Here is a 46649-nt window from a genome sequence, read left to right as displayed (position 1 = left end):
CCGTTTCTCCGCCGGCGCCGCACTGTCGTTCAGCGCCCCGCCGTCGGTGGAGCGGGTTATAGGCGCCCTCCCCCAAAACGCGCAAGAGCTTTTTTCGTCGCCTCCCGCATTTTTATGTTCGCTGAGCCGACTGATGTTTTCGTCAGAGCAGGCCGAGCGCCCGCAGTTCCGCCGCCATCTCGGCCGGCAACTCCTCCCCTGTCCCGCCGACGGCGGAGAGATCAGGAGGAGCGGCCTCGGCCGCCAGGTAACGCCAGCCCTGGAACGGGCGATGCGCGGTCGGAACCGTCTGCACGCGGTCGGCGGCGAGTTGCAGGGTGCAGTAGCTCTCCCCTTCCTCATCGGTATCGGTGTCGATGGCGAGGATCGGCTGGCGCACCAGAACGCTGCCCTTGATGACCCAATAGATCGATCCACCGGCCAGCAGTTCGTCACCACGCTTGGGCAGGCGGCGGGTGTAGACGGGGATACGGGTCTGACCACCGGTGGTTACGGCGCGGCGGTCCTGAAGCTCCGCCAAATGGTCGAGGTCGCGGACGCCGACGGCGAGCTTGATGAGATGGAGAGGCATGGAGGCTGTGTCGTCTCTGACGGTATGAACGGAAGCGCGCCCAGCATAGCGCGCCTCCTGACATAGTGCGTTATGCCGGATTGTCCCGTGAGCTTCGCAGCGGAGGGGAGTAGCCGTCAGAGCGGATCGTTGCGGTCGGATCGTCCGGCCGGCCGGGCATGGCCGATGATGGCGCTGAAGCCGAACAGCAGAAGCAGCACGCCCATGATGATCTCGATGCCGCAGATCAGACGGACCAGCCCGGACACCGGATGGATGTCGCCGTAACCGACGGTGGCGAAGGTCACGATCGAGAAATAGATTCCCTCGGCGAAGGTGATGTCGCGCCGGACGCCTTCGATTACGAAGTTCGGCTCCGCCATGAAGCGGTCCATAATGGTGTAGATGGCGCCGAACAGGATGATGCAGAGCGAATAGAAGGTCAGGAAGGCGAAGGCCGGCAGCACCAGACGCGCCGATTGCTGGAAGAAGCCTTCGAACAGCAGGCCGGCGTCGAGCAGGAAGATGGCAATGTCGCGCGACACCAGGGCGACGATGGCGGCGATGGCCGACATGGCCAGCAGGAAGATCGCGCCGATAGTCTGGGTGTCCATGTCCTGTTCGGGCACCAGGAAGGTCAGGGCGCCGATGCCCCAGACCGGCGCCATCCACAGGAAGACGCGGTCGAAATGGCCGCCCTCGCGCAGCCGCCGCGACATCACGATGCGCCGGATGTCCTCCGCCCGCCACCATGCCCCGCCAAGGAAGGCGACCAGCGGCAGGACGAAGGCGATCGCCTGAATCAGCGGACTGATGTTGTGGAAGTTGCTTTCGGCGAAAAAGACGAAGATGCAGGCATAGACGCCGATGAAGTTGGTCAGCGCCAGGGTGAAGAACTGGCTGCCCGGGAACAGGTAGTGGAAGGCGCCGACCACCAGCCCGACCGATCCGAGCAGGACGAAGGTGAGGTCGCCCGACACCGAGCGGATCGACAGCGCGATCAGGCCGAGCAGCAATGCTGTCAGCAGCGCACCGCCCAGCCAGGACTTCGATGCCCCCCTGCCCCCGTGCGGACCGCCATGACTGCCGTGCGGACCGCCGGGGGGGACTGCCGGGGGCGGGCTGGAGGTCCGGGGACGGCGGTCGGGAACGATCTGATCCATGGGGCGGTCAACCGAAGCGAGAGCAGGCACCGCGGCCGGCGCCCAACCGAAAGTCTTATCCCATGGTTATAGCGGCTAGACCGGACCGACCGTCAGCACTTTCCACCCGCCCGATAAGCAGTTTTGGCTCGCAAGGAGTTTGGAAGGATTCCGCAGGCCCGCCCCTACCAGCCGCCGGTAGCGAGCCAGCGATCGACCATGTCGAGCCGGTCCCAGCCCCAGAAGGGCTCGCCATCGACGATGAAGAAGGGCGAGCCGAACACGCCGCGCTCCACCGCATCGTCAACCTCGCTCCGCAGCCGGTCCTTGACGATCGGATCCTGGATGGCGGCGGTCACGGCGGCACGGTCGATGCCGAGGCTGCCCAGGGTCTTCGCCGCGACCTCCGCCACCGTGTCGGCCGGGCCGATGTCCCGTCCTTCGCCGAAATGGGCGTGGAACAGCGCACGGGCCACCAGCTTGGCCTGTTCCGGATGATGATCGGTCAGCCAATAGAAGGCGCGCGAGGCGGCAACGCCATTGGCCGGAGCCGAATCGGGGAAGGTGAAGGGCGCGCCGGTCAGGCGGGCGATGCGTCCGACGTCATGGGTCAGATACTCGCCGCGCAAGGGCTGCTCCAGATTCGGCTTCATGCCCGTCACCTTGAAGATGGCGCCAAGCAGGACCGGGTGCCAAGTGACGGTGCGGCCGTGCTTCGCCGCCAGTTCGTCGATGCGCAGGCTGGCGAAATAGCCGTAAGGCGAGCCGAAGTCGAAATAGAAATCGATGGGATCAGGCACACGCGTTTCCTCTCCGACAGGTTTTCCGGAGAGGCTAACGCGGGTGTGGAGAGGCGTCTAGCGGTGCGTCCGGGGGATTGCTTCCCACCCCCGGTCAGACCGTACGGACCTTGGCGTCGAAGACGTAGCCGGCACCGCGTTCGGTCTTGATGATGCGGGGTTCCTTCGGGTTCGTCTCGATCTTGCGGCGCAGGCGCAGGATCAGCACGTCGATGGAGCGGTCGAACACCTCCGCCCCGTCGACGCGGGTGAGGTCGAGCAGCTGGTCACGGGTCAGCACCCGCTGCGGCCGCTTGACGAAGGCCGCCAGCAGGCCGAACTCCGCCTTGGTCAGCTCCACCTCGCGCCCCTCCTGCCCGCGCAGGCGCTGGGCGGTGAGGTCGAGTTCCCAATTGGCGAACTGCACGACAGCGCGCAGTTCGTCGGCGTTGCGGGGCGGACGGGCGTCGTTGGAGACGCGGCGCAGCACCGCCTTGATGCGGGCCAGCAGTTCGCGCGGGTTGAAGGGCTTGGTCAGGTAATCGTCGGCACCCAGTTCCAGCCCGACGATACGGTCGACGTCCTGGTCCTTGGAGGACAGGATGATGACGGGGATCTGCGATTCAGTGCGGATCTGGCGGACGAGGCCCAGCCCGTCGCCGTCGGGCAGGCGCAGATCGCAGACCACAAGATCGACAGGCTCGCCATCCAGGGCCTGCCGGGCCGATGCGGTATCCTGCGCCGTCGTGACCCGGTAGCCCTCTCCCGCCAGATATGAGGCCAAAAGCTCCCGAATCGGTTCGTCGTCGTCGACCGCGAGAATGTGCATGCCTGTTACCTCCCCAAACCTTCTTATCTCACGCGCGAGCGCCACGCAATGCGTTACAACCCCGTAACAGCCGCGGCCAATTCGCCGACCGCATGAGTTGGTTGAAACCGCCCGCCGTGCCGGCGACATGAAAATACCCCTGCACAGACATTAACCAGAAACAGTCTGCGGTTTAAATCCCGATCATCGAACAGGGAACGGCTGCCCGGCGAAGGGCGCCGGACCAATGCCGTGATGGGGGAATGCACCGCCATGTCGAACATCGATCATTGCCTGGAGCGTCTGGCCCTGCTCGACCGCGCCGACCGTCTGCTGAACGAGGTGCGCGTCTATGGACAGCATGGCCCGATCCGCGAAACGCTGGCGCAACACCGGCTGCTGCTGGGTGAAGCGAGGCGCCATCTCGACTCGGCGCGTTCGGTCGGACGGCCGGGCTGACGGACTTCGACAAGAGCGCGATCATGCCCGTCCGCAACGCCCCGGCGACGCTGATGCCGCCCCAGCGCGCCGCATCCTGCGCCCCGGCCCATCTCCGGACCGCGAGGCGCCTGCCCGCCGACGGCAACCGCCGTCCGGTGACGGAGCGTTGCAGCCATTATTCGGGCTGCGCGCCGAGCACGATTCAGGTGACGGCCCATAACGCCATGCCGCTGTGGCGCATGATGATGGAACGCTGGCTGGCGGCGGTACCCTGAACTTTCCGGCCCGTCCTGCAAAGCTCTCCCTAATCCCGCCCGAATTCGCACCTATGCCGATGGCCGGGAGTCACAGAACCGGAGAGACCCACCATGACCCGTGCCATCCTTCTCGCCTCCACCGCCCTGCTGATGACGGCCCCGGCTGCCCTGGCTGCCGGGTACGGACCAACCGGCGGGCAGCCGGCCGGCGAGCAAATGGTGGGTGGGCGGCCGGCGGGCGGGCAATTGGCGCTGACGCGGGTCCTGCTGTCGACCGGTGGCGTCGGGTATTTCGAATATGAGGCGACGGTCAGCGGCGATGCCGACCTGTCGCTGGAGGTGCGGCGCGATCAGGTCGACGACGTGCTGAAGAGCATCGTCGTCTATGACGACAAGGGCGGCGTCGGCACCATCGGCCTGCCCGGCGCCGAGCCGCTGGACACCGCTTTCCGCGAGCTGCCCTTCTCGGCGGGCGACCTTTCCTCCCCCGCCGCCTTGCTGAACGCCATGCGCGGGGCCGAGGTGACGTCCGGCGGCTCCCGCCAGCTGACCGGCCGGCTGATGTCGGTGACGGAGGAGACGGTGCGGCTGCCGGGCAACGACGGCACCACCACCACGCGCCACCGGGTAACGCTGATGACCACCGAGGGCCTGCGCCAGCTGGTGCTGGAGGAGGCCGACGCGTTGCGCTTCACCGATCCGGCGGTGCAGGCGCAGATCGACCGGGCGCTGTCGGCGGTGGCGGAGAATGCCCGGCGCGAGCGGCGGCGGCTGACCGTCCACAGCCGGGCGCCCCAAGACAAGACATCGCAGGATGGGCAGGCCGGCGATCGGCGCGTCCGCGTCGGCTATGTCGCGGAGATGCCGCTGTGGAAGGCGACCTACCGGCTCAGCATGGCGCAGAATGGGCAGCCGCAGAACGGACAGCCACCGAACGGGCCGGCGAAGGAGGGCAGCGGCGCCTTGCAGGGCTGGGCGGTGCTGGAGAATCTCAGCGGCGAGGACTGGCAGGGCGTCGATCTGACGGTGGTGTCGGGCAACCCGGTGACCCTGCGTCAGGCGCTCTACACCCCCTACTTCGTCGAGCGGCCGGAGGTGCCGGTGGAGGTGCTGGGCCGGATTCAGCCCACGGCCGACGAGGGCACGGTGACGCTGAACGATGCCCGCCAGGCGATGCGGCCGCAGTCGGAGGCCTCGCGCGCCGGGGCGCCGCCCGCCACGGCGATGGCCGCTCCCCCGCCCCAGGCCACGCCGATGGCGCCGGCCCCCGCACCGATGGCCGAACCGCTGGCGAAGGTGGCGCCCTACGGCAGCGCCGCCGGAACTCCCGCCATGGCCGCGGTAAGCGGTGCCGAGGCCGGGGCGGCGGAGGGTGCCCAGGTGCTGTTCCATTACCCGCAGCCGGTCAGCGTGCCGAATGGCGGGACGTTGATGATGCCGATCGTCGCCCGCGCCCTGCCGGTGGAGCGGGTGGCGCTCTATCAGCCGGGCACCGACGCCCGCCATCCGCTGGCCTCGCTGCGGCTGCGCAACGATGGCGACACCGCCCTGCCGCCGGGGTTGCTGACCTTCTATGACCGCAACGCAGCGGCCAGCGCCTATGTCGGCGACGCCCGCATGGCGACCCTGCCGGCGGGCGACAGCCGGCTGCTGTCCTTCGCCGTCGATCAGGCGGTGACCATCGACCGCGAGGAGAAGCCGAGCCGCCGGCTGTCCCGCGCCACCCTGGCCGACGGCGTGCTGACCCTGTCGGTCACCGACCGGCAGAGCACCCTCTATACGGTGGCCGGCGCCCCGGATGGCGACCGCAGCGTGGTGATCGAGCATCCGCGCCGCCCCGGCTGGGATCTGGCGGTGCCGGCGGAGGGCAAGCCGGAAGTGACCGCGAATGCCTATCGCCTGCCGCTGGCGGTGCCGGCCGGCAAGACGGTGACGCTGACCGCGACGCTGGAACGGCCGCGGCAGGAGCGGATCGTCCTGACCGACCTGACCGCCGACCAGATCGCCGCCCGCGCCTCCGCCCCCGAACTGCCGCCGGAGGTGCGTCAGGCGTTGACCATGCTGGCTGGCCTGCGCACCGCCGTCGCCGAGAAGGAACGCCGCATCGCCGATCTGGAGCGCGAGCGGACCGAACGCATCGCCGACCAGGACCGTCTGCGCGAGAACCTGAAGGCACTGCCGGCGGGCAGCGACCTGCACAAGCGCACCCTGGCGAAGATGGCGGAGGCAGAGACCCGCCTGGAGGCTCTGGCGCGGGACATGGCCACCGCCCGTGCGGAGGCGGAGGCGGCGCGGCAGACGCTGCGGGAGCGGGTGAAGGCTATGACGATCTGAGAAAGTGAGGGGGGCGGGGTTCCGCCCCCCTTCGGTCCAGTTCCTACAGCGTCGCCGCGCTGCAATAGGCCCAATCCTCGCCCTGCAAGCCGAAGAACGCCGCGACCGGCTTGCCGCTGGAGCGGTCGACGACGACACGGAAGCGGCTGCCGGTGCAGGTACCCTGGGTCTGCTTGGCGACGGGAACCTTGACGTGCTTGGACTTCAGGCAGGCATCCGACATCTTCGGCGGGTTGGCCGGGCCGTCCACCTTCTTGCCGTTCAGCACCATGTAATAATTGGTGGCCTGCCCGCCCTTGACGTCGGCCTTCACCTCGATCTTGCCGAAGCGCGACTTGTAGAGGCCGGCATCCTGTTCGCCGTCCGGCGCGCCGTTGGGCAGCGAGCGGAAGGAGATGGCGGCGCAGGACGGCGGGTCCTTGGCCTCCGCCGGGGTGGCAGCCAGCGCGGCGATGCCGCCGGCCAGCAGAAAAGCGGCAGAGAGCAGACGTTGGGAGGGAAGACGGGCAGACAGCATGGAAAAGCCCTTTCGAACCGGTTGGAACGTCATTTCGGCATCACGCAGAAGGCGGTCTGCTGCATCAGGGCGCAGTCCTTCTCGACACCGCCGTCGAGCATCGACACCTCGACCTGGGTGATGACCAGGGTGCGCCCCGGCTTCACCACGCGGGCGCGGGCGATCATCACTTCGCCCTTGGCCGGCGACATCAGGTTGATCTTGAACTCCACCGCCAGCACCTCCGCTCCGGCCGGCATCAGGCTCAGCGCGGCATAGCCGCCGGCATTGTCGGCCAGCGTGCTGACCATGCCGGCATGGAAGAAGCCGTGCTGCTGCGTCAGGTCGACGCGGAACGGCAGCCGCATCTCGCAGAAGCCCGGCTCCATCGCCGCCATTTCGATGCCGAGCGTCCTGCAGATCGGCTGCTGTTCGAAGGACGCGAGGCAGCGCGCCTTCCAGTCGGGGGTGCGGGGTTCGAAGGTGGCGGGCAAAGGAGGGATCTCCGGGAATCGGGGCGGTGCGCCACAGCCTGCGTCAGCCGCCCCGCCGGATCAAGCGGCCGATTGGAGTGCGGGTCACCTTGCCCGCCCCGCTCCACCCGTCAGCCGCCGATATCAACTCCCGACGTCAGCTCCCGATCAGGCCCATCTGCGGGCTGGACGGTTCGGCATAGGCGCGCATCGGCATGCGGCCGGCCAGATGGGCGGCGCGTCCGGCATTGACCGCATCGCGCATCGCTGCCGCCATCCGCACCGGGTCGCGCGCCTTCGACACCGCGGTGTTGAGCAGCACGGCCGAGCAGCCGAGTTCCATCGCCAGCGCCGCGTCGGACGCGGTGCCGATGCCGGCGTCCAGCACCACCGGCACGGGGCTGCGGGCGCAGATCGTCTCGATGGCGTGCGGGTTGCGGATGCCCATGCCCGACCCGATGAAGGCGCCCAGCGGCATCACCGCCGCCGCCCCCAGGTCGGCCAGCTTGCGGCAGGTCACCGGATCGTCGTTGCAGTAGGGCAGCACGACGAAGCCGTCATTCACCAGCTCCTCCGTTGCGCGCAGCAGCTCCTCGACATCGGGATAGAGCAGTTCGCGGTCGCCGATGACCTCCAGCTTGATCCAGGGGGTATCGAGCGCCTCGCGCGACAGCTGGGCGGTCAGCACGGCCTCCTTGGCGGTCATGCAGCCAGCGGTGTTGGGCAGCAGCCCGACCGGGCCGCCCGGCCGCCCGGCGGTGGCGCGGGCCAGCACGTCGACGAGGCTTTCCGAATAGCCGTCCAGGCTGATGCGGCGGATCGCCAGCGTGACCAGCTCGCTGCCGCTGGCTTCCAGCGCGTCGAGCATCACCTGCTGGTTGGGATAACCGGCGGTGCCGAGGAAAAGCCGCGAACCGAGGCTGCGCCCGGCGATGGTGAGAATGTCGGTCTGGGACATGGGGAGAGCCTTTGCAAAGGCCCTCTCCTGCTTCGCACAGCCGGACTTCCGCTTCCCATGTTGCGGGACGTGCGCATCCGGGGCGAGGGAGAGGGAAACGTGACGGTCAGCCGCCCTGGATGGGGCGGACGATTTCCAGGCTGTCGCCGGGTTGGAGCGGGGTCTCGGACCAGCGGCGGCGGGGAACGACCGCGCCGTTCAAGGCAACCGCGACGCCCAGAGCACCGGGAGCGATGCCGCGCCCGGCCAGGAAATCGGCGACGGAGGCGGCGGACAGCGGCTCTTCGCGGCCATTGACGCGGATGGCTTCACGTGAAACGGCGCTCATGCGGCGGCTCCCGCCACAACGAAGCGGTCGGCAGCGAAGGGGCGCAGCAGCGGGTCGGTCTCGCCGGTCAGCACCAGAAGGGCGATGCCGTCGGCGGTCACCGGGGTCAGCAGGATGCCGTTGCGGTGGTGGCCGGTGGCGTGGATCAGGCCGGGGATGCCGCTCTCTCCCAGGATCGGCGCATCGTCGCGGCTGCCGGGACGGAAACCGGCCCAGGCCTCCTCGATCGGCAGCTCGGCGATACCCGGCAGCGCCCGCCAAGCCCCTTCCAGCAACGCGAACTGGCCACCGGCGGTCAGACGGTCGTCGAAGCCGCGCTCCTCCGTCGTGGCGCCGATCAGCAGCCGGCCGTCCAGCCGCGGGATCAGGTAAGTGCCGGGCGTCCACACCACATGGCGCAGCAGCGGCAGGCGGGTGTCCATCCTCAGACAGACCATCTGCCCCTTCACCGGCCGCACCGGCGGCTTCGCGGCGGGCGGCAGTCCCGGCACCCCGGCCGACCAGGCCCCGGCGGCCAGCACCACCCGGTCGGCCCGGTGCAGCGTCTCGGCAACCCGCACACCGACGGCGCGCCCACCCTCCACCGCCAGCGCCACCTCGCCGCACCGCTCATGCAGGCGGGCCCCGGCGGCCTCGGCGGCGCGGCGCAGGGCGGCCGCGACCTTGCGGTTGTCGACCTGATGGTCGCCGGCACAGAACAGGGCACCGGCGACGCCGGGCTGAAGGAAGGGCTCGCGCCGCCGCACCTCGGCGCCGCTCAGCCACTCCACCGGCAGGCCCAGGTCTCGCTGGAAGCCATGCAGAAAACGGACCTTGGCGGCATCGTCGGCAGTCAACGCGATGACCATGGTGCCTTCGGTACGCAGATCGACGGCCATGCCGCTGGCGGCTTCCAGGTCGCGGGCGAAGTCCGGCCACAGCGCCTGCGAAGCGCGGGTCAGCGGCAGCAGCCCGTCCTCCCCCGGTTCGGTCTCGACACAGGCGGCCAGCATGCCGCCGGCGGCGTGGGTGGCGCCGCGCCCGGCCTCCCCCCGCTCGAACAGATCGACCCGGCAGCCGGCCGACACCAGTCTCCAGGCGATGGCGAGGCCGATGCAGCCGGCACCGATGATGGCGACGGAGGGACGGAGTCCGGATTCGGAAACGGAAAATGGATGTGACTTTGGCGCATGGATCATGCGGCGGCTCCCTTCGCTGGAATTACCCAGACAGGTTCGATGGGTGTGTTCTCAGCCGCACGACCACCGCGCGGCACCCCAGGCCTATGGCTTGCCTTATGCCAACCTTTCGCTGGCCCCACAAGCGGAATCGAGTCTCGCCCGTCCCGTCTCCCCGTCCCACCGCTGCGGCCACATGTCACAGCCCAATAGGGAGTCCCCCGGATAAGAAACGCTACCAATCCGCAGCTAAATCATCTGCAAAATGAGCCACGTCGGGGGCACTCGCAGCAATGAACGGGCGCCTTCGGCAAGCAGAATGAACAACAAAGACGACCGAGGATTCGCCAGCATGCTGTCATTCTTCCGTTCGGACTCTCCGACCGCCCCCGTCTCCGGCACCTCGGCCGGCAAGTCCGAACCGGCAGCGCATGCCGCAGGTGGGGCTTCGGATCCGGCGGAACAGCCGATCCGCAGCCTGTGCCTGCCGGCGGCGCAGATCGGTGCCGCGGCGCTGGGCGGGCTGAATTTCGCCGCCGGGGCGCCGGCGCTGGTCGTCGGCTTCGTGTCGCCGCATGTCGATTTCGCCGTTACCGCCCGCGCGGTCCGCTCCGCCCTGCCGCCGGCGACCCAGCTGGTGCTGGTCTCCACCGCGGGTGAGCTGTGCGCGGCCGAAGGCCAGCCGCTCTACCGCAAGGCCGGCGACCGCTGGGACAGCGTGGTACTGCAATCCTTCAGCCCGCGCCTGTTCACCGGGATCAGCGTCCACACGGTCCCGCTGCATTGCGACGACCTGCGCGGCGGACGCCCGACCCGCGACGTTCCGGCCCGGGTGGAGGCGATCCGTGGCGAGCTTGACCGCATCCGCGTCCCCTTCGCCATCGACAGCCACGACACGGTGGCGCTGACCTTCATCGACGGGCTGTCGGCCAGCGAAAGCTGGTTCATGGAGGCAGTCTACCGCTCCGGCCATTTCCCCTGCCTGTTCATCGGCGGTTCGGCCGGCGGCAAGCTCGACTTCCGCAACACCCATCTGTTCGACGGCCAGCGCGTGCTGGAGAACGCGGCGGTGACCATCTTCCTGAAGATGGCACCCGGCATCCGCTACGGCATCTTCAAGTCGCAGAATTTCCGCCCGACCCAGACCCGCTTCGCCGTGGTCGACGCCGACCCGATGCGCCGCATCGTGCGCAGCGTGATCGACCGCGACAGCTTCGAGGTCATCGGCTTCATCGACGCGCTGGCCAAGGCGCTACGCTGCAAGCCGCAGGAACTGCCGGGCAAGCTGGCGAAGAACACCTTCGCCATCGAGATGGAGGGGGAGCTGTTCGTCCGCTCGATCTCCGGCTTCGATTTCGAGAAGGGGGAGGTCGGCTTCTACTGCGACGTCAATCCCGGCGATTCGCTGTGTCTGGTGGAGGCGACCGATTTCGTCCGCCAGACGGAGGACGACCTCGCGGCCTATCTGCGCGGCAAGCCACGCCCCCTCGGCGCCATCCTCAACGACTGCATTCTGCGCCGGCTGAACAACCCGGACCAGCTGTCGCGGGTCCATGCCTTCGACGGGCTGAGCGCCGTCGGCTTCTCCACCTTCGGCGAGCTGCTGGGCATCAACATCAACCAGACCCTGTCGGCGCTGATGTTCTTCGAGGTGCCGCCCGGCACCGGGTTCTCCGACGACATGGTCGACCGCTTCCCGGTGCATTACGCCCGGTTCCAGAGCTACTTCATCGCCACCCGCTACAACCGGCTGGAACTGCTCAGCCGAATCCGCAACAGCGTGATCGAGCGGATGCACAGCTATCTCGACGCGCTGGTGACGCTGAACAGCGGGGTGCAGGAGACCGCCAGCTACGCCGCGCGCATCGGCGGCTCGATGTCGGCGATCGAGACGACGCTGAACCGCCACGCCAGCCTGTTCGACGGCCATGCCGAGCGCAAAGAGGCACTGGTCCGCGAGTTCAACCAGCTGTCCACCGTGGTCAAGAGCATCGAGAAGGTTCTGTCGGTGATCGACGGCATCGCCAGCCAGACCAACCTGTTGGCGCTCAACGCCACCATCGAGGCCGCCCGCGCCGGCGAGGCGGGCAAGGGCTTCGCCGTGGTGGCGTCGGAGGTGCGCAAGCTGGCCAACGACACCAAGCAGACGCTGGCTGATACCCGCCGCGCCATCGATCAGGTGGTGACGTCGGTCCGCTCCGTCGGCGGCCAGCTGGACGACACCAGCGCCCGCATGGACGAGGCCGCCACCGCCTCGCAGGAGTTGCAGACCGACATCCAGGCGGTGATCGACGAGGTGGAAGGCGCCCAGCAAGCCATCGAAGGCCGCCTGTCCGACATGAACGACCATGCCCGCCGCATGGAGGATATCAACCGCTACATCGCCTTCCTGAAGCAGCTCGACCGGGCAGGGTAAGGGGCGCCGCCCCCCGGCATTTCACCCCAAAAACCCGTGCAGGAACCAGCGCGGGTTCTCCTCCGGCTGGTAAAGCCCGGCCCTGAACAGCCAGAACCGCCGGCCGCCGTCATCCTCCACGCGGTAATAATCGCGCATCGCCAGCCCCAGCGACCCTTCCGGACGCCACCATTCGCATTCGATCCGCTCCGGACCCTCGGCCCGGCGCACACGATGCAGCACGCCGCGCCAGACGAACTGCAGCGGCGGGTCGTCAGGCAGCGGGGCGGTAGCCTCCACCGGTTCGGGCGGGGTCAGCAGGCGCAGGGGACGCGGCTGCCCGGCCGGCCAGGGCTTCTGCGCCGGCAGGCTTTCCAGCGGCGGATGCGGCGCGACGCAACGTTCCGGCAGCCAGCTTTCCCGCGGCACCAGCCGCAGCACCGCCCGTTCCCCCAGCCGCAGAGTCAGCCGGTCGACCAGTTCGGCCAGCCCGCTATTGGCGTCCTCGCCGTCGATCCCGGTCTGGATGGCGGACAGCGGTCCCGTCTCCGTCGCCGACAGCACCAGGGTCTCCAGCCCCAGCCCCGGCTCTATACGCTCCAGCAGCGGGGCGAACAGCCGGGCCAGCGCCGCCGGGTCGCGGGTCGGGCGGCTGGTGCCGAGCGACAGGCTCTGCGGCTCGTCGTCCACCCGCTGGTCGGTGCGGTGGGCGTCCAGCCGCAGCCGGCGTGCGCCCTGCCCCGCCGCTTCCAGCCCCTTGCACAGCCGCCCCAGCAGATGGCGCAGCGCCCCGGCGATCGATTCGGGCGTGGCGATCGGTTCGGCGAAGGTCAGGCGCTCGCGGTGGTCCGGAACCGGCCGGCGCGGCGAGATCGGCTCGTCCAGCCGGCCGAAGGCCTGATCGTACCGTTGCAGCAACCTGCCCCCGAACCGCGCGGCGAGCCCGGCCCGCGGCATGGCATGCAGATCGCCGATCCGGCGCAGGCCCAGCGCATGCAGCCCCTCCACCATCTCCGCCGGCAGCCGCAGAGCGGCGAGCGGCAGGCCGTCCAACGCCTCGTGCCGCCTCTCCTCCGGACTGCCGAACCGCACCAACCCCCAGGCGGCGGCCGGGGTATCGGCGACGGCGGCGCGGGCGGCGAAGCCGGCGGCGCGCAGCCGGCCGGTCAGGTCGGCGGCCAGCGCCGGCTCGCCTCCAAACAAATGGGCGCAGCCGGTGATGTCGATCACCACCCCGTCCGGCTCGTCCGCCGCGGTCCAGGGGCTGTAACGCCGCGCCCAGTCGGCGATGCGGCCGAGCAGGAGCGAATCGGCCTCCGGCGTCGCCTCCGCCACCTCCAACGTTGGTTCCAGCGCGCGGGCATCGCTGAGGGTATGGCCGGGCGAGATGCCCCGCCCTGCCGCCGCCCGGTTGACCGCCACCACCATCCGCCGCTGACGCTCCGTCCGCAGCAGGGCGAGGGGGCGGGTACGCAGTTCAGGCGGCATGAGCCGCTCCCGCGCGTCGGTCGGCAGGCGCGGAAGCCACAGGGCGAGGATGCGGCGCTTGGTTCTCTCCCCACCGCGGAATAATCCCCTCTCCCCCCCGGGGAGAGGGTCAGGGTGAGGGGGGCACGCCACGGGACCTTTGCAGAAATCCTGAGATGCATCCCTCTCACCCCGCCCCTCTCCCCGGGGGGGAGAGGGAGATGGGTCCGGGTGTGAGAAGGGATGCGTCATGCGAAACTCGACACCAAAGAACAAACAAAGAACATTCTAGCGCCGGCTTGGCCTTAAAGGGAGTCCCTCCTTTGGGGTCATCTTGCCGAAACGATCAGCAGCACCGACATTCCATCAATGCCCCCACCTCTCCCGCCCCTCGCCACTCGACTGGCTCCGCTCCTTCTCCTGCTGGCGGCAGGCGCCTGCGCACCGTCGGACCTGCGCGACGACACGCCCGGTCGCGCCCAGGCCTTCCCGCCGGTCTACAACCAGACGGTCATTCCAGGAGGCGGGGAGCGGCGAACCTGGAGCCAGATCCAGGCGGAACAGTCGCGTGCCGACTCGAAGCCCGCCACCGCGGCACAGTCCCGGCAGGCCGACGAGCGCCAGATGCGCCGCGACCCGGACAGCACCGACCAACCGCCCCCCAAACGCCGCCGCGGCAGTTCGTCGTCGCCGCCCGACCCCGCCGCCCTGCCCCAGCCGCCGCGCCCGATCCCGGTGCCGCCCCCGCCCTCGTCGCAAAGCGCCACCGACGCCTTCAAGCGTGACCTGATCCGGCCGGAGGTCGACCGCATGCGCACCGACGACGCCATGGGCCGGCTCGACCCGCTGGGCCAGCGCGACCTGATGCGGCGCGAGAACGACCTGCGCCAATTCGGCGACCCGCTGGCGCGGTAGCGGCAACCCCACCTCCACCTTGGCAGCCCCGATCCTGACGGCTTGACCCCGCCCCTGCTCAGCCGCCATACCGGCCCCTGGAGCTGAACGGACGGGGGATGCGGGCGCATGACGACGGTGACGGGGGCCTTCGGCAACGGGCTGACCACGCCGGTATGGGTGCTGCAGCATCTGCTGGGCATCCTCGGCATCGGCATGTGGGCCGGGCAGGCCGGCGGCACCGCGGTCTGGCAGGTGCCGGCCGCCGCCGTGACCGCCGCGCTGGCGGCGGGCTTCGCCGCGCAGATGGGGGTGCGGTTGCCCTATGCCGGGCCGGGACTGGCCGCCTCGCTGGTGGTGGTCGGGTCGCTGGTGGCGCTGGGGGTGCGGGCGCCGGCCGTGGTGGCGGTGCTGGTCGCCGCGGTCGCCGCGGTGTTCCATGGCCATGCCCATCAGGGACCGCCGCTCTACTGGGCCGGATTCGCATCCGGGCTGATGCTGGTCGCCTGCGGCGGGCTGGGTCTGTCCATCGCGGTGACCCAGGCCGAGTCGGACCGGGCGGTGCGTCTGTGTGGCGGTGCGGTAGCAGTCGCCGGCGTTCTCGACCTCGTCGGCGTGATTTGACCGGTTGCGCCTTGAAATGGCCGGGTTGCGCGGAAATCTTTGAAGGCACGCCCTTCCCACTCCGGACGACGGGCCAGACGAACGGAACGATCCGGTGCCCCGCGCAGCCGCCAAAGCCTGCCCTCCCCCGCCGGGGCTCCCCTCACCGGGGCTTCCTATGCATTCCGATGCGGCTTCCCTGACCCGCGGCCATCTGACCCGCCGCCATCTGCTGGGCGGCCTGATGGGCGGGGTGGCCTTGGGCCCTCTGCTGGGTGGCGGTCTGTTCAGTGGCTCTGCCTCCGCCCAGGATCTGCGCTATTTCCGCATCGGCACCGGCACCACCTCCGGCACCTATTTCCCGATCGGCGGGCTGATCGCCAACGCCATCTCCAACCCGCCGGGCTCCCGCCCCTGCGACAAGGGGGGGAGCTGCGGCATCCCCGGCCTGATCGTGGTGGCGCAGGCCAGCAACGGGTCGGTCGACAATGTCGAGATGCTGCGCGCCGGCACGGTGGAGGCAGGATTCGCCCAGGCCGACGTCGCCTATTGGGCCTACAGCGGCACCGGCAGCTTCACCGGCAAGCGCCCCTTCACCGAACTGCGCTCGCTCGGCATGCTCTACGCCGAGGCGATCCAGGTCGTCGTCCGCTCCGACGGCTTCATCGACCGCATGGCCGACCTGAAGGGCCGCAGCATCTCGCTGGGCGAGGAAGGCTCCGGCACGCTGGTGGAGGCACGGCTGATCCTGGACGCCTACGGCCTGTCGGAAAGCACGGTCACCCCGCTCTACCTGAAGCCGGGCACGGCGGCCGACCGGTTGGCGAAGGGCGAGCTGGACGGCTTCTTCATGGTCGGCGGCTATCCGGTGGCGGCGGTCAGCGACGTGGCGGCGCGGGTGCCGATCCGGCTTGTGCCGCTGGACGGCGAACCGGCCGAACGGCTGCTGCGCACCCAGCGCTTCTATATCGAGCACGAAATCCCGGCCAATGCCTATCCCGGTAGCGCCCCCACCCCGACGCTCAGCCTGGGGGCGGAGCTGCTGACCCGCGCCGACCGCGACCCCGACCTGATCTATGGCGTGGTCCGCGCACTGTGGCACGAGAACACCCGCCGCGTCCTGGCCGAGGGGCACCCGCAGGGCCGCAACTTCGACCCCGCCCGCGCGGTTGCCAACGTATCGGTCCCCCTGCATCCGGGGGCAGAGCGCTTTTACCGCGAGGCCGGCCTGATCGGCAACGCAGCCAACGAACCGGTGCGCACGCCGGCCAGCGGGACCGACGCCTCCGCCGCCGGGGACAAGGCCGCGAACGGAAAACCTCCTGCCGAGAAAAGCGCCCCTGGGAAAAGCGCCGGAGACAAGCCGCCGCTCTGAGCGCACCGCTCGCCGGACAGGACGAAAGGACCGTTCCCGCGAAACCCGCCGGTGGAATAGTCTGACCGGTATCCGGTTGATCCTCAGGATCGGGCGCAGCGGACAGAAGGAGACAGGCATGCCGGCCGGGGAAGGGGTGCGCATCGCGATCCGTTCCGCCCATGGCGCCGACTCCGCCCGCTGTGCCGAGATCTTCCTGCACGGCCGCCGACAGGCCTTCTCCTGGCAGCCTGCCGACCGATTCGGGCTGGACGACTATTACGATTGCGTCCGCGAGGATTCGGTGCTGGTGGCCGAGGTGGACGGCGCGGTGGTCGGCTTCGTCTCGCTCGATCCCGCAGCCGGTGTCATCCACAACCTGTTCATCGACCCCGGATGGCACAAGCGCGGCATCGGATCGGCCTTGCTGCGCGAGGCGCTGGGCCTGCTGCAAGGCGGTGCCCGACCGGTCGAACTGGCCTGCGCCGCCCGCAACGCCGCCGCCCGCGCCTTCTACGAGCGCAACGGCTGGACGCCGGTGGGCGAACCGTCGAACCAGCCCGACGCGCTGGTGCTCTACCGCCTGTCGCGGGCGGGGTAGGCAACCTCCCCTTATTCCCGCTTGCCTCGCGAAACTTCCTCCAACGAGACTCTTCGGCTCCGATGCGCAGGCTGTTTTCGTTTACCGCGTTGCGGTAAAGTCGCGCCGCCATGCGAACCCTGTACCACCACCCGATCCACGCCCTGTCGCGCACCGCGCGCGTGATGCTCGCCGAGAAGGGGCTGCCCTTCGAACCCGTGGTCGAAAGGCCCTGGGAATGGCGGACCGACTTCCTGAAGCTGAACCCGGCCGCCGAGGTTCCGGTTCTGGTGGAGGAGGACGGGACGGTCGTCGCCGGCGGCCTCGCCGTCATCGAATATCTGGAGGAGGCCTATCCCGACACTCCCCTGCTGCCGCGGGAAATCGCGGCGCGGGCCGAGGTGCGGCGGGTCGCCGACTGGTTCCTCACCAAATTCGAACGCGAAGTGACCGAGAACCTCGTCGGCGAAAAGCTGATCAAGCGGCTGTCCGGCCAGGGCCATCCCTTCGCGCCGGCTATCCGCGCCGGGCTGGCCAACGTCACCTATCACCTCGACTACATCGCCTTCCTGTCGGAACGCCGGCCCTGGCTGGCCGGGCCGGTCTTCACCCTGGCCGACATCGCCGCCGCGGTGCAGCTGTCCTGCCTGGATTACATCGACAACGTGCCGTGGGACCGCAGCCCGGAGGCCAAGGACTGGTACGCCCGGATCAAGTCGCGCCCCAGCTTCCGCGCGCTGCTGGCCGACAACATCACCGGCTGTCCGCCGCCCAGGCACTATGCCGACCTGGATTTTTAACGCCCTCTTGAGATTTCGCCCATTAGGGGCATGGACCGGCCGAGCGTATCAAGCTTAACGTGCTCTCAAAATTGCAGTTGGGAGTCATTCCTCGATGCGCCTGAGCCGTCTTTCGCCCGTCCCGGCCCTGCCGGTCCGTTCCCTGAAGCCCGCCCTGATCGCCGGCGGCATGCTGGCGCTGGTGGCTGGCTGGTCGCCCGTCCAGGCCGCCCCGGCCGTCGACGATGCCGGCGCCAAGGCGCTCGCCGCGTCGCTGAAGAAGGATCTGCCGCGCTGGTTCCCGCCGCCCACCGAGGATGGCGAGGGCATCGGCTTCGAATGGCAGGGCGAACCGACGGTCAAGCCGGCCGGCGACCATTACGACGTCGCCCTGCCCCGCCTGTCGGCCGAGGATGCCGAAGGCACCCTGTTCGACATCGGCACCATCCTGCTGGCGGTGACGCCGAAGGACGACAGCCAGTACGGCGTGTCGATCACGCTGCCCAGCGCCATGAAGGTGCAGAACCTCGACGACAACGACGAGTATGTCGACGCCGCCACCATCTCCATCGGCAAGCAGTCCTTCACCAGCACCTGGTCGGGCGCGCTGGAGACCCTGCTGGCGGTCGATGGCGCCTTCAACGACATCGCGGTCACCGCCGCCGATGGCAAGGGCAAGGTTTCCATCGCCTCCATGACCATGGTCCAGGATCTGAAACCGGAGGCCGGGACCAACGGCGCCACCCTGTGGAGCGGCCCGGCCGCCTTCGCCTTCGGCGGCCTGTCGGTGCAGGACGAGAAGAAGAAGGAACTGGTGAAGATCGGCGGCGTCACCGCCGAGGCCGCCTATACCCGGGTCGACCTGACCAAGGTCAGCGCGCTGCAGAAGCTGTCGGAACAGACCGCCGCCAAGGGCGTGGCGCCGAGCACTTCCGAGCTGCTGCCGAAGCTTCAGGGCATGTTCGGCGGCGTCACCGGCGCGATGCGCCTGTCCAACCTGTCCTTCGTCAATCCGGAGGACGGCACCCAGGTCTCTCTCGGCCAGCTCGCCTTCCGCAGCGGCCTGACCGATCTCGATCAGGCGCTGTCCACCGTCAGCATGGGCATGGAGGCGCGCGACTTCTCCATGACGCCGTCGCCGGCGCCCGCCGCCTTCACCCCGCGCGCCTTCGAGATGAAGCTGTCGGTCGCCAAGCTGCCGAACAGCGCCCTGTGGAAGGCCTTCACCGAACTGGCCAAGGCCGCCGAGGCGGAAGAGGCTCCGCCGCCGAAGAAGGGCGCCAAGGCCAAGGCCGCCGCCCCCACGCCGCCCTCGTCGGACGTCGTCATGCAGCAGGCGATGGCCGCGATGGGCGAGGCGGGGACGGAACTGCGCATCGACGCTCTGAACCTGGACACCCCGGCGACGGCCGGCACCGCCACCGGCGCGGTCAGGGTCGCCACCCAGGCCGCGTTCGGCGTCACCGGCGGCGCCACCGTCCTGCTGCGCGGCATCGACGCCGCGGTGAAGGCGATGCAGCCGGCCCCCGGCGCCAAGCCCGACAAGGAGACTCAGGATCTGCTGGGCGGTCTGGCGATGATCCAGGCCCTGGGCCAGGCCGGCAAGGACGACACCGGCGCCGACACCCGCACCTACAAGATCGACATCACGGAGGCCGGCCAGCTCCTGCTGAACGGCGCCGACATGACCGCCCTGCTGGCCGGCGGCAGCGAGCCTGCCCCGGCCCCGGCGGAGCAGCCGAAGAAGAAGAAGTAAGGGGTGCGCTGGGCGTGGGGGACCGTTTCCCCCACGCCACCGCCTCCACAACACCCCCACCCGCGACACCTGACCGCACACCTCCCGCGGTTGCACGGCACAAGCCTCTTGAACGGCCGGGACGCTTTCACATATCTCCGCCGTCTTGACGCCACCACCCGTGCAAAAACCAACGAAGGTGCCCCCATGACCGAGGAACGGCTCAGTTTTCAAGCCGAGGTCAGCCGTCTGCTCGACATCGTCGCCCACTCGCTCTACAGCGAGAAGGAAGTGTTCCTGCGCGAACTGGTCTCCAACGCGTCGGACGCCTGCGACCGCCTGCGCTACGCGGCGCTGACCCAGCCCGAACTCTCGGCCGACGATCCGAACCTCAAGGTCCGCCTGCTGGTCGACAAGGACGCGCGGACCCTGACCGTCGCCGACAACGGCATCGGCATGAACCGCGAGGATCTGGTCGAGAATCTCGGCACCATCGCCCGCTCCGGCACCGCCGCCTTCATGAAGTCGCTGGAAGGGGCCGAGAAGGGTGACGGAAAGAAGGACGTCAACCTGATCGGCCAGTTCGGCGTCGGCTTCTATTCCGCCTTCATGGCCGCCGACACGGTCACCGTCCTGACCCGCAAGGCCGGCGAGGCCGCCGGCTGGCGCTGGGAATCCGACGGCAAGGGCGAGTTCACGATCGCCGAGGCCGACGGCCTGCCGCGCGGCACGAAGATCGTCCTGCATCTGCGCGAAGGCGATGACGAGTATCTCGACGAGGCCCGGCTCGGCGGCATCGTCCGCAAATATTCCGACCACATCGCCATCCCGATCCTGTTCGGCGAGGGTGACGACGCCAAGGCGCTGAACAGCGCGTCGGCCCTGTGGACCCGGTCGAAGTCGGAGATCACCGCCGACCAGTACAAGGAATTCTATCACCATGTCGGCCACGCCTTCGACGATCCGTGGCTGACCCTGCACTGGCGGGCCGAAGGGGCACTGGAATACACCAACCTGCTCTATGTGCCCTCGACCAAGCCCTTCGACCTGTTCGACCCCAAGCGCGCCCACCGGGTGAAGCTGTACGTCAAGCGCGTCTTCATCACCGACGCGGCGGAAGGGCTGATCCCGCCCTACCTGCGCTTCCTGCGCGGCGTGGTCGACAGCGAGGATCTGCCGCTGAACATCAGCCGCGAGATGCTCCAGCACAACCCGATGCTGGCCAAGATCAAGGCCGGTATCACCCGGCGCGTCCTGTCGGAGCTGTCGAAGAAGGCCAAGGATACCGAGAACGCGGCCGAGTATGACAGCTTCTGGGAGAACTTCGGCGCGGTGCTGAAGGAAGGCCTCTATGAGGACTATGAGCACCGGGACGAACTGCTGAAGCTGTTGCGCTTCCGCACCACCGCCGGCGACGAGCTGGTGTCGCTGGAGCAGTATGTCGCCCGCATGAAGGACGGCCAGGACGCCATCTACACCATCAGCGGCGACGACATCGACACCCTGCTGCGCAGCCCGCAGCTGGAAGGCTTCAAGGCCAAGGGCGTCGAGGTCCTGCTGCTGACCGACCCGGTGGACGAGTTCTGGATGCCGTCGGTCGGCGTCTATGACGGCAAGCCCTTCAAGTCGGTGACCCGCGGCGGCGCCGACCTCGGCAAGATCAAGGGCGAGGAGGCCGAAAAGCCGGAGGAGAAGACGCCGGAGGGTGAGCTGACCGACCTGCTGGCCCTGCTGAAGCTGACCCTGTCCGACGCGGTGAAGGACGTCCGCAAGTCCGAACGCCTGACCGACAGCGCCGTCTGCCTGGTGGCCGACGACAACGACATGGACATGCATCTGGAGCGCCTGCTGAAGCAGCACAAGCAGCTGAACGGCGAGGTCGGCAAGCGCATCCTGGAGATCAACCCGTCCCACGCCCTGATCAAGCGTCTGGCCGAGCGGGCCAAGGGCAGCGGCGCCACCGACGCGCTGGAGGATGCGGCGTGGCTTCTGCTCGACCAGGCCCGCATCGTCGAGGGCGAGCCCTTGCCCGACCCCGCCGCCTTCGCCCGCCGCCTGGCGAGCGCGATGGAGAAGGGGCTGGCGTAAGGACTCCGCGCATCGCGATAGCTCCCTCTCCCCCCCGGGAGAGGGAGATCTGGGGGGCCATTCTACCCCCGCCTCACCCGCCGGGCCGGGAAGACCAGCGACATGGCGGTGCCCTCGTCGCGGCGGCTGACGACGTCCAGCCGGCCGCCATGCAGTTCGATCAACCGCTTGGTCAGCGGCAGGCCCAGACCGGTGCCGACCTGGGTGCGGGCCAGCGCATTGTCCACCTGCCCCCAGGGCTCCAGCGCCTTGGCAAGCTCCTCCCCGGTCATGCCGATGCCGGTGTCGTGCACGGACAGCCACAAGGCACCGTCCGCCGCCACGCGGCCGCGGAGCGTCACGATCCCGCCGGCGGGCGTGAACTTCACCGCGTTGGACAGCAGGTTCAGCAGCATCTGGCGCAGCTTGCGCTCGTCCGCCCGCAGCGGCGGCAGATCCAGCGGCACCTCGGTGGCGATGCTGACGCCATGGCGCGAGGCCCGTTCGGTCAGCAGCCGCGCCGTGCCGATCGCCACCCGCACCACATCCACCGTCCCGTCCACCAGTTCCAGCCGGTCGGCGTCGGCCTTGGACAGGTCGAGCAGGTCGTTGATCAGTTCCATCAGGTGCCGGCCGCTCTCGGCGATATCGCGGGAGTATTCGCGATAGAGCGGGACGGCGTGCGGCCCCAGCACCTCCTGCTCCAGCAGTTCGGCGAAGCCCATCATCGCGGTCAGCGGCGTGCGGATCTCGTGGCTCATGTTGGCGAGGAAGGCGGTCTTGGCCCGGATCGCCTGTTCGGCTTGCCGGCGCGCCTCGTCCAGCTGGCGGGCGCGCAGTTCCGTCTGTTCGGCCGAGCGCGCCATCAGCCCGGTCACCGTGCCGACGCCGAGATAGCGGCCCTGCTCCACCACCAGAAAACCGGTCACCAGCGCCGCCGGCTTCAGCCGCGCCAGCCGCCGCCCGATCTCCGCCAGCGGAGTCGCCCCGTCGATCAGCAGCGGAAGCGGGTCCATCGCATCGGCGACCGTCAGTACGCCACCCCCCTCCCCTCCACCGTCCGGCAGCAGCCGGCTGCGCTCCAGCATCCCGGCGACATGGCCATCGCCATCGACCACCGGCAGGGCGGCAAGCTCGGGCTGGCGCTGGAAGCGGGCGAGGGCGGCGGCGCAGTCCTGGGACGGGGCCAGTGGCGGAACCGGGACGGCGAGACCGGCGGCGGTGAAGGCGGGTTCGTCCATATGCGGCTCCGCCGTGAACGAAGGGGTGGAAGGATGGGAATCGAACGGCGTCACTGCGGCTTCCCTCCTTCCTGTCGGGGGTGGTCAGGTCCGGCTGGATAATGTCCGGCAAGGACGCCTTACCGGATCGAACGGCGTTCCTCTTGGAAAAACCTAGCAGCGGATTATGAGCAATTGGTTTCTGCCCCACCCCGTCATTTCACCGGACAATAGTCTGAAAGTATTATGCCGTCGGCGAAGGCCGTGCCCTCCGCTCGGCCGTCCGACGGGGGCGTGGGGGTTTGAGAATGCCTCCGAAACACAGTATGATGGTCGGGTATTCGGGGTGCCGCGAACGGCCGGCCGGAGCGGACTGAACAATCAGCGCCGTTGCCGGTCCTTGCTGTTGGCATTCCGGGCATCAGGGAGACCAGAGGGGCGAGCCACCGCCCGTCGAACAAAGACAGGAATACAGGGGATGTCCATGCCCTCGCGCCTCGAAGAATTGTGCGTGAAGAAGGGGTTGAAGATGACCGACCAGCGCCGCGTGATCTCGCGCGTGCTGTCGGAGGCGACGGACCACCCCGATGTGGAGGAGGTGCATCGCCGTGCATCCGCCATCGACCCGCGCATCTCCATCGCCACGGTTTACCGGACGATGCGGTTGTTCGAAGAGGCGCATGTCATCGACCGGCTCGATTTCGGTGACGGCCGCGCCCGCTATGAAGAAACAAGAACCGATCATCACCACCATCTGATCGATGTCGATTCGGGGGAAGTGATCGAGTTCACCAACGATGAAATGGAACGGCTGAAGGAAAGCATAGCCCGCGAATTGGGCTATGACCTGATCGGCCATCGGTTGGAACTGTACGGTGTCCCGCGCAAACGCCGTGCCGACAAATCTGAGTCTTGACTATAAACGGAACTCATTTGCGATGCGCACAAGGGGTGGCGGCCGACTCCCCACCCACCCGGAATCGCCACACGCGGGACGGGCGGGTCAGGCGGACATCGCTTGCGGGGTGCATCGGGTGCCGGTCTGGACCTTGCCGGCCGCTGGCCCAAGGTTAGGCGAGGAGCAAACCTCACTGACCGGAACCGGCCGCACCATGGATGACCGTCCCGACAACCGCCAAGGCCAGCCCCCCCACACCCGGCCCGAAAGCCCGCCCAGCACGGCCGGGCCAGCCGGGACGGTGGCCCCTCAATCCATACAGAGCGCCGACCCCGTCCTGGAGCGGCTGGACCGCCTGTCGGATCTGCTGATGCGCCGCATCGACCGGCTGGAAGAGCGGGTCCGCACTCTGGAGCAGGACAATGGCGAGATCATCAACCTGCTGATCGCCGTCAAGGCCGGGCTGGAGGAAGCGTCGGGCGACCTGATCGCCCAGCTGGAGGAAGCCGACGACAGCGCCGGGCATGATGCAGGCACCGACGATGGCTCCGAAGACGGAGCGCTGTTCGAGGTGCCCTGCGGCCCCACCATGCTGCATTGATCCGGACGCCCCTGTCCGGTGCCGCAGTGGACCGATTGCAGCAGTGGACCGATTGCACAGGGTCGCCTTGAAAGTCCTTGCCCGCCGCACCGCGGCGGCCGGATAACTGCGGTCATGCACACGACGTCATCCCCGCCGCATGGCCTGACCCCGCCTTCGCCGTTCCTGGGGGAGTCGCCCGATTCGCCAAATTCCGGGCCATCGATCGCCGGCTCGCCGATCTCAGGGCCGGCCGGCGTCGCCTTCTTCGACTTCGACGGGACGCTGATCCATGGCGACAGCCTGCCGATGTTCGTCGGCGAGGTGATCGGCCGGCGCCGTGCGGCCCTGGCGCTGGCCGATGCCATCCGTTCGGCCCTGCACCGCCATGTCCGCGGCCGTGGACCGGGCTGCGACTTTCCGGGGTCGGTCAAGGCGATCTACCTGAAGCGCACGTTGCGCGGGCTGCCGGTGGCCGACGCGCTGGCCGCGGCGGAACGCATGGTGCCGCGCGTGCGCTGGCATCAGCCGATGCTGGACGTGCTTAAGGAACACCGCCGCCAGGGCCGCCGCGTGGTGGTCGCGACCGGCGCGCTCGACCTCTACATGCCGGCATTGCTGCACGGGCTGGAGGTCGACGATTTGCTGGCGACCGGCATGGAGGTGGTGGACGGCCGGCTGACCGGCCGGCTCAGCACCGCCAACTGCGTGCGGCTGGACAAGGCGGAGCGGGTGACCGGCTGGATCGCCGGCCACGGCCCGGTCGCTGCCACCTGGGGTTATGGCAACCATCCCAGCGACCTGCCGATGCTGGCCCTGATGCACAAGGGGGAAGTGGTGCGTATTCGACGAAAGTCGAACCGCAGGTAGCAGCCGTTTACAACCCCGCCGCCCGTCCGCATACTCCGTCCGTCCATGACAAAAACATGATGGACGGAGGGGGAACGTGGCTTTCAGCATCGATGCCGACATCCGGATGCCGGGCTATGGCGGGCGCCGGGCAGTGGTCGCCGATGCCGACCGCATCCAGCGCGAGGCGCTGGCCGGCCATCTGTCCGGCCGCGGCTTTCAGGTTTCGCAGACCGACGACGCGCTGGACGCGCTGACCATCATCGGTGCGGAGGCGCCGATGGTGGCCCTGCTGCCGCTGGATCATGAGGGGGACGACGGCGACCGTGCCGCGGCGCTGGCGGCCATGCTCTATCCGCAGACGCGCATCCTGATGACCGGTCCGCGCATGCCGAACCTGCCCTTCCCCATCCTGCCCCGCCCGGTCGACCTGACCGCGCTGGACCGCTGGCTGGACGAGGCGACGGCTTAAAAGACGGCAACATGCTCCAGCTTCTGTGGGTTGGCGATCTGGTAGACCCGCAGGATCCTTCCATCGGCGATGTCGAAGGCCAGCACGCTGCGGAACGCCCCGCCCAGTTCGGACAGCAGCCCCGGCCCGCCATTCACCCGCACCGGGGTGAAAGCGAAGCTGACGCCGCGCTTGCGCTGGACGCCCACCAGGAAACGGGCGATGCGGTCGGCGCCGAACAGCGGGTTGACCACCGTCCGCACCATCCCGCCGCCGTCGCCCAGCCACTGGGCGTCGTCGGACAGCAGGGCGACGATGGCGGCATAATCACGCCGCACGCTGGCCTCGGCGAAGGCCGTGGCCAGACGCCGCCCGGTATCCCGATCGGTCAGCGCTGCGGACGGCTCGGCCATACGGGCACGGGCGCGCCGCATGATCTGGCGGCAGGCGTCGACCGACTTGCCGAGAATCGCCGCGATCTCCGCATAGTCCAGATCCATCGCCTCGCGCAGGACGAAGACCGCACGCTGGTCCGGCGCCAGCCGTTCCAGCAGCAGGAGCATCGCCAGCGATACCGACTCGGGCTCCGCTCCGTCGTCCGCCTCGGCGTCCCAGCCGGCGACCTCCGGTTCGGGAAGCCAAAGCCCGTAATAGCGTTCCCGTGCAACCCGGGCGGAACGCAGCCGGTCGAGCGCCAGCCGGGTCACCAGGGTGGTGAGATAGGCGGGGGCCGACCCGACACTGCCGGGCGCCACCGTCGACCAGCGCAGCCAGGCGTCCTGCAGCGTGTCCTCCGCCTCCGCCACCGAGCCAAGCAGCCGGTAGGCCAGGGCGCGCAGCCGCGCCCGCTCGCCCGCGAAAGCGGCGAGCGCGGTGTCCGGGTCGGCCAGCGCCGTCACGCCGCCATCCCGACGGCGGTGCCCTCGATATGCTGGGCGATGCCGATGCGGTTCCAGGCGTTGATCTGCGCCGCCGTCACCGTCAGTTGGGCAATCTGCTCGGCGTTGAAATGGCGTTGCAGCTCCCGGTACGCGTCGTCGATGCGGTCATGCTGGGTGCGGGTCAGCGCCTCGGCCCAGGCGAAGGCGGCGCGCTCGTCCGGCAGGAACAGCTCCGACCGCTCCCACTCGGCAAGGGCGGCGATGCGCTGTTCCGACTGGCCGTCGTGGCGGGCTTCCTTGCTGTGCAAGTCGATGCAATAGGTGCAGCCGTTGATCTGCGATACGCGCAGGTCGATCAAGTGAATCAGCCCGGTCGGCAGGCCGCTGCCGCGAATAGCCTTGGAGGCGGCATACAGCGTGGCGAACAGGGACGGCGCGTCGGCGGCGACGGTGAAACGGAAAGCCATGGTGGTCATCCTCGTCTGGAGTGTCATCGCCCCCATGACGGGACATGGCGCTCCGGCGTGACGCATGGCTGGCTTGCGCCCAGCTCAAGCATCGCTGAGAAGCCCGACCGCCTCGCGGAGGATCGCGACCTTGGCGGCGAAGCGTCCCTCCGGATCGCTCTCGCCGATCAGCTGGATCATGATGCCGAGGGCATGGGCGACGCGCGGCGCCATCCCCGGCCGTTCCCGCAAGCGGGTGGCAAGCTCGGTCAGCGCCGGCCGGTAGGGGCGCCCCTCGAACCCGTCGGTGGCGATCGACTCGAACCGGTTGGCGAGGTCGAGAATCTCGCGGTTATCGCTCATGCCCGTTCCCCCGGTTTCAGACGAACAGCATGGCGCCGCCGCCGGGCGCCTCATTCAGGAAGGTGACGACGCCGCCGGTGGCGACCGGCACGTCCGGTCGCAGCGAGACGCCCGGCGGCAGCCCCAGCGCCCGCAGCCCCATCTCGCAGGCCATCACCGTGACGCCCATGGCGACGCAGGCCTCCAGCAGCTCCTCGAAGGTGGCGAGACCGTGGGTGGCGAAATAGCGGTCGCGCGCCACCGGCGTGCTGCCGTCGTCCGCCGGGTCCAGATCGTGCCAGCCCAGCACGCCCGGTTCCGTCTCATGCACCAGCGCGCGCAGGGCGCGGCCGGTGAAGAACAGAGTGACCTTCCGGTTGGTGGCCGCCGCCGCGCTGGCCATCACCAGCGCGTAATGGACACGGTCGAAGCCGCCGGCGAACAGCACGATGGACAGAGCCGACGTGCCGCCGGCTCCCGTCACAGGCATCGTTTCCGGCATCGTCTCAGGCAGGGCAGTGGACATGATGGCCGCCTCCCGTCATTGCCGCGGCGCCCGTCAGTGGGCGGAGAGGTCGCGGATCGTCCGATGATCGCCGCAAAGCGCGCAGTCGGGATCCCGCTTGACGGCGATGCGCTGATAGGACGCATAGAGCGTGTCCATCATCAGCAGGCTGCCCGACAGGCTCTCGCCCAGCCCCAGCAACTCCTTCAGCACCTCCGTCGCCTGAAGCGAGCCGACGAAGCCGGCCAGCGCTCCCAGAACCCCGCCTTCCGAGCAGGACGGCACGGTGCCGCGCGGCGGCGGTTCGGGGAATAGGCAGCGATAGCAGGGGTGCGGCGCCCCCAGATGTGCCTTGAAGGTGCTCAGCTGCCCGTCGAAGCGCAGGATCGCCGCAGACACCAGCGTCTTGCCGGCCAGGAAGCAGGCATCGTTCAGCAGGAATCGCGTGGCGAAATTGTCCGACCCGTCGGCGACGAGGTCGTAGCCGGCAATCAGTTCCATCGCGTTGCCGCGGTTGATCCGCGTCCGGTGAGCCTCGACCCTGACGTCGGGGTTCAGCGCATGGATGCGGGCGGCGGCACTCTCCACCTTGGGATGGCCGAGCGTCGATTCGTCGTGGATCACCTGCCGTTGCAGGTTCGACAGATCGACCGTGTCGTCATCGACGATGCCGATGGTGCCGACGCCGGCCGCCGCCAGATACAGCAGCAAGGGCGCGCCAAGGCCGCCGGCGCCGACGACCAGCACCTTGGATTGCAACAGCTTTTCCTGGCCGATGCCGCCGACTTCCGGCAGCACGATGTGGCGGGAATAGCGGTGAAGCTGGGTATCCGTGAAGTCCATGGCCGGCAGCATAGCGCAAGGACGCGCCGTTGCAGCAACATTCGACGCGGCGCTTTCCGCAAGCCGGCAGTGCCGCCGGCCCAGCGGGACCGGCTCAGCCCCCGGGCCCAGACCCCAGGCTCAAACCTTGGTGGTGGTCGGCTTCGCTTCCGATGCCCACTGGCGCAGGCGGTCCTGCCGTTCGCGCAGGGTCTTGGCGATGGCGCTTTCCTGGTTGGAGCCGCTTTCCGTCAGCGTCGGGTTGCGCGGCACCAGGCTCATCTGGAAATCGGTCGGCGACTTCAGGTCGGACGGCGGCACTACCACCATCGTGTATTGGCCGGGCTCCAGCTTGTAGGTCGGCTTCTGCAGGAAACTCTCCTGGTTGTCGGGCTTGCCCGAGTCGCTGGCGGCGACGACCTTGCCATCCTTGTCCATCATCGCCCAGCGCGTGTTGGGCAGGGTCATGTTGGCGGTGAAGGTGCCGCCCTGCACCACGTTGAAGGTGTGCTTCTGAATGCCGGTGTCGCCGTTCGCCGGCGGCTGGGCGGTGCCTTTCAGCGTCGCGCCGCCGCCGGTCACCAGGATGTTCTGGCGCTCGGTGACGTCCATCGAATAGTCGCGCACGCCCGCCGCGCGGTTGGCCTGGGAAAAGGTCGCCGTATAGGTGCCGGGCCCCAGCCGCGCGCTGGCGTCCGCCGTCGATTCCTGCGACCGCAGGGTGGTCACCACCTCGTTGCGGTCGTTGCGGATTTCGACGTTGGTGAAGCTGTTGTTGATCTTGAAATTGAACTCGCCGGCCTTGCTGACCGTAAAGGTCTGGCTGTCGGCATTCGCCCCGTCGGCACCTACCCCCGTCGTCTTCCCCTTGAATTGGGAGAAGGCGCTGCTCGACAGGTTCGGGACATAGGTGGAAGCGGAAATATCCGTCATGACGGTCACTCCCCCGGCGACGCGGACATAAAAAGCAAGGCGACTGCCGGGAAGAATAGCCGAAAGGGCGAAATCCGTCAAATTTCCGACCGGAATTTCGCCTTCAAGCTGCGGAATGGAGGTGCAGGGGGCACCCCCATTCCACATCGATGCTCGCTTACTCCAGCCCTTCGAACAGGGCGGTCGACAGGTAGCGTTCGGCGAAGGACGGCAGGATCACGACGATCTGCTTGCCCTCATTCTCCGGACGGGCGCCAACCTCAAGCGCGGCGGCCAGCGCCGCACCCGACGAGATGCCGACCGGCACGCCTTCCAGACGGGCGACGGCGCGGGCGGTCTCGAAGGCGCGCTGGTTGGAGATCCGCACCACCTCGTCGATCAGTTCCTTCTTCAGGATGTCGGGGACGAAGCCGGCGCCGATACCCTGGATCTTGTGCGGACCGGGCATGCCACCGGACAGGACGGGGCTGTCCTCCGGCTCCACCGCCACCGCCTTGAAGGAGGGTTTGCGCCCCTTGAGGACCTCGGCGGTGCCGGTCAGCGTGCCGCCGGTGCCGACGCCGGAGATCAGGAAGTCGACCTGACCGTCGGTGTCCTTCCAGATCTCCTCCGCCGTGGTGGCGCGGTGGACGGCCGGGTTGGCGGTGTTCTTGAACTGCTGCAGCAGATAGGCGTTCGGGTCGGCGGCCAGGATCTCCTCCGCCTTGCGGATGGCGCCCTTCATGCCTTCCGCCGCCGGGGTCAGCACCAGTTCGGCGCCCAGCAGCTTCAGCATCTTGCGCCGCTCCACCGACATGCTTTCCGGCATGGTCAGGATCAGCTTGTAGCCCTTGGCGGCGGCGACGAAGGCCAGCGCGATGCCGGTGTTGCCAGAGGTGGGCTCGACCAGCGTCGTACGGCCGGGGGCGATGGTGCCGGCGGCCTCGGCGGCCTCGATCATGGCGCGGCCGATCCGGTCCTTGACGCTGGCCAGCGGGTTGAAGAACTCCAGCTTGCCGATGATCTGGGCCTTCACCCCCGCCTCCGCAGCCAGGCGGTCCAGCCGCACCAGCGGCGTGGCGCCGATCGTGTCGAGGATGCTGTCGTAGATCTTGCCGCGGAACTCCGGTGCAGCCATGATTCCACCTCTGAAATTTGTGTTATATGCGATTTCAACACCCCAGGCGGAGCATTATCCAGCACAGGGAACCTGTCAAACGGGAAGTGATGACGTCAGATGGTGAAGTCGATGCGGTCCTCGGTCTCGCTCTCCACCCCGGCGCGCCGCGCGCGCATGCACAGATCCTCGATGGTGATGGTGTCGAGCTTGGCCATGCATTCCTCCTGCAATTCGCCCCACAGCGGGCGCACCACCTGATGGCCCAGCACGGAACCGGCCGGCTCTTCGATCGGGTCGGTGGCGGTCTCCATCGCGCGGACGACCTTCACGATCTCGCCCAGCGTGATCCGCCGCCGCTCGCGCGCCAGCCGGTAGCCGCCGCGAGGGCCCCGCACCCCGGCCAGCACGCCTTCGCGCACCAGCTGTTGCAGCACCTGTTCCAGATAGCGCTTCGGAATGCCCTGGCGCCGGGTGATCTCCCCCGACTGCACCGGCTCGGTGCCCGCGTTGTAGGCGATGTCGAGGACCGCCTCGATGGCGAACATCAGCTTCTTGGAGATGCGGAGCATCACGAACGACTCCCGGTATTCTGACCGTGGGTGGCCGACGGTGGAACCACCGCCCCTCTCCCACTTCCGCCTGTTGGTTAAAAACCGTTTTACACCGCAGATGCGGTAATTCTCAACAGGATTTGTCGCAGACAGACTCGGGAAAATGCGCCGCCTCGTCCAAAGGAGTGCCGTCAGCCCACCGGCATCCAGGCCACTTTCCCCAAATCCTCGCGGAAAGCGAAGCGCTTCAGGTGGTCGATCACCACTTCCTGCATGCGCTCCATCTGTGCGGCGTCCTCGATTTCAATCGTCAGGGTCAGCCCCTCGGCGTCGGCCGCCATGCGGCAACGGCGGTCGGGAGCGAAGGGGACAAGCCCCCGGGTCTCGTCATAGACGACCTCGAACTTGTGCGCCCAGTGCTTGCACAGCTGGGTCATGTAGCGGCGCCCGTTCGGAGTAGCGATGCGCGCGGTCGATGCAGCCATGGTCTTTGCCTCCTGTCCGTTCAGATGCGTTCGACGCGGCGTGCGGCGTCATCAATGATGTCGGCGATGGCCTGGGTCTGCTCCGCCGTCAGATCGCCACGCGACAGCCGCAGCCGCAGGGCCAGCTTGAAATTCTCGATGGCGCGGTGGATCTGCGGCGACGATTCGCGCTGCTGGCGGGCCCGCGCATGGGCGATGCGTTCGCGCACGGCGGCGACCGACGGTTCCGCCGCCTTCAGCGCCTCCGAACCCTCCGGCGTGATCTCGTAGAGCTTCTTGTTGCCTTCGGTGGCGCCGACGCGGATGTGCCCCTGCTCTTCCAGCAGGGTCAGGGTCGGATAGACGACGCCGGGGCTGGGGCTGTAGGCGCCACCGACCATCTCCTCGATCGTCTTGATCAGGTCATAGCCCGACCGCGGCTTCTCCGCGATCAGCCACAGCAGGACGAGGCGCAGGTCGCCATGGTCGAAGACCCGCCGCTCGCCGCGGCCACCCCGACCCTGACCGCCCCAGCCTTCCCAGCCGCCGCGATGACCGTGGCGCCCATGGCGGCCGCGCCCTTCCGGCGCTTCGTCGTCGAAATCCGGACGCGAGAAGCGGCGCCCGTGTTTGTGAAACAGATGCCGAAGCATGGAACCCTCTCTTGATGCAGTTTCGATATAACGAAAACTTAGATATATCGAAACACGCTCTCTGACAAGGGGCAACCGTTCGGCCGCACGCACACCGGCTGTTTGCGCTCCGGACAAATCGTGTCCGCCTGCAAATCACTGTCGCCTGCCCGGCCGAAGGGGCTATAACCGACGCCCTGGCTTTGCTTTCGCGCGTGTGTGCCCTGATGTCCCTTCGGATCGAGACCTTTTCCAACGTCACCGGCGGCTCCAGCTTCTTCAAGGCGGTGGGCCACCCGCTGGCAGCCCCCAAGGCGGCGATCCTGATCGCGCGTCTGGCCTCCTTCGGCCCGGTGGCGGTCTACGACCCTCTGGGCCTGCTGTCGGGGCTGGCGGAGTTCTACGACCTGTCGTCGATCGACATCTGCGGCATCTATGTCCAGGACGTGGAGCAGGTGGGCCGGGACATGTTCGGCCATGCTGCCCGCCCGGTCACCGACCTGCCAGCCAGCGGCGCCCGCACCGTTTTCGTCGTCGCCTTCGATTCGCAGCGACTGGAAGGCCACATCGCCCACCTGATCCCGAAGCAGGCCGGCGTCGTCTCGCTCGACGCCATGCGCGTGCCGGAGGACATGCTGAACGACCCCGGCCATTACCTGTCGAAGTTCAACTGGGCGACCAACTTCGCCTGGTTCCGTGACGGCGACGGCCACCACACCCGCGTGGTATCGGCCAACTACTGGCCGCGCTACGGCGCCAAGGGCACCCGGCTGTGGGCCTGCCTGTTCGATGGCGAGGGCCGCCCGCTTGCCGACTGGACGGAGCCGATGCCGCCGACCGACGGCACCGTGGTGATCGACAGCCGGCAGGTGCGCGAGCGCTTCAACCTGTCCGCCTTCTGCGGGTCGCTGTTCCTGCACGTCATCGGCGCCGCCGGGCACGACGTGGTGAAATACGCGCTCGACACCTATGGCGACGATGACGGCGTGATGTCGTGCACCCACGACGCCAACGCCTGGCCGGCCGACCTCTATGCCGGCCTGCCCGCCCCGCGCGAGGGCGAGCGGGTGTCGTTGTGGATCCAGAACAGTCACCCGACCCCGATCCCGGCCGGCGCCGTCGGCCTGAACCTGATGGGTTCGGCCGACATCCGCACGTTGGACCAGACGGTCCCGGCCTTCGCCACCGTCGAGCTGGATGTCGCCAGCCTGTTCCCCGAGGCGCGCTGGCCCCAGCAGTTCGAGGTGCAGGCCGGCAAGCATTTCGTCCGCCCGCGCTACGAGATCGTCGCCGCCGACGGCCGCCGCCGCATGGCCCACGCCAATGTCGAGCGCACCGACCTGAAGCCGGACCCCAGGCTGCCGCTGCTGACCGGCGGTGCGGTGGACAAGGGCGTGGTGGGCAAGGGCCACATCCTGCCGGCGCCGCTGCTGCCGATGGGCCGCTGGCGCACCATCCTGCTGCCGACGCCGATGAGCACGGCGCAGACCGAGCTGCCGGTGAAGGCCGTCGTCTACGACCGCAACGGCGCCGCCGTGGCCGAACACCGCTTCGGCAACCTCAAGCGCTCCGACAGCGTGGCGCTGGACGTCACCGGGCTGGTCGCCGACAAGGTCGTGGCCGATGGCTGGGGCCATGTCGAACTGGTCTATGATTTCGAAGCCGGAACGATCGCCGACGGTTGGCTGCACGCGCTGGTGCGTTACGAAGACGTAACGACCGGGCATGTGGCCGAGACCAGCTTCGGCAGCCACATGTTCAACATGGCGATGGTCTATCGCGACGAACCGCAAAGCTACCATGGCCGGCCGCCCGGCCTGTCGACCCGCCTGTTCCTGCGGCTGGGCACCGACCCGTGGGATACGCTCTGCCACCTCGTCTACCCTGCCTCGACCCGGTGGCATGCCACGTCCGACACCAGCCTCGTCCTGATGCGGCGCGACGGGGTGGAAGTGGCGCGCAAGCGGCTGGCGATCCCCTGCGGCGGCTCGCGCTTCTGGCGCTACCACGAGATGTTTACGGAGGCGGAACGATTGGCGGCGGGCGACCACGCCTATGTGCTGATCCGCGACACCACCTGCCGCCTGTTCGGCTACCATGGCTGCCTTGCGGCCGGTGACAGCGCCTTCAGCCTCGACCATATGTTCGGCTTCTAGGGCCGATCGCGAAAAGGCGGACACGCCTTGAAGCGTGAATCGGCCCGTCATGTAAAGCTTAGAAGCGTTCCAATCGCGACCCCTTTCTGCCGATATCTTGCGGGATCAGACCCATGGCCACCACGCACCACACCAAGGTCCTCATCATCGGCGCCGGCCCGGCCGGCTACACCGCCGCGATCTATGCCGCGCGCGCCAACCTGGAACCGCTGATGGTCCAGGGCATGCAGCCGGGCGGCCAGCTGATGATCACCACCGATGTGGAGAATTTCCCCGGCTTCGCCGATCCGATCCAGGGCCCCTGGCTGATGGAGCAGATGCAGAAGCAGGCGGAGCATGTCGGCACGAAGATGGTGTTCGACCTGATCACCGACGTCGACTTCACCAAGCGTCCCTTCGTCTGCAAGGGCGACAGTGGCGACACCTACACCGCCGACAGCGTCATCATCGCCACCGGCGCCCAGGCGCGCTGGCTCGGCATCTCGACGGAAGAGATCTATCGCGGCTTCGGCGTGTCGGCCTGCGCCACCTGTGATGGCTTCTTCTTCCGCGGCAAGGAGGTTGCGGTCGTCGGCGGCGGCAACTCCGCCGTCGAGGAGGCGCTGTACCTGACCAACCACGCCAGCAAGGTGACGGTCATCCACCGCCGCGACAGCTTCCGCGCCGAACGCATCATGCAGGACCGCCTGTTCCGCCACCCGAAGATCGAGGTGGTGTGGGACAGCACGGTGGAGGAGATCGTCGGCGAGGGCGACGGCACCATGGGCAACCCGCGCGCCGTCACCGGCGTGCGCGTGAAGAACGTCAAGTCGGGCGAGGAGCGCGTCATCCCGGTGGCCGGCGTCTTCGTCGCCATCGGCCATGTGCCGGCGACCGGCATCTTCCAGGGCAAGGTGGAGATGGACGAGGCGGGCTACATCGTCACCGTGCCCGATTCGACCGCCACCAACATCCCCGGCGTCTTCGCCGCCGGCGACGTGAAGGACAAGGTCTACCGTCAGGCGGTCACCGCCGCCGGCATGGGCTGCATGGCGGCATTGGAGGCCGAGCGCTGGCTCGCCCACCACGAGCCCGCCGCCGGTGCCCATGGCGACCAGAGCCCGGCCGGTACCTGGTGAACTGAAAAAACACTCCCTCCCCGTCCCGCTCCGGGACGGGGAGGCGAGCGAATATTCCCCTATGCCCTTGACGGGCTTTGCACAAAGCCCCGACTGTGATTCCCTAGCGCCTCCAACCGCGAGGGAGTCCTCTTGCCTACGCTGAAACGCGGCCTGACCCTGCTGGTCACGGTCGCCGCCACCCTGCTGGGCCTGCTGCTGGTCACCTTCCTGATCGGCCGCGTCGTGCCGATCGATCCGGTGCTGTCCGCGCTCGGCGACCGGGCGAGTGCGGAGAGCTATGCGCAGATGCGCACGCAGCTGGGCCTCGACCTGCCGCTGTGGCAACAGTTCCTCCGCTATGTCGGCGACGTGATTCAGGGCGACCTCGGCACCTCGGTGCTGACCTCCCGCCCCGTGCTGGAGGATGTGTTGCGCGTCTTCCCGGCGACGCTGGAACTGGCGACGGTTGCGGTCGTCATCGGTGCATTGCTGGGCGTGCCGGCCGGCGTGTTCGCCGCCACCCACCGCGGGCGCTGGCCCGACCACGCCATCCGCCTGCTCGGCCTGATCGGCCATTCGGTGCCGATCTTCTGGCTGGGGCTGATGGCGCTGCTGCTGTTCTACGCCAGGCTCGACTGGGTGCCGGGGCCGGGCCGGGTCGACGTCTTTTATGAAGGGATGGTCGATGCGGTGACCGGCATCGTCACGGTCGACGCCCTGCTGGCCGGCGAGACCGACATCTTCTGGAACGCGGTGCATCATCTGGTGCTGCCGTCGGCCATCCTCGGCCTCTACAGCGTCGCCTACATCGCGCGGATGACGCGCGGCTTCATGCTGGACCAGCTGCGCCAGGAATACGTCACCACCGCCCGGGTGAAGGGCCTGTCGGAGACCCGCGTGGTCTGGCGCCATGCGCTGGGCAACATCGCGGTGCCGCTGATCACCGTCATCGCCCTGTCCTATGCCGGGCTGCTGGAAGGGTCGGTGCTGACCGAGACGGTGTTCGCCTGGCCCGGCCTCGGGCTCTACATCACCAATTCGCTGCTCAGCGCCGACATGAACGCGGTGCTGGGCGGGACGCTGGTGGTCGGCGCGGTCTTCATCGCGCTGAACCTGCTGTCCGACCTGCTCTATCGCCTTCTGGATCCCCGGGCCCGATGACCGCGCGCACCGACACTCCCTCCGCCGGCTGGCGGGACTGGCTGACCACCGACACGCCGCACTCCCGCGCCCAGGCCCGCCTGGGCCGCGCCTGGGCCGGCTGGGCCGCCTTCCGCCGCAACCGGCTGGCGGTCGCCGGGTTGCTGATCGTGCTGGCCCTGGTGGTGGTCGCCGCACTGGCGCCGGTGCTGGCGCCCTACCACCCCTATGCCCAGGATCTGAACGGCCGGCTGCTGCCGCCCAGTGCGGCGCATTGGCTGGGGACCGACGCCTTCGGCCGCGACATCCTGTCTCGCCTGATCCATGGCGCGCGGCTGACGCTGATGATCGTGGCGCTGGTGGCGGCGACGGCGCCGCTGGCCGGGCTGGTGATCGGCACGGCCGCCGGCTATTTCGGCGGCTGGGTCGACACCGTGCTGATGCGCATCACCGACATCGCGCTGGCCTTCCCCAAGCTGATCCTGGCGCTGGCCTTCGTCGCAGCACTCGGCCCCGGCATCGAGAATGCGGTGATCGCCATCGCCATCACCTCCTGGCCGCCCTATGCCCGCATCGCGCGGGCGGAGACGCTGACCGTCCGCCGCGCCGACTTCATCAGCGCCGCCCGGCTGCAAGGCGCCTCCAGCCTGCGCATCATCCTGGGCCACATCATGCCGCTGTGCGTCGCCTCGCTGATCGTGCGGACGACGCTGGACATGGCCGGCGTGATCCTGACCGCCGCCGGCCTCGGCTTCCTCGGCCTCGGTGCCCAGCCGCCGCTGCCGGAATGGGGAGCGATGATCGCCAGCGGCCGGCAATATGTGCTGGAGCAATGGTGGGTCGCCGCCATGCCGGGATTCGCCATCTTCATCGTCAGCCTGGGCTTCAACCTGCTGGGCGACGGGCTGCGCGACGTGCTGGACCCGAAAGGGGACTGAGCCATGGCCGATAATTCTCCCCTTCTGGACGTCTCCAACCTTCGTGTCGCCTTCCCCACCCGCACCGGCATGGCCGAGGCGGTGCGCGGCGTTTCCTTCACTCTGGGACGGGAGAAGCTGGGCATCGTCGGCGAGTCGGGGTCCGGCAAGTCGATGACCGGCCGCTCGATCCTGCGCCTCGTGCCGCCGCCGGGCCGGGTCAGTGCCGACCGGCTGGCCTTCCGCGGCGAGGATCTGCTGGCGGCGTCGGCCAGGCGGATGCGCGACATCCGCGGCCGGCGCATCGCCATAGTGATGCAGGATCCGAAATACTCGCTCAACCCGGTGATGACCGTCGGCCACCAGATCGCCGAAGCCTACCGCGTCCACAGCAAGGCCGGCGCCGCCGAGGCGAAGCGCCGCGCACTGGAGATGCTGGCCGCCGTGCGCATCCGCGATCCGGAGCGGGTCTATGACCGCTACCCGCACGAGGTGTCGGGCGGCATGGGCCAGCGCATCATGATCGCGATGATGCTGATCCCCGACCCCGACCTGCTGATCGCCGACGAGCCGACCTCCGCGCTGGACGTCACCGTGCAGATGCAGGTGCTGGCGATCCTCGACGACCTCTGTTCCCAGCGCGGGATGGGCATGATCTTCGTCAGCCACGATCTGAACCTCGTCGCCTCCTTCTGCGACCGCATCCTGATCATGTATGCCGGCCGGGTGGTGGAGAGCTGCCGCGCATCGGAGCTGCACGCGGCGCAGCACCCCTACACCCGCGGCCTGCTGGCCAGCCTGCCCAGGATCGACGAGCCGCCCGGCGATCTGCCGGTGCTGAGCCGCGATCCCGCTTGGCTGGAGGGTTGAGGATGATGATCGACATCCGGGACCTGCGAGTCCGCTTCGGCCAGGGCGTCGATACCGTCACCGCGGTGGACGGCGTCACCCTGTCGGTGCGCGAGGGCGAGAGCTTCGGCCTCGTCGGCGAGTCGGGCTCGGGCAAATCCACCGTCCTGCGCGCGGTCAGCGGCCTGAACGACGAGTGGACCGGCCGCATCGCCGTCGCCGGCACGGAACAGGGACCGGTGCGGCAAAAGGGTTTCTACAAGCTCTGCCAGATGGTGTTCCAGGATCCCTACGGCTCGCTGCACCCGCGCCACACGGTGGACCGCATCCTGGCGGAACCGATCGCCATCCACGGGCTGGGCGATGCCGACGCCCGCATCGACCGGGTACTGCGCGACGTCGGGCTCGGTCCTTCCTTCCGCTTCCGCTACCCGCACCAGCTCTCCGGCGGCCAGCGCCAGCGCGTCGCCATCGCCCGCGCCCTGGTGCTGGAACCGCGGGTGCTTCTGCTGGACGAGCCGACCTCGGCGCTCGACGTGTCGGTCCAGGCGGAGATCCTGAACCTGCTGCGCCGGCTGCGGATGGAGCATGGCCTGACCCTGGTGCTGGTCACCCACAACCTCGCCGTCGTCGCCAACCTGTGCGACCGGCTGGCGGTGATGAACCGCGGCCGGCTGGTAGAGGAGATGAGCGTGGAGGACCTGCGCCGCGGTGCCGCGCGCGAGCCCTACACGTTGCAGCTTCTGCGCGCCAGCCAGGGCTACGACCGTGCCACGGCGGAAAGCTTCCGGGATTATGCGTGAGGGGGGCGCCGTAGCAGCCCTCACGCCAGCCGTACCACGCACAGCTTGTCCTCCGCCCCCTTGGCGGCGGCCTTGTGGTCGGCGATGGCGGTGTTGATGGCGTCGGGTGTCAGCCCATGCAGGCCGGGCGGGATCACCACCGCCACCCCGCTGGCCGCCAGCAGCGGAAAGCGCCGCAACGCACCATAACGGTCCTTCGCCAGGAAGCCGCCGCTGACCCGCGTTTCCGCGTCGTAGAGGCTCTCGGCATCCGAACGGAACAGCGCCAGCAACTCCGCCAGACGGGTCAGCACCTCGCTCTCCTCGCCGCCGCTGACGCCCAGGAAGAAGTCGTCGCCACCGATATGGCCGGCGAAGGCGTCGGCAGCCCTGGCGGCGGCCCCGGCGCTGCCGGCCCAGGCCTTCAGCCGCTCGCTGAACATCAGGATGGCGCGGTCGCCCTGGCGGAAGCCGAAATTGTCGTTGAAGGGTTTGAAGTTGTCGAAATCCAGATAGGCCAGCACATGGCCGCGCCCCGAGTCGGCCAGCGCCCCTTCGATGTGGCGCAGGATCGCCGCATTGCCGGGCAGCCGGGTCAGCGGGTTCTGGTCGGTCGCCATCGCCAGATTGCGCTCATGCACCAGCCGCAGCAGCGCACCGCTCGACAGCACCCCGGCATAGGCGCCACCCTCGACGATGACGATCCCGTCGGCGGCGGATTCGGTGGAGAAGGCCTCGATCACCCGGTCCAGCGGGGTGGAGATGTCGCAGACCGGCGAGCGGATGACCAGATCGTCCAGCCGGTCGCCCAGGCCGCGGTTGCGCAGCAGCTCCCCGCCGAACCGCGAATAGACGAAGCGCTTCAGGTCGCGCTCGCGGATCAGGCCCAGCGGCCGGTCATGCTCGTCGATGATCGGCGCGATGGCGGCGCTGCCCTCGCGGCGGAAATAGTCCAGCAAATCGGTCTTGCGCGAATCGACCCGCAACGGCGGCAGCCGTTCGATCACCTCCGACAGCCGGCGGTGCGACTCGCTGGGCTGGCGGCGGTCCTTGCGGTTGAGATCCTCGACCACCGGATAGCGGTTCGGCACGGCGGTCAGATCGACGCGCGGCCGGGCGATCAGGAAGCCCTGGGCGAAGTCGCAGCCGAGATCGCGGCAGGTGTAGAACTCGGTGACGGTCTCCACCCCCTCGGCCACGATCTGGATGCCCAGCGCATGGGCATGGCCGGCCAGCGCCGCCACCAGCGCCCGCTTGCGCGCATCCGCATCGATGCCGGCGATGAAGAAACGGTCGATCTTCACATAATCCGGCCGCGCCTCATACAGCGTGCGCAGGCCGGAATGCCCGACGCCGAAATCGTCGATGGCAATGCCGGCCCCGCTCTGGCGGTAGCGGTCGACCGCCCTGTCGACCACGATCTCGCTTGGCACCGGCCGGCTTTCCGAAAGCTCCAGCACGATGCCGCTGTTGCGCGCGGCGGCCGGGTCACGGGAAAGCCAGGGCGAGTCGGGCCGTCCGATCAGCCGGGCGTCGAGGTTCAGGAACAGCTTCGCCTCGTTCCAGCCCGACAGCGCGCAGTAGGCGGCGACCGCCTTGGCGTGCAGCGCGGTCTCCACCGTTGCCAGCAGCCCGGCGGCTTCGGCGGCGTCCAGCAGGTCTCCCGCGTTGGCGAAGCCAGTGCGCTCGAACCCGCGCAGCAGCGCCTCATAGCCATGGCAGCGGCCGGACCGCAGCTGGACGATGGGTTGGAAGGCGTAGCGCAGGGCCCCGACCGCCGATGCCCAATCGAACGATGCGGCCTCGCCCTCAGCCGAGCCGACGGCATCCCAATGCGCGCCATAGGACTCGGCACGCTCGCTTTCCGGCCTTCCGGCTTTGGCCCCGGCTTCTATGGTGGTCAGCACAGTCATCGCTCGGTCCGCCAGCGCCGATCCGACATAAGATCAGCACTTGCTTGTAACAGAGCTTGTTTGCGGTTTCATGACCGCAGCGCCACGTTGTTCTCTCCCCGGCAAACCCACCTGTCCCGAATCGAATCCTCGTATCGCCGCGTCTGCCTGCGCTATAGGAAGTCCCCCGTCTTCAAGGGGGCGGTTCGGGTGAGTGGGAGGCGAGCGGGATGAAGGTCGGCATCGACATGGGGGCGACGAACGCGGGCAGTGCCGCGACGCTCGACCTGGAGGAGCTGCTGGCGACCCGTCTGCTGGTCCAGGGCAATTCCGGCTCCGGCAAGTCGCACCTGCTGCGCCGGCTGATCGAACAGAGCGCCCAATGGGTGCAGCAGGCGGTGATCGACCCGGAGGGCGACTTCGTCACCCTGGCCGAACGCTTCGGCCATGTGGTGGTGGAGGCCGACGCGCACAGCGAGGCCGCGCTGCAATCGGTCGCCGCCCGCGTGCGCCAGCACCGCGTCTCCGTCGTCCTGAACCTGGAAGGGCTCGACGCGGAAATGCAGATGCGCCACGCCGCCGCCTTTCTGGGCGGGCTGTTCGATGCCGACCGCGATTTCTGGTATCCGATGCTGGTGGTGGTGGACGAGGCGCAGCTCTTCGCCCCGTCGGCCGCCGGCGAGGTGTCGGACGAGGCGCGCAAGGTCTCGCTCGGCGCCATGACCAACCTGATGTGCCGCGGGCGCAAGCGCGGACTGGCCGGGGTGATCGCCACCCAGCGTCTGGCGAAGCTGGCGAAGAACGTCGCGGCCGAGGCGTCGAACTTCCTGATGGGCCGCACCTTCCTCGACATCGACATGGCGCGCGCCGCCGACCTGCTGGGGATGGAACGCCGGCAGGCGGAAATGTTCCGCGACCTGGAGCGCGGCCATTTCATCGCGCTCGGCCCCGCTTTGTCGCGCCGGCCGCTGCCGCTGCGCATCGGCGCGGTGGAAACCCAGGGCCGCACCGGCAGCCCGACCCTGATGCCGCCCCCCGCCACCCCGGTGGAGGACGCCCGCGACCTGATCTTCACCACGACCGGGCCGGAACCGCCGCGCTACGTGCGCCGCCCCTCCACCTCGGCCAGCGCCGACCTGATGGCGCAGCTGGCGCGCGGCCGTCCCGCCGCCCCGCCGCCCTCTCCGGACGATGAGGCCGAGCAACCCGCTCTACTGCCGCTGGAGCCGGAGGAAACCCCGGAACAGGCTGCCGAGCGCGAGGCCCGGTATGACGAGGTGCTGGCCGAGGTGCTGGCCGACCCGGAGGCGCCCTACCGCTCGCTCGCCGTTCTGTACCAGGATTTCCTGGTGCGCTGCCGGGGCCGCGGAGTGGATGGCGACCGGCTGGCCCTGCCCGCCTTCCGCCGCCGTCTGGCGACCGCCCGCGCCGGGGCCGGCAGCGGCGACGATCCCGCCTGGCAGCGCGCGACGGAGGTCGCCGCCACCCTGGCGGAGGACATCCAGCCGGTCTTCCTGCTGCTGGCCCGTGCGGCCCTCGACCACGCTCCCTGCCCGTCCGACGCCGACGTGGCCCGCGCCTGCGGCAGCCGGTCGAAGGGACGCGGACGCCGCCTGCTGACCTACATGGAACAGCGCGGCTTCATCGCCAGCCGCAGCGGCCTGGGCAACACCCGCGCCATCGCCCTGCCGGCGCTGGGCTGGGAAACCGCGCTGGGCGATCCCAACGCCGATGATGCCGCCGACGCGTCCGACGAGGGCGGCCTGTTCGCGGCGGGGTGAGCACCCCTCGGCTCCCGGCCGCTCAGCTCCCGGCCGTCGGTGCGCTCACCGGCTTGCCGGTCTGGCCCCAGCTGGCGACGAAGTCGTTCACGCCGGGGACCGCCATCATGTGCGAGTCCTTGACGTAGACAAAGCGCTTCGGTCCGAAATCATATTGGGTCAGCGTGATGCTGGCGGCGCGGCAGCGCTGGTACTCGGCCGCACCGATCGGCCGGTCGGAGGCCACCATGTCGGGATGGTCCAGCCCGACCCCGCCACAGAAGGCGCGGAAACCGGCGGCGGTGCCGCGGGCGTCGAGATGCGGCTTGGTGTCGGGGCCGCCGGAGTATCTGGCAGTCGCCTGATCGATGGTGCCGCGCAGGGCCGGGCTGCCGACGATCCAGATGCCACGGGCTTCCGGTGGCGGCTTGGGCGCTGCCGGCGGCGGAAGGGCGGCGGTCTGTTGCGGCGGCGGCGTCAGGCCCGGCATCTGGCAACCGGCGAGCAGAGCCGCAGCGGCAAATGCAAGGACCAGGCGTTTGAGAGCCACTCTGCCGGCCGGCGCAGGAAAACGGGTCATCAAACGTTTCTCTCCTCAAGCATCGTCAGGCATCCGGGCGGCGAGGCCCGGAGGGCTGACAATGAGAACGCCCCCGCCCAACTTCAACGGGCCGGCTTCAATGGCCCGGCGCCATCCGCCTGATGGTTTGTCCCGATGCGCCGCTCGCCATCCATGAGCGTTCGCGATAGGATACGCGGCAACGATCATGATCCGGAATGTATCCCCGATGTCCCTGCCCGACCTGGAGATCGACGCGCTGCGCGCCTTCGTCACCGTGGCGGAGGCCGGCGGCTTCACCGCGGCGGCCGACCGGCTGGGCCGGACGCAGTCGGCGGTCAGCGTGAAGATCAAGAAGCTGGAGGACACGCTCGGCCGCCGGGTCTTCGAACGCACCAGCCGGTCGCTGGCACTGACCCATGACGGCGAGCTGCTGATGGGCTATGCCCGCCGGCTGCTGGACCTGAACGACGAGACGGTGCGCCGCTTCACCGAACCGGCGGCGGAGGGCGAACTGCGCCTCGGCGTGGCCGAATATTTCCTGTCCGACCATCTGCCCCATGTGCTGCGCCGCTTCGCCAAGCTGCACCCGCGCCTGCACATCGACGTGCGGGTCGGCATGTGCAGCGATCTGGTCGCGGCGCTGGACACGGGCGATCTGGATCTCGTCATCTCCCGCCGCGACGCTGGCGACACCCGCGGCCGCGTCATCTGGACCGAGCCGATGCGCTGGATCGCCGCCCCCGGATTGGAGATCCCCGCCGACGGCCCCCTGCCCTTCTGCGCCCTGCCCGCCCCTTGCGTCTTCCGCAACCGCGGACTGGCGGCGTTGGGCGAGGCCGGCCGGCCCTGGCGGGTGGTCTACACCAGCGCCAGCGTCATGGGGGTCCAGGCCGCCGTCCGCGCCGGGCTGGGGGTTGCTGTACTGAGCGAGTCCTCGGTGCCCGACGGCGTGCGCCGGCTGGGGGTGGAGGACGGTTTGCCCGAACTGGGCAATGTCGAAATGGCGGTGTTCGGCGAGACGCCGCGCAACCGCCGCCTCGCCGAACCGCTGGTCGGCTTCATTGTGGAAAGCCTGTCGGCGATGCGTCCGGCCCGCCCGCCGCTCGCCCTCGCCGGGTGAGGGGGCGGGCTGAGCCGGAACAACCGGTCAGAAGCCTTCCAGCACGACCTTGCCGCGCGCCTTGCCCGATTCGATCAGGGCATGCGCCTTGCGCAGGGTGGCGGCGTCGATGCGGCCCAGCGTTTCGGTCAGGGTGGTACGCAGCGTGCCGGCATCGACCAGCCGCGACACCTCGGTCAGCAGCTCGTGCTGGGCGACCATGTCGTCGGTCTTGAACAGCGGCCTGGTGAACATCAGCTCCCAGTGCAGCGAGACGCTCTTGCGCTTCAGCAGCCGGACGTCGATCGGCTCCGGGTCGTCGATCAGGCCGATGTGGCCCTGCGGCGCCACCAGCTCGACCAGATCCTGGAAATGACGGTCGGTCGCGTTGGTGGAGAAAATGTAATCGACACCGGCCAGCCCCAGCGCCTTCACCTGCTCCGCCATCGGCCGGCTGTGGTCGATCACGTCATGGGCGCCCAGTTCGCGCACCCAGTCGGCGGTCTCCGGACGGGACGCGGTGGCCAGCACCCGAACCTTGCTCAGCCGGCGGGCCAGCTGGATGGCGATGGAGCCGACGCCACCGGCGCCGCCGACGATCAGCAGTGATTTGCCCTCGCCACCGTCACGCGGCAGGCCCAGCCGGTGGAACAGCATCTCCCAGGCGGTGATGGCGGTCAGCGGCAGGGCGGCGGCCTCGGCGACGCTCAGGCTGGCCGGGCGGGCGCCGACGATACGCTCGTCGACCAGATGATATTCGCCGTTGGTGCCGGGACGGTCGATGGAGCCGGCATAGAACACCGCATCGCCGGGGCGGAACAGGGTCACCTCCGGTCCGACCGCCTCGACGATGCCGGCGGCGTCGAAGCCCAGGATGCGCAGATCGCCCTCGGCCGGGGCGGCGTTGTGGCGAACCTTGGTGTCCACCGGGTTGACCGACACCGCCTCCACCCGGACCAGCAGGTCATGGCCGGCGGGGGTGGGCCGATCGATCTCGATGTCGATCAGCGCGCCGGCATCGGTGATGGGCAGGGACTTGCGGAAACCAACGGCTTTCATGATGGCCTCGTCTTCTGAAAGGGGAGGAAGTCGAGACACAGGATGGCGGCAGCCGCCCGATGGGTGAAATTCATAGTTCTTGTTTCATCCATCCGAAACCGCGATGGACGGCCAATGTATGGATGGATGGTCGGAGAAACCCGCTTCGAAGAGCATGGCGCCAAAGGGGTATGGAATAGCCGGCTGGGTCGGGGTGTTCGTACAGATGACCGGCCTCATTGCCGAAGCCGGTCCTTCGCAAGACAGGAAGCACGGCCATGCGCACCACTCGTCCAAGGATCCTGACCGCCCTGCTCCTGGCTGCCGGCGCCGCCGCCCTGTCCGGCTGCGTCGCCTATGATCCCTATTATCCCACCTACAGCGAGCCGGCCGTCGTCGCGCCGCCGACCGTCTACGCCGTGCCGCCGCCGGTGGTGGTCGGGCCGGGTTACTATTACCGCCGCCCCTGGCATGACCATTGGCATGGCGACCGCGGCTGGTATGGGCGGGGACGCGGGTGGGGTCCGGGCGGACCGCGGGGCTGGCGCTGATCAGGCGGCGCGGTTGCGCAGCACCAGCACGGTGTGGTCGTCGTCGCTCACCGCACCGTCGCGCAGCAGGACCAGCGCTGCCAGCGTCGGCTCGACCTCGTGCAGGTCGCGGTGGATGAACAGGGCGGGCAGCCGGGCGCATCCGCCGGTGTAGAGCACGACATGTTCCCCCGGCGCCCAGCGCAGATGGACCGAGGCGGGAGCCAGCGGGTTGAAACCGATCATCGCCCAGCGGGCGCCGAGCGCCGTGATCTCCTGCCGGCGCACCACCGCCCCGGCCAGGGTACCGAGCGCCGTATAATCCACCGCATCGGCGTCGAAGCGCAGAACCGCGACGGCGGACCGTCCGATCCGCGTCAGGGTCCGGTCCTGGGACAGCCCCAATCCGGACCGCCCCTTCAGGTCGCGCCGGATCGCGTTCACCACGACCGGAGCCGGCAGACCGGGCACCGTGGCGGCGACCACCGCCTCCACCTGCCGGACCACGGCGGCCGTCATCACCGTAGGGGATTGCGGAGGGCAGCCCTGCCCCT

General features: G+C 68.8%; 49 protein-coding genes and 1 riboswitch (1 of these 50 cut by a window edge). Of the genes, 24 read left to right on the top strand and 25 right to left on the bottom strand.

Annotated elements, in window-relative coordinates:
• Nucleotides 1-142: 142 nt before the first annotated feature.
• The 4 genes from J2848_RS20100 to J2848_RS20085 form a co-directional block, all read right to left on the bottom strand.
• On the bottom strand, nucleotides 143-571 hold the full coding sequence (locus J2848_RS20100) for a DUF1489 family protein (RefSeq protein WP_149234445.1): 429 nt from the start codon (nucleotides 569-571) through the stop codon (nucleotides 143-145).
• Nucleotides 572-687: 116 nt separating this feature from the next.
• On the bottom strand, nucleotides 688-1713 hold the full coding sequence (locus J2848_RS20095) for a potassium channel family protein (RefSeq protein WP_149234446.1): 1026 nt from the start codon (nucleotides 1711-1713) through the stop codon (nucleotides 688-690).
• A 164-nt stretch (nucleotides 1714-1877) separates the two neighbouring features.
• Nucleotides 1878-2492 carry a 2-hydroxychromene-2-carboxylate isomerase gene (locus J2848_RS20090; protein WP_149234447.1) on the bottom strand — a complete coding sequence of 205 codons (615 nt, stop codon included), beginning with the start codon at nucleotides 2490-2492 and terminating at the stop codon, nucleotides 1878-1880.
• A 94-nt stretch (nucleotides 2493-2586) separates the two neighbouring features.
• Nucleotides 2587-3300: a response regulator gene (locus tag J2848_RS20085; RefSeq protein WP_149234448.1), complete on the bottom strand. Its 714-nt coding sequence runs from the start codon at nucleotides 3298-3300 to the stop codon at nucleotides 2587-2589.
• Between the two features lie 252 nt (nucleotides 3301-3552).
• Between J2848_RS20085 and J2848_RS20080 the strand changes: the two genes are divergently transcribed.
• The 3 genes from J2848_RS20080 (at nucleotide 3553) to J2848_RS20070 (ending at nucleotide 6311) form a co-directional block, all read left to right on the top strand.
• Entirely contained in the window at nucleotides 3553-3738 is a 186-nt protein-coding gene (locus J2848_RS20080) for a hypothetical protein (RefSeq protein ID WP_109052013.1), read from the top strand.
• Nucleotides 3739-3761: 23 nt separating this feature from the next.
• Nucleotides 3762-3995 carry a hypothetical protein gene (locus J2848_RS20075; protein WP_149234449.1) on the top strand — a complete coding sequence of 78 codons (234 nt, stop codon included), beginning with the start codon at nucleotides 3762-3764 and terminating at the stop codon, nucleotides 3993-3995.
• A gap of 93 nt (nucleotides 3996-4088) precedes the next feature.
• Nucleotides 4089-6311, top strand: a complete 2223-nt coding sequence (locus tag J2848_RS20070) for a hypothetical protein (protein ID WP_149234450.1) — start codon at nucleotides 4089-4091, stop codon at nucleotides 6309-6311.
• A 43-nt stretch (nucleotides 6312-6354) separates the two neighbouring features.
• Here the strand turns inward: J2848_RS20070 and J2848_RS20065 are convergent, their stop codons facing one another.
• From J2848_RS20065 to thiO, 5 genes are all read right to left on the bottom strand, one after another.
• Nucleotides 6355-6828 carry a hypothetical protein gene (locus J2848_RS20065; protein WP_149234451.1) on the bottom strand — a complete coding sequence of 158 codons (474 nt, stop codon included), beginning with the start codon at nucleotides 6826-6828 and terminating at the stop codon, nucleotides 6355-6357.
• A 29-nt stretch (nucleotides 6829-6857) separates the two neighbouring features.
• On the bottom strand, nucleotides 6858-7301 hold the full coding sequence (locus J2848_RS20060; RefSeq protein ID WP_149234452.1) for a PaaI family thioesterase: 444 nt from the start codon (nucleotides 7299-7301) through the stop codon (nucleotides 6858-6860).
• A 136-nt stretch (nucleotides 7302-7437) separates the two neighbouring features.
• Entirely contained in the window at nucleotides 7438-8238 is an 801-nt protein-coding gene (locus J2848_RS20055; protein WP_149234453.1) for a thiazole synthase, read from the bottom strand.
• Between the two features lie 106 nt (nucleotides 8239-8344).
• Nucleotides 8345-8566, bottom strand: a complete 222-nt coding sequence (thiS, locus tag J2848_RS20050; RefSeq protein WP_149234454.1) for a sulfur carrier protein ThiS — start codon at nucleotides 8564-8566, stop codon at nucleotides 8345-8347.
• On the bottom strand, nucleotides 8563-9744 hold the full coding sequence (thiO, locus tag J2848_RS20045) for a glycine oxidase ThiO (RefSeq protein WP_149234455.1): 1182 nt from the start codon (nucleotides 9742-9744) through the stop codon (nucleotides 8563-8565). Before thiO ends, thiS begins: the two co-directional genes overlap by 4 nt.
• A riboswitch (TPP riboswitch) is annotated at nucleotides 9736-9835 on the bottom strand. (Overlaps the previous gene by 9 nt.)
• A gap of 240 nt (nucleotides 9836-10075) precedes the next feature.
• Here thiO and J2848_RS20040 point away from each other — a divergent pair.
• Entirely contained in the window at nucleotides 10076-12139 is a 2064-nt protein-coding gene (locus J2848_RS20040; protein WP_170307229.1) for a methyl-accepting chemotaxis protein, read from the top strand.
• 21 nt (nucleotides 12140-12160) lie between these two features.
• Here the strand turns inward: J2848_RS20040 and J2848_RS20035 are convergent, their stop codons facing one another.
• A complete protein-coding gene (locus tag J2848_RS20035) occupies nucleotides 12161-13606 on the bottom strand; it encodes a Y-family DNA polymerase (protein WP_170307230.1) in 1446 nt (481 codons plus the stop codon).
• 348 nt (nucleotides 13607-13954) lie between these two features.
• Between J2848_RS20035 and J2848_RS20030 the strand changes: the two genes are divergently transcribed.
• The 7 genes from J2848_RS20030 to htpG all read left to right on the top strand — a co-directional run bounded on the left by J2848_RS20030 (nucleotide 13955) and on the right by htpG (nucleotide 21618).
• Entirely contained in the window at nucleotides 13955-14500 is a 546-nt protein-coding gene (locus tag J2848_RS20030) for a hypothetical protein (RefSeq protein WP_149234457.1), read from the top strand.
• A 108-nt stretch (nucleotides 14501-14608) separates the two neighbouring features.
• Nucleotides 14609-15103 carry a HupE/UreJ family protein gene (locus J2848_RS20025; RefSeq protein WP_109048044.1) on the top strand — a complete coding sequence of 165 codons (495 nt, stop codon included), beginning with the start codon at nucleotides 14609-14611 and terminating at the stop codon, nucleotides 15101-15103.
• Nucleotides 15104-15260: 157 nt separating this feature from the next.
• Nucleotides 15261-16457: a TAXI family TRAP transporter solute-binding subunit gene (locus J2848_RS20020; RefSeq protein ID WP_246194306.1), complete on the top strand. Its 1197-nt coding sequence runs from the start codon at nucleotides 15261-15263 to the stop codon at nucleotides 16455-16457.
• A 118-nt stretch (nucleotides 16458-16575) separates the two neighbouring features.
• Complete coding sequence (locus J2848_RS20015) at nucleotides 16576-17037, top strand: GNAT family N-acetyltransferase (protein WP_149234458.1); 462 nt, start codon at nucleotides 16576-16578, stop codon at nucleotides 17035-17037.
• Nucleotides 17038-17147: 110 nt separating this feature from the next.
• Complete coding sequence (locus J2848_RS20010) at nucleotides 17148-17816, top strand: glutathione S-transferase family protein (RefSeq protein ID WP_149234459.1); 669 nt, start codon at nucleotides 17148-17150, stop codon at nucleotides 17814-17816.
• A gap of 94 nt (nucleotides 17817-17910) precedes the next feature.
• Nucleotides 17911-19551 (top strand): hypothetical protein, encoded by a 1641-nt coding sequence (locus tag J2848_RS20005; RefSeq protein WP_149234460.1) that lies wholly within the window; start codon nucleotides 17911-17913, stop codon nucleotides 19549-19551.
• Between the two features lie 186 nt (nucleotides 19552-19737).
• A complete protein-coding gene (gene htpG / locus J2848_RS20000; protein WP_149234461.1) occupies nucleotides 19738-21618 on the top strand; it encodes a molecular chaperone HtpG in 1881 nt (626 codons plus the stop codon).
• Between the two features lie 62 nt (nucleotides 21619-21680).
• Here the strand turns inward: htpG and J2848_RS19995 are convergent, their stop codons facing one another.
• Nucleotides 21681-22838 (bottom strand): sensor histidine kinase, encoded by a 1158-nt coding sequence (locus tag J2848_RS19995; RefSeq protein WP_149234462.1) that lies wholly within the window; start codon nucleotides 22836-22838, stop codon nucleotides 21681-21683.
• Nucleotides 22839-23301: 463 nt separating this feature from the next.
• On the opposite strand from J2848_RS19995, the gene J2848_RS19990 reads away from it, so the two are divergent.
• The 4 genes from J2848_RS19990 (at nucleotide 23302) to J2848_RS19975 (ending at nucleotide 25616) form a co-directional block, all read left to right on the top strand.
• Nucleotides 23302-23733 (top strand): Fur family transcriptional regulator, encoded by a 432-nt coding sequence (locus J2848_RS19990; RefSeq protein WP_042701979.1) that lies wholly within the window; start codon nucleotides 23302-23304, stop codon nucleotides 23731-23733.
• 196 nt (nucleotides 23734-23929) lie between these two features.
• Complete coding sequence (locus J2848_RS19985; protein WP_149234463.1) at nucleotides 23930-24316, top strand: hypothetical protein; 387 nt, start codon at nucleotides 23930-23932, stop codon at nucleotides 24314-24316.
• Nucleotides 24317-24430: 114 nt separating this feature from the next.
• Nucleotides 24431-25165, top strand: a complete 735-nt coding sequence (locus J2848_RS19980) for an HAD family hydrolase (RefSeq protein ID WP_246194308.1) — start codon at nucleotides 24431-24433, stop codon at nucleotides 25163-25165.
• A gap of 76 nt (nucleotides 25166-25241) precedes the next feature.
• Entirely contained in the window at nucleotides 25242-25616 is a 375-nt protein-coding gene (locus J2848_RS19975; protein ID WP_149234464.1) for a response regulator, read from the top strand.
• Here the strand turns inward: J2848_RS19975 and sigJ are convergent.
• From sigJ to J2848_RS19925, 10 genes are all read right to left on the bottom strand, one after another.
• Nucleotides 25613-26494 carry an RNA polymerase sigma factor SigJ gene (gene sigJ, locus J2848_RS19970; RefSeq protein ID WP_149234465.1) on the bottom strand — a complete coding sequence of 294 codons (882 nt, stop codon included), beginning with the start codon at nucleotides 26492-26494 and terminating at the stop codon, nucleotides 25613-25615. The two genes, J2848_RS19975 and sigJ, sit on opposite strands and share 4 nt — an antisense overlap.
• A complete protein-coding gene (locus tag J2848_RS19965) occupies nucleotides 26491-26943 on the bottom strand; it encodes a carboxymuconolactone decarboxylase family protein (protein ID WP_149234466.1) in 453 nt (150 codons plus the stop codon). Before J2848_RS19965 ends, sigJ begins: the two co-directional genes overlap by 4 nt.
• A gap of 84 nt (nucleotides 26944-27027) precedes the next feature.
• Nucleotides 27028-27285 (bottom strand): hypothetical protein, encoded by a 258-nt coding sequence (locus J2848_RS19960; protein WP_149234467.1) that lies wholly within the window; start codon nucleotides 27283-27285, stop codon nucleotides 27028-27030.
• Between the two features lie 16 nt (nucleotides 27286-27301).
• Nucleotides 27302-27754, bottom strand: coding sequence for a DsrE family protein (locus tag J2848_RS19955; protein ID WP_149234562.1), 453 nt, complete (start codon nucleotides 27752-27754; stop codon nucleotides 27302-27304).
• A 69-nt stretch (nucleotides 27755-27823) separates the two neighbouring features.
• Entirely contained in the window at nucleotides 27824-28612 is a 789-nt protein-coding gene (locus tag J2848_RS19950; protein WP_170307231.1) for a HesA/MoeB/ThiF family protein, read from the bottom strand.
• 120 nt (nucleotides 28613-28732) lie between these two features.
• Complete coding sequence (locus J2848_RS19945; RefSeq protein ID WP_149234469.1) at nucleotides 28733-29524, bottom strand: hypothetical protein; 792 nt, start codon at nucleotides 29522-29524, stop codon at nucleotides 28733-28735.
• A gap of 157 nt (nucleotides 29525-29681) precedes the next feature.
• Nucleotides 29682-30641, bottom strand: a complete 960-nt coding sequence (gene cysK, locus J2848_RS19940) for a cysteine synthase A (RefSeq protein WP_149234470.1) — start codon at nucleotides 30639-30641, stop codon at nucleotides 29682-29684.
• Nucleotides 30642-30736: 95 nt separating this feature from the next.
• Entirely contained in the window at nucleotides 30737-31192 is a 456-nt protein-coding gene (locus J2848_RS19935) for an RrF2 family transcriptional regulator (RefSeq protein ID WP_042701959.1), read from the bottom strand.
• Between the two features lie 173 nt (nucleotides 31193-31365).
• Nucleotides 31366-31659: a DUF2218 domain-containing protein gene (locus J2848_RS19930; protein ID WP_149234471.1), complete on the bottom strand. Its 294-nt coding sequence runs from the start codon at nucleotides 31657-31659 to the stop codon at nucleotides 31366-31368.
• A gap of 20 nt (nucleotides 31660-31679) precedes the next feature.
• Nucleotides 31680-32291, bottom strand: a complete 612-nt coding sequence (locus J2848_RS19925; RefSeq protein WP_149234472.1) for a PadR family transcriptional regulator — start codon at nucleotides 32289-32291, stop codon at nucleotides 31680-31682.
• A 206-nt stretch (nucleotides 32292-32497) separates the two neighbouring features.
• On the opposite strand from J2848_RS19925, the gene J2848_RS19920 reads away from it, so the two are divergent.
• The 6 genes from J2848_RS19920 to J2848_RS19895 all read left to right on the top strand — a co-directional run bounded on the left by J2848_RS19920 (nucleotide 32498) and on the right by J2848_RS19895 (nucleotide 39235).
• The gene (locus J2848_RS19920; RefSeq protein WP_149234473.1) at nucleotides 32498-34426 is read left to right on the top strand and encodes a hypothetical protein; all 1929 of its coding nucleotides are present in this window, start codon (nucleotides 32498-32500) and stop codon (nucleotides 34424-34426) included.
• Between the two features lie 113 nt (nucleotides 34427-34539).
• A complete protein-coding gene (trxB, locus tag J2848_RS19915) occupies nucleotides 34540-35544 on the top strand; it encodes a thioredoxin-disulfide reductase (RefSeq protein ID WP_149234474.1) in 1005 nt (334 codons plus the stop codon).
• Between the two features lie 132 nt (nucleotides 35545-35676).
• A complete protein-coding gene (locus tag J2848_RS19910; protein WP_149234475.1) occupies nucleotides 35677-36687 on the top strand; it encodes an ABC transporter permease in 1011 nt (336 codons plus the stop codon).
• Complete coding sequence (nikC, locus tag J2848_RS19905) at nucleotides 36684-37604, top strand: nickel transporter permease (RefSeq protein ID WP_149234476.1); 921 nt, start codon at nucleotides 36684-36686, stop codon at nucleotides 37602-37604. Before J2848_RS19910 ends, nikC begins: the two co-directional genes overlap by 4 nt.
• Before the next feature lie 3 nt (nucleotides 37605-37607).
• Nucleotides 37608-38453, top strand: a complete 846-nt coding sequence (locus tag J2848_RS19900; RefSeq protein WP_149234477.1) for an ABC transporter ATP-binding protein — start codon at nucleotides 37608-37610, stop codon at nucleotides 38451-38453.
• A 2-nt stretch (nucleotides 38454-38455) separates the two neighbouring features.
• A complete protein-coding gene (locus tag J2848_RS19895) occupies nucleotides 38456-39235 on the top strand; it encodes an ABC transporter ATP-binding protein (protein WP_149234478.1) in 780 nt (259 codons plus the stop codon).
• Between the two features lie 20 nt (nucleotides 39236-39255).
• Here the strand turns inward: J2848_RS19895 and J2848_RS19890 are convergent, their stop codons facing one another.
• The gene (locus J2848_RS19890) at nucleotides 39256-41127 is read right to left on the bottom strand and encodes a GGDEF domain-containing protein (protein ID WP_149234479.1); all 1872 of its coding nucleotides are present in this window, start codon (nucleotides 41125-41127) and stop codon (nucleotides 39256-39258) included.
• A 209-nt stretch (nucleotides 41128-41336) separates the two neighbouring features.
• Between J2848_RS19890 and J2848_RS19885 the strand changes: the two genes are divergently transcribed.
• A complete protein-coding gene (locus J2848_RS19885) occupies nucleotides 41337-42887 on the top strand; it encodes a helicase HerA domain-containing protein (RefSeq protein ID WP_149234480.1) in 1551 nt (516 codons plus the stop codon).
• A 22-nt stretch (nucleotides 42888-42909) separates the two neighbouring features.
• Here the strand turns inward: J2848_RS19885 and J2848_RS19880 are convergent, their stop codons facing one another.
• The gene (locus tag J2848_RS19880) at nucleotides 42910-43446 is read right to left on the bottom strand and encodes a type 2 periplasmic-binding domain-containing protein (RefSeq protein ID WP_149234481.1); all 537 of its coding nucleotides are present in this window, start codon (nucleotides 43444-43446) and stop codon (nucleotides 42910-42912) included.
• A 208-nt stretch (nucleotides 43447-43654) separates the two neighbouring features.
• Between J2848_RS19880 and J2848_RS19875 the strand changes: the two genes are divergently transcribed.
• Nucleotides 43655-44548, top strand: a complete 894-nt coding sequence (locus J2848_RS19875) for a LysR substrate-binding domain-containing protein (protein ID WP_149234482.1) — start codon at nucleotides 43655-43657, stop codon at nucleotides 44546-44548.
• 27 nt (nucleotides 44549-44575) lie between these two features.
• Here J2848_RS19875 and J2848_RS19870 read toward each other — a convergent pair whose 3' ends face one another.
• The gene (locus J2848_RS19870) at nucleotides 44576-45586 is read right to left on the bottom strand and encodes a zinc-binding alcohol dehydrogenase family protein (protein WP_149234483.1); all 1011 of its coding nucleotides are present in this window, start codon (nucleotides 45584-45586) and stop codon (nucleotides 44576-44578) included.
• Between the two features lie 257 nt (nucleotides 45587-45843).
• Between J2848_RS19870 and J2848_RS19865 the strand changes: the two genes are divergently transcribed.
• Nucleotides 45844-46116: a hypothetical protein gene (locus J2848_RS19865; RefSeq protein WP_149234484.1), complete on the top strand. Its 273-nt coding sequence runs from the start codon at nucleotides 45844-45846 to the stop codon at nucleotides 46114-46116.
• On the opposite strand, the gene J2848_RS19860 is transcribed toward J2848_RS19865, so the two are convergent.
• Nucleotides 46117-46649, bottom strand: the 3' end of a protein-coding gene (locus J2848_RS19860; RefSeq protein WP_149234485.1) for a hypothetical protein. The gene runs 622 nt beyond the window's last position; the window shows 533 of its 1155 coding nt (coding positions 623-1155); its start codon lies beyond the right edge, outside the window; the stop codon is at nucleotides 46117-46119.

The sequence above is a fragment of the Azospirillum lipoferum genome, assembly GCF_024170005.1.
Taxonomy (GTDB): Bacteria; Pseudomonadota; Alphaproteobacteria; order Azospirillales; family Azospirillaceae; genus Azospirillum; species Azospirillum lipoferum.
The sequence above is the reverse complement of the archived record's forward strand: the minus strand, read 5'-3'. Positions and strand labels throughout refer to the sequence as shown.

Excerpts from the sequence above, each read along its gene's own strand:
- J2848_RS20100 (WP_149234445.1), bottom strand. The coding sequence starts at position 571 with ATGCCTCTCCATCTCATCAAGCTCGCCGTCGGCGTCCGCGACCTCGAC.
- J2848_RS20095 (WP_149234446.1), bottom strand. The coding sequence starts at position 1,713 with ATGGATCAGATCGTTCCCGACCGCCGTCCCCGGACCTCCAGCCCGCCC.
- J2848_RS20085 (WP_149234448.1), bottom strand. The coding sequence starts at position 3,300 with ATGCACATTCTCGCGGTCGACGACGACGAACCGATTCGGGAGCTTTTG.
- J2848_RS20080 (WP_109052013.1), top strand. The coding sequence starts at position 3,553 with ATGTCGAACATCGATCATTGCCTGGAGCGTCTGGCCCTGCTCGACCGC.
- J2848_RS20075 (WP_149234449.1), top strand. The coding sequence starts at position 3,762 with ATGCCCGTCCGCAACGCCCCGGCGACGCTGATGCCGCCCCAGCGCGCC.
- J2848_RS20070 (WP_149234450.1), top strand. The coding sequence starts at position 4,089 with ATGACCCGTGCCATCCTTCTCGCCTCCACCGCCCTGCTGATGACGGCC.
- J2848_RS20065 (WP_149234451.1), bottom strand. The coding sequence starts at position 6,828 with ATGCTGTCTGCCCGTCTTCCCTCCCAACGTCTGCTCTCTGCCGCTTTT.
- J2848_RS20055 (WP_149234453.1), bottom strand. The coding sequence starts at position 8,238 with ATGTCCCAGACCGACATTCTCACCATCGCCGGGCGCAGCCTCGGTTCG.
- thiS (WP_149234454.1), bottom strand. The coding sequence starts at position 8,566 with ATGAGCGCCGTTTCACGTGAAGCCATCCGCGTCAATGGCCGCGAAGAG.
- thiO (WP_149234455.1), bottom strand. The coding sequence starts at position 9,744 with ATGATCCATGCGCCAAAGTCACATCCATTTTCCGTTTCCGAATCCGGA.
- J2848_RS20040 (WP_170307229.1), top strand. The coding sequence starts at position 10,076 with ATGCTGTCATTCTTCCGTTCGGACTCTCCGACCGCCCCCGTCTCCGGC.
- J2848_RS20035 (WP_170307230.1), bottom strand. The coding sequence starts at position 13,606 with ATGCCGCCTGAACTGCGTACCCGCCCCCTCGCCCTGCTGCGGACGGAG.
- J2848_RS20030 (WP_149234457.1), top strand. The coding sequence starts at position 13,955 with ATGCCCCCACCTCTCCCGCCCCTCGCCACTCGACTGGCTCCGCTCCTT.
- J2848_RS20025 (WP_109048044.1), top strand. The coding sequence starts at position 14,609 with ATGACGACGGTGACGGGGGCCTTCGGCAACGGGCTGACCACGCCGGTA.
- J2848_RS20020 (WP_246194306.1), top strand. The coding sequence starts at position 15,261 with ATGCATTCCGATGCGGCTTCCCTGACCCGCGGCCATCTGACCCGCCGC.
- J2848_RS20015 (WP_149234458.1), top strand. The coding sequence starts at position 16,576 with ATGCCGGCCGGGGAAGGGGTGCGCATCGCGATCCGTTCCGCCCATGGC.
- J2848_RS20010 (WP_149234459.1), top strand. The coding sequence starts at position 17,148 with ATGCGAACCCTGTACCACCACCCGATCCACGCCCTGTCGCGCACCGCG.
- J2848_RS20005 (WP_149234460.1), top strand. The coding sequence starts at position 17,911 with ATGCGCCTGAGCCGTCTTTCGCCCGTCCCGGCCCTGCCGGTCCGTTCC.
- htpG (WP_149234461.1), top strand. The coding sequence starts at position 19,738 with ATGACCGAGGAACGGCTCAGTTTTCAAGCCGAGGTCAGCCGTCTGCTC.
- J2848_RS19995 (WP_149234462.1), bottom strand. The coding sequence starts at position 22,838 with ATGGACGAACCCGCCTTCACCGCCGCCGGTCTCGCCGTCCCGGTTCCG.
- J2848_RS19990 (WP_042701979.1), top strand. The coding sequence starts at position 23,302 with ATGCCCTCGCGCCTCGAAGAATTGTGCGTGAAGAAGGGGTTGAAGATG.
- J2848_RS19985 (WP_149234463.1), top strand. The coding sequence starts at position 23,930 with ATGGATGACCGTCCCGACAACCGCCAAGGCCAGCCCCCCCACACCCGG.
- J2848_RS19980 (WP_246194308.1), top strand. The coding sequence starts at position 24,431 with ATGCACACGACGTCATCCCCGCCGCATGGCCTGACCCCGCCTTCGCCG.
- J2848_RS19965 (WP_149234466.1), bottom strand. The coding sequence starts at position 26,943 with ATGGCTTTCCGTTTCACCGTCGCCGCCGACGCGCCGTCCCTGTTCGCC.
- J2848_RS19960 (WP_149234467.1), bottom strand. The coding sequence starts at position 27,285 with ATGAGCGATAACCGCGAGATTCTCGACCTCGCCAACCGGTTCGAGTCG.
- J2848_RS19955 (WP_149234562.1), bottom strand. The coding sequence starts at position 27,754 with ATGCCTGTGACGGGAGCCGGCGGCACGTCGGCTCTGTCCATCGTGCTG.
- J2848_RS19950 (WP_170307231.1), bottom strand. The coding sequence starts at position 28,612 with ATGGACTTCACGGATACCCAGCTTCACCGCTATTCCCGCCACATCGTG.
- J2848_RS19945 (WP_149234469.1), bottom strand. The coding sequence starts at position 29,524 with ATGACGGATATTTCCGCTTCCACCTATGTCCCGAACCTGTCGAGCAGC.
- cysK (WP_149234470.1), bottom strand. The coding sequence starts at position 30,641 with ATGGCTGCACCGGAGTTCCGCGGCAAGATCTACGACAGCATCCTCGAC.
- J2848_RS19935 (WP_042701959.1), bottom strand. The coding sequence starts at position 31,192 with ATGCTCCGCATCTCCAAGAAGCTGATGTTCGCCATCGAGGCGGTCCTC.
- J2848_RS19930 (WP_149234471.1), bottom strand. The coding sequence starts at position 31,659 with ATGGCTGCATCGACCGCGCGCATCGCTACTCCGAACGGGCGCCGCTAC.
- J2848_RS19925 (WP_149234472.1), bottom strand. The coding sequence starts at position 32,291 with ATGCTTCGGCATCTGTTTCACAAACACGGGCGCCGCTTCTCGCGTCCG.
- J2848_RS19920 (WP_149234473.1), top strand. The coding sequence starts at position 32,498 with ATGTCCCTTCGGATCGAGACCTTTTCCAACGTCACCGGCGGCTCCAGC.
- trxB (WP_149234474.1), top strand. The coding sequence starts at position 34,540 with ATGGCCACCACGCACCACACCAAGGTCCTCATCATCGGCGCCGGCCCG.
- nikC (WP_149234476.1), top strand. The coding sequence starts at position 36,684 with ATGACCGCGCGCACCGACACTCCCTCCGCCGGCTGGCGGGACTGGCTG.
- J2848_RS19900 (WP_149234477.1), top strand. The coding sequence starts at position 37,608 with ATGGCCGATAATTCTCCCCTTCTGGACGTCTCCAACCTTCGTGTCGCC.
- J2848_RS19895 (WP_149234478.1), top strand. The coding sequence starts at position 38,456 with ATGATGATCGACATCCGGGACCTGCGAGTCCGCTTCGGCCAGGGCGTC.
- J2848_RS19890 (WP_149234479.1), bottom strand. The coding sequence starts at position 41,127 with ATGACTGTGCTGACCACCATAGAAGCCGGGGCCAAAGCCGGAAGGCCG.
- J2848_RS19885 (WP_149234480.1), top strand. The coding sequence starts at position 41,337 with ATGAAGGTCGGCATCGACATGGGGGCGACGAACGCGGGCAGTGCCGCG.
- J2848_RS19880 (WP_149234481.1), bottom strand. The coding sequence starts at position 43,446 with ATGACCCGTTTTCCTGCGCCGGCCGGCAGAGTGGCTCTCAAACGCCTG.
- J2848_RS19875 (WP_149234482.1), top strand. The coding sequence starts at position 43,655 with ATGTCCCTGCCCGACCTGGAGATCGACGCGCTGCGCGCCTTCGTCACC.
- J2848_RS19870 (WP_149234483.1), bottom strand. The coding sequence starts at position 45,586 with ATGAAAGCCGTTGGTTTCCGCAAGTCCCTGCCCATCACCGATGCCGGC.
- J2848_RS19865 (WP_149234484.1), top strand. The coding sequence starts at position 45,844 with ATGCGCACCACTCGTCCAAGGATCCTGACCGCCCTGCTCCTGGCTGCC.